This is a genomic window from Paenibacillus sp. J31P316 (assembly GCF_056269105.1).
Genome location: NZ_JBWDNI010000002.1, coordinates 976,451 through 1,034,121 on the forward strand (window position 1 = coordinate 976,451; position 57,671 = coordinate 1,034,121).

Here is a 57,671-nt window from a genome sequence, read left to right on the forward strand (position 1 = left end):
GCGGAGGCCGTTTCTTTGTGCGGATTCAGCTTCTGCAGCTCCTGCATCGCTTTGATCCCCATCGGCGTTGCCGCATTGCCAAGGCCAAGAATATTCGCGCTCATGTTGCTCATGATGTAGCCAAGCGCCGGATGTCCTTTGGGGACGTCCGGGAACAGGAAACGGACCGCGGGTTGAAGCAGGACGGCGATTTTGCGGAGCAGTCCCGCATCCTCGCCGATCCGCATCAGCCCTAGCCAGAACACCATCACGCTAATTAAGCCGAAGCTGACGGTCACGCCGCTTTTGGCACCCTCGAAGGCAGCCTCCGTGAGTGCTTCCATGCGTCCGTTCAGGATCGCGGCCACGAAGCTCACCGCGATGAAGAAGAGCCAAATGAAATTAACCATCCCGCCTCCTCCTTCCTTATTGAAATACGCGAACCTTATCCGCCGTTACTGCATGTTTCCATAAGCTAACGCGGCACCTGACTTCATTGTCTAACGCCATTACCTGACTCCGTTGCTCAACGCCGAGATCAAACGCAGCTACTTGCCGTTCCCTCTTGCTCCAGCTCGTCCTCCCGAAGCACCGGCCGGCTTGTTCGGACCGATCCGCGCGTCCTGGGATTCATAGACCGGAGCCGTCCCGACTTTGGCATCCCCTATGAACCACTCCATCGTGCCGCGTTCGCCCAGCAAATACGCCGTGGAGCGCGTATTCAGCAGCGTCAGCCTGGATTGCAGCTGTTCTTTCTCGCCTTCCGCGAACGGATAACGCAGCGTGCGGCCGACTGCGAACGGATAACCGCTCACCGGTTGTCCTTTATGTGCGATTTCGCTGAGCGGAAAATAGTTAAAGCCATAATTGAGCATGTGCATATGATCGTTCCAATCGTTGCGATCATTGATCGTAACCGCAACCAGCTGCTGCCCGCCGCGGGTCGCCGAGCTCACGAGACAGCGAAGCGACTTCTTGGTATAGCCGGTCTTCACGCCGTCCGCGCCTTCGTACATGGCCAGCATTTTGTTTTTGTTTTTCCATACATAGTCCCACGGATCGTTCGGATTCGGTGCCGATTTGCTCTTCGTCTTCACGATTTCCTTGAATACGGGATTCTTCAGCGCGTATGCGGCGAGCTTGGCCAAGTCGTTCGCCGAAGAATAATGCCCATTCGCGTCCAAGCCGCTCGGATTCATGAATTGCGAATTCGCCAGTCCCAGCATCTCGGCTTTGGCGTTCATCATATGGACGAAGCCTTCCTCCGAGCCGCCAACATGTTCCGCGATAGCCGTTGCGGCATCATTGCCGGAGCGGAGCATCAGTCCGTACAGCATATTGTGCAGGCTCATTTTCTCCCCGCGCCGCAAATAAATCGAGGAGCCTTCCTTGCCTGCCGCGCGAACGCTCGTCTCGACCATATCGGACAGCTTTCCGTGCTCGATGGCAACGATCGCCGTCATAATCTTCGTCAAGCTGGCGATCAGCATCGGCTTGTCTCCATTGTGGCTGTACAAGATTCGGCCGGATTCCACGTCGATCAGTGCGGCACCTACCGCCCCGGTACTCATCGTTTCCGGCTTCGCTGCCGCTGTACCAGCTAATCCAGTCAAAAGCAGCGCCGAAACGGCAATTACAGTCAATCGTTTCCTCAAGCAGGCGAGCCTCATAGTTGTCCTCCTTCAAGATGTCGTAACTCGTCATGTTCAAGGCAAATCGGGCTGTGCCCTCCTTTTGGCGGCGCAGCGTTTTTCATTCCGAAGAAATACAAGCGGGCGTACAAGGCGAACCTTATACGTTCTTGTATTTCAAGTATATGAATCAGCCCGGGATATATCCCAACCTGTCCTAAAAAAAGAAACCGTCCTCGAATGGACGGTTACGGTGATGCGCAAGTTTACCGTCGTCGTTAACGGACGTCCATGCTGTCGATGAGCACGGAATCGACATCGGCCGATGACTGGTCTTTTTTGAACATGCTTTGAATCTTGTCGAACACCTGAGGAGCGGAATCGATGACACGCTCCATGAGATGCGTCTGATTGTCGAGCGGCACGATGCGCACGCCGTGCGTGCCCACCACCAGAAATGCGATCGGCGTAATGGAGACGCCGCCGCCGCTGCCGCCGCCGAACGGCAGCTGAACGGATGCGTTGTGCGCGTCCGAGCCGTTCTTGCTCTGATCGTCCATGCGGATATCGCTGCCGCCCGCCACGAACCCGAAGCCAACTTTGGAGATCGGCATAATGACGCTGCCGTCCGGAGTTTGGACCGGATCGCCGACGATGGTGTTGACATCCACCATTTCCTTGATGTTTTCCATAGCCGTTTGCATCAGGCCTTGAATCGGATGGTCTGTCATCAAATAAAGTCCTCCTCAAATCAAAATCAGTCAAATACTGCGCCTTGCCGTTTCTAGCGTTCCCCCGTCCGGAGGGCATTATGTAATCAGCCGCGAAGCAAAATCCGCTGCCAGCCGATGATGCCTCTCGGCACCCCTTTGGCCGCGTGCTTCATTTTCACGGCCAGCATAATGCCCGCGAAGATGGCATAACCGAAGGATACTTTGGCCGTAAACTGGCCTTCCGTGGAGAAGTACGTTTGCTGGTACACCGGCTGCACCGACATCACCGGATCGGTCTGGAGGCGAATCAGCTGCGACAACACGCCGATGGCGGTCGTCTTCGCCGACCAAGCCATGCCGGTCAACATAGCCGTCCACATGGCGTCGCCAGTACCGACGGCACTCGTCCATTTCCATTCGGTCACCCGGACATGATTCAGCGTTCTGCGGACCCATCCGAGCAGGTCATCCGTATGCTGAAGCAGCGCATGTGCCCAATTGATCGATTTGAGGATGCTGCTCGTATTGACGTTGCTCTTCTTGACGCTGGAATCGCTGCCCCCGATGTTCTCGGCCGTCAACTCCCGCTTCAGCTCCATGCCTAAGCCATGGACCTTCATCTCGGGCAGCTGCCAATGATAATGGACGATGCCGAACAAAGCCCGAATGCGCAGTTCGGCGTCGTCATCTTCACCGAGCCGCTTGATACGGCCGCGGATCACAACAGGCGACAAGGCAATGGCCAGCAATAGCAAAAAAATGAGACCTGCCGCGATCATCCATCCGAACGGGTAGCCAAGCATGGCGTATCCCCTCATTTCCCTGAGTTGGTCGGATATAGTATGACCTTGCGAGCAAATCTCATTCGATTAATTTCATGCGTTGTTATTCGTTCTCCGGGACCGGAATGCGTTCCGGTTTCGGTTCTGTTTCCAGCTTTTCGAGCAAGGTTTCCAGTTCTTCGCGATCTGCTTCCTCGTCCGTCTCCGCTTCCGCCTTAAACTTGTCTTGCCGCTCTCCGCCAAGCTCGGAGTCGAGATCGGCGAACGACATTTCCTCGATGGTCATTTGGCGGCCTTCCAGACGTTCGAAGAGCAGCTGGGTTTGATCCTCCAAATCGTCATCCACAAGCGAAGACGGTTCCGGCAGCGCTTCAAGGCTCGCTAATCCGAAATAATCCAGGAATGACTTGGTCGTACCGTATAGAATCGGACGCCCGATCTGTTCGGCACGGCCGACCTCCTCGATCAAATCCTTGCTGACCAGCGACTGGAGCGCACGGTCGCATTTGACGCCGCGGATCTCCTCGATCTCGACGCGCGTAATCGGCTGCCGGTAGGCAACGATCGATAATGTCTCAAGCGCTGCTTGCGACAGGCTCGAGCGCGTCGGCGAATAGGCCATCCGTTCGAAATACACCGTATGGTCCGGATTCGTCGTCAACCGGTAAGCGCCGGCGACGAGCGACATCTGAATGCCGCGCTTCTTCGCTTTCAGATCCTTCATTAGATCCTTGGCCATATCCGCCGCCACCGCCGCATCCATCTGAAGGATATCCGACAGCTGCCTCGCCGTCAGTCCCTCGTCCCCTGCCATGAACAGCAGTCCCTCAATAATCGACTTCAGCTTCGAATAATCCGCCATCGGTCGTCTCCCCCCTCCAATGCACGACGATATCGTCAAACAAGCTGTGCTGAAAACAACGAATATGTTTCATCTTCATCAGCTCGAGCAGCGCCAGGAAGGTGACCACAATTTCATGCCTGCTCATATCGTCGCGGATCAGCTTCGAGAAGCGAACGGTTTCGAATTCCCGTAGCACGTCGATGATATCGCGGATCCGGTCCTTAACCGAAATTTCATCCCGGTGGATGGTCGCGATCACGTTGCGCCGCGTTGCTTTGCGGAGTGCTTTCTGGAAAGCCGCGATAAGGTCGTTGACGCTGAGTCCCTTGACGGGATTGTCCGGCACGGCCTTCATGAACGGCGACATATCCTCCGGTTCCTTCGTATACACGAGGCTCCGCTCGAATTCCTGCTCTCGAAGCTGTTCGGCAATCTGTTTGTATTTCCGGTATTCCACGAGCTTCGCGATCAGTTCGTCGCGCGGGTCGAGCCCGTCGTCCGGCCATTCCTCGTAATCATCCTCGATGATCGGCGGTTTCGGAAGCAGCTGCTTGCTCTTCATCGACAGCAGCGTTGCCGCCATGACGAGAAACTCGCTCGTGACCTCAAGCTCCAGCTCCTGCATCGCATTCAAATAATCCATATATTGATCCGTAATCTCGCTGACGGAAATCTCGTGAATGTCGATTTCGGCCTTATCGATGAGATGAAGGAGCAGATCGAGCGGTCCTTCGAACGATTCCAATTTATACGTCACCGCCATGGTGCAGGCCCACTCCCAGAAAAGTAATAATGTGCTGTTTCGTGCCGAAGCCAGCCGCTATATAAGCCGCTTAGCCTTGAAGCACTTTCGTCAAATTCGCCATCTCGATTGCCGTAACCGCAGCTTCCCAGCCTTTGTTGCCGGCTTTCGTGCCTGCGCGTTCAATTGCCTGCTCGATGGAATCGACAGTCAGCACGCCGAATACGGTCGGTACGCCGGTCTTCAGTCCGACGGAAGCAACGCCTTTGGCCGCTTCGTTGCAGACGTAGTCAAAATGCGGCGTGGACCCTCTGATGACGGCGCCAAGGGTGATCACGGCGTCGTATTTGCCGCTCTCGGCCATTTTCTGTGCGATCAGCGGAATTTCGAACGCGCCCGGCACCCAAGCGATATCCACTTCTTCGTCATTCGCGCCGTGACGCTTGAACGCGTCAAGCGCGCCGCCAAGCAGCTTGCTGGAAATAAACTCATTGAAACGTCCGACGACGACGCCATATTTTAAACCCTCGGAAATTAAATGTCCTTCGAATACGTTCGGCATTGTTCTGTCATCCTCTCTGATTGTACCTGCCTTTTGCAGGAATTTATAGGTTGGTTTGAATATCGTCAAATTTGAGCAGATGGCCCAATTTGTCCTTCTTGGTATGCAGATACTGATCATTATCCGCGTTTGCGGTCATTTGGATCGGTACGCGTTCCACGACCTCGAGTCCATAGCCTTCCAAACCGCGGATCTTGCGTGGATTGTTCGTCATCAGCTTCATTTGACGTACGCCGAGATCTTTCAAGATTTGGGCGCCGATGCCGTAATTGCGCAAATCCGGGGCAAAACCCAGTTTAATATTCGCGTCCACGGTATCCAATCCCTGCTCCTGCAGCTGGTAGGCCTTCAATTTGTTGATCAGGCCGATGCCGCGACCTTCCTGGCGCATGTAGAGCAGCACGCCGTTGCCGGCTTCGTCGATTTGGCGCAGCGCCGCCTCGAGCTGCGGTCCGCAGTCGCAGCGGTGACTATGAAATACATCGCCTGTCAGACATTCGGAATGCACGCGCACCAGCGTCGGCTTGGTAGGATCGATCTCGCCTTTGACGAGCGCGACATGCTCCTTGTTATCCACTTCGTTGGTATAGGCTACCGCTTTGAACACGCCGAATTCCGTCGGCATCTTCACTTCGACGACCCGCTCCACGAGATTCTCTTTCTCGTTGCGGTAATGAATGAGCGCTTGAATGGAAATGAGCTTCAGATCATGCTTCGCCTTGAACTCGATCAGATCCGGCAAACGGGCCATGGAGCCGTCTTCCTTGATGACTTCGCAAATAACGCCAGCAGGCTCGGATCCGCACATGCGAGCCAGATCGATCGCCGCCTCGGTGTGTCCCGCGCGTTGCAGGACGCCGCCTTTCTTGCCGATCAACGGAAAAATATGGCCCGGACGGCGGAAGTCGTCCGCCTTCGTGTTCGAATTGATCAGGGCTTGAACCGTCTGAGACCGCTCATAAGCCGAGATCCCCGTCGACGTTGAGATATGATCGACCGATACGGTGAACGCCGTGCCGTGATAATCGGTATTGCGCTGCACCATCGGTGGCAAATCAAGCTCTTCCGCGCGTTCCGGCGTTATCGGCACGCAGACGAGGCCGCGCGCCTCGGTAATCATGAAATTGATAATTTCCGGCGTCGCCTTGCTCGCCAAGGCGATCAAATCGCCTTCGTTCTCGCGGTCCTCATCGTCTACGACGATGATGGCTTTGCCGCGAATCAGATCGTCCAAGGCTTCTTCAATGGAATTGAACACGGGCTGATCGTCCGACAATTTCCTTGCACCTAGTTGGTTACTCATCGCTATCCGCTCCTTTTGTAGGCCGACTGTCTGCCTATTTCTCTGTTAGAAAAAACCATTCTCCGCTAGAAACGCGGCGGTCAGTCTGCTCCCGCTCTCCGGCTTGCCGGTCTGTTTCTCATCCAAGCCGTCTGCTTGCTTGTAATGAAGCAAGTGATCGACGTATTTGCCGAGCACGTCACATTCGATGTTGATGACGCTGCCGGCATCCTTGAACTGCAGCGCGGTTTCCTTCAGCGTGTGCGGAATGATGGATACGGTGAATCCGTCTCTGCCCGCTTCCGAGACGGTCAAGCTGATTCCGTCGAGCGTCACGGAGCCTTGCGAAATGACATATCGCATCAGACTCGCGTCGTGCGGCCGAATCACGAACACGATCGCATTCGCGTCGCTGCGCCGGGACACGATCTCTCCGGTGCCGTCGGCATGGCCCTGCACGATATGGCCACCGAAGCGCCCTCCCGCCTGCATGGCCCGCTCCAGGTTAAGCGGCTCGCCTGGACGAATGTCTTTCAAGTTCGTATGGCGATACGTCTGCGGCATGACATCGACTGTAAAGGAACGGCCGTCATAAGCCGTTACCGTCAAGCAGACGCCGTTTACCGAGATGCTGTCGCCGATTGCGACGCCTTCCAGAACGCGCTGCGCTCCGATCGCGAGCAGCATCGCTTCGCCTTGCTTATAAGTCCGCTTTAGCGTCCCGATTTCTTCGATAAGGCCTGTAAACATGACAGGTTCCTCCTTCCCTCCCGATTTCCGAACGAGTACCCCTAAGTGTTCCGATCAGCTCATGCTCCGCTCGTGCGGTCGCCAGCCGTTTGTTCGGGATACCCGCTCATGAAGAGGTCGCCGCCGATTCGCTCGACCTGCACGTCCCGAAACAGAATCGCATGCGCCATCTTCTCGAAGCCTTCGAATTGGAAAACGCCGGGCGCCGCTTGACCGCCGATCACTTTGGGAGCGATGAACAGCAGCACCTTGTCGATCAAGCCGAGCTCGAGCATCGCCCCATTCAGCTTGCCTCCGCCTTCCAGCAGGATGGAGCCGATCTCGCGCTCGCCAAGCTTCCGCATCGCGATGTTCAGATCGACTCTGCTGTCCGAGCCGCAATCGATGACTTCCGCCCCCGCGGCTTCCAGCGCTGCGCGCTTGCCGGGATCGGCGCCTTCGACCGTCAGCACAATGACGGGTGCAGAACGTTCTTGGAGCATGCGAGCCTCAGCAGGTAGCCTAAGCTTCGAATCGACGACGATTCGAGTGGGATGAACGGCGGGCACGGACAGCCGCGTCGTCAGCTCCGGATCATCGATCAGCGCCGTCTCGACGCCGACCATAATGCCCATATGGCGATGGCGGAGCGTATGCACCATTTCCCTCGCCTGCGGTCCGCTGACGTAACGGCTGTCGCCGGTCTTTGCCGCCAGCTTGCCATCCAACGTCATCGCGGATTTCATCGTAACGAACGGAAGCCGCGTGACGATGAACTTGTTGAACATTTCGTTCATGAGCTGCGACTCCTGCCCCAGCAAGCCGACCTCGACGTCGATGCCTGCCTCGCGAAGTCTTGCGATTCCTCTCCCGGCTACCTGCGGATTAGGATCCTCGCAGGCGACGACGACTCTCGCGACCTTCGCCTCGATGAGACGTTCGCAGCAGGGCGGCGTACGTCCGTGATGGCTGCAAGGCTCCAGCGTGACATAGGCTGTCGCGCCTTCCGCCTCGCCGCCGGCCATCCGCAGCGCATGAACCTCCGCATGGCCTTCGCCGCGGCGCAAGTGCGCCCCGAGTCCGACGATGCGGCCGTCCTTTACGATAACGCAGCCGACAACAGGATTGATATCCGTTTGCCCTTTCGCTTTGGACGCCATATCGAGCGCCAGCCGCATATACGTCTCGTCATTCAAAACATCGTTCGTCGACAAAATAAAAATCACCCCTCGGCTGAATCATGCCAACGGGGTGATTGGAGTTGCACAGGTTAAAGGACGCGCTCGAAGACACATTCAAACAAACTCAGTAACCATGTGAAAAAAAGAACAAGGTTATCGAGAAATGATAAAATGGCATTCACGCGTCCTTTCCTTCTCCCATCCAGACTATACTGTCGGTCCCGGATTCTCACCAGGTCCACCGTCAAGCAGCCATACCGTCCCGAAGGAGTCGTACGCTTGCGAGCCGGGTCACGGACTGACAAAGGCTGCCGCCGGATAAAGCTTAGCGGACTGAATGCCTTTGATCACCGCCGGTTGGGAATTTCACCCTACCCCGAAGGAAAGTCGCAAATACATTTGTTTGTGGAAATGTTACCACTCCACTATGGAAATTGCAACTTGTTTTGTTGGAATAATGTCGAACACGCGGTTAAAGCGCGTTCATTTACGCAAAAAACCGCAGCAGGCGGAATAAGCTCCACCTGCTGCGGTTCGCGGGTTTTATACTTCGACGATTTCCACTTTTTCCATTTTGTCGCGGCCTTGGAATGCATCGACATGCTCCATGCCTTGCGCGACTTTGCCGAATACCGTGTGCTGGCCGTCAAGATGCGGCTGCGGCTGGTACACGATGTAGAATTGGCTTCCGCCCGTGTTGCGGCCGGCATGAGCCATCGCGAGCGCGCCGCGCTCGTGTTTGTTCGGGTTGATTTCGCAGTTGATCGTATAGCCTGGGCCGCCTGTGCCTGTACCGTTCGGGCATCCGCCTTGCGCTACGAAGCCAGGAATGACGCGGTGAAACGACAGACCGTTGTAGAAGCCCTCGTTAACCAGCTTCTCGAAATTCGCAACCGTGTTCGGCGCGTCGTTTTCAAACAGATCGATCAATACCTCGGATCCGTTTGCCATCGTGATTTTTGCTTGTTTTGCCATTGATAAATTGCCTCCTGTCGAATCGGTTATTTAACTGCGGACGTCTGAAGACGCGCTGGAATAACGTCGTTGCCGATGATATCGTCAAGCGATTCCCGCTTAACGGCAACGTCTGCGGCACCGTCTTTTACGAAGACGACCGCCGGGCGGCGGATACGATTGTAATTGCTCGCCATGGCATAATTGTACGCGCCCGTGCAGAAGACAGCAAGCAGGTCGCCGCTATTCGCCTTCGGAAGCTCCAAATCGATGATCAGCTTATCGCCGCTTTCGCAGCATTTGCCCGCTACGGTTACGGTTTCTTCAAGAGCGTCGTTGGCACGATTCGCCAGCACGGCCTCGTATTTGGATTCGTACAGCGCAGGACGCGGATTGTCCGTCATGCCGCCGTCGACTGCGATATATTTACGCACGCCGGGAATATCTTTGCTTGTCCCAACCGTGTACAGCGTCGTTCCTGCATCGCCGACCATGCTGCGGCCGGGCTCAACCCAGATTTCAGGCAGCGGATAGTTCGCCGCGGAGAAGTTGGATTTGATCGAATCCGTGATGGCTTTCACATATTGCGAGATCGGAAGCGGCGTGTCGCCTTCCACGTAACGGATGCCGAAGCCTCCGCCGAGGTTGATGACGCGGAACGTCACGTCCAGCTCGTTCTTCACTTGAACGGCGAAGCCGGCTACCTTGTCGACTGCCATCGCGAAGCCTTCGACTTCAAAGATTTGCGAGCCGATGTGCGAGTGAACGCCGAGCAGCTCCAGGTTCGATTGCGCGACCGCTTCTTGAATCGCCTTGTACGCCGTGCCGTTGCCAAGGTCAAAGCCGAACTTGGAGTCCGTTTGACCCGTGGAGATATAGTCATGCGTATGCGCTTCTACCCCTGGCGTGATGCGCAGAAGGACGTTGACGCGCTTGCCTTTGTCGGCAGCGAGTGCGTTCAGCAGGTACATCTCGTTGAAATTGTCCACGACGAAGCAGCCGATGTTCGCGTCGAGCGCCATGTTGATTTCGTCCGGCGTCTTGTTGTTGCCGTGGAAATGGATGCGCGCAACCGGGAAGCCGGCTTTCAGCGCCGTGTACAGCTCGCCGTCGGATACGACGTCAAGCGACAGGTTTTCTTGCTCTGCAATGGAGCACATCGCCATTACGCTGAACGCTTTGCTCGCGTATGCGACTTGGAATTTCAATCCCGACGCGCGGAACGATTCCACGTATTCGCGGGCTCTCTGACGCACGAGTCCTTCATCTACGATGTATAGGGGCGTACCGAATTGTTTCGCCAATTCCGTCGTATCGCACCCGCCGATTTCCAAATGCCCTTGCGCATTGATTTTGCTGGTCCCATGTAAGTACATTCGTTTCCCCTCCGCTTTCTCCAAAAAAATTACCCAAAAGTGTTATTTGCACCATTTACACCAGTATAGCGCATTCGGTCCCCCGCCGAAATGGATAATTTCACATTTCATTTGCATTTCTTTCTGAAGAGCTACCCAGATTCCCCGCCGTTAGGCATTCTGTCCCGCTGCTTCGGCTTCAGATAGTTCGGGCGCTTGCGATTTTGCAGCACCGGCACTCTCAGCAGAATACCGAGCATGCCCTTGGCGTCGAATGGAATAAATGGCCACATGTACGGTCGGTTGAACGAGCGTTCCATGCACAGCATGATGAAAAATACTGTTGTAGCGACCACGAAGCCTTCGACCTTAAACGAGGCGACGGCGACGATCAGCACAAGCCGGATAATCCGATTGGCGAGGCCTAGTTCATAGCTCGGCGTGGCGAACATGCCGATAGCCGCAACCGCCATGTACAGCACGACCTCGTTGACGAACAGCCCCGTCTTGACGGCAATATCGCCGATCAAGATCGCGGCGATCAACGACATGGCGGTCGCGAGCGGCGTAGGCGTATGAATGGCGGCCATCCGCAGCAGATCGACCCCGATCTCGGCGAGCAGGAACTGCGCGACCATCGGCAGGCGGCCGGCTTTCTGCACGCCGATGAAGTCGAGTGCCGGCGGCTTCAGCTCCGGCTTCAGCGTGAACAGAAACCAAAGCGGCAGCAGGAAGAGCGAAGCGGCGATGCCGATGAACCTCACCCAGCGCAGGTACGTGCCGATGAACGGCGTTTGGCGATTCTCTTCCGCATGCTGAAGCAAGTCGAAATAGGTCGTCGGCATAATCATGACGCTCGGCGCCGTATCCACGAAGACGGCGACGTTGCCTTCCATGAGATGGACGGCGACGGTGTCCGGTCGCTCGGAATAGCGGACGAGCGGGAACGGGTTCCAGCCCCGATTCACGGTAGCTTCCTCCAACTGCTTGTCCGCCAGCGGCAGGCCGTCGATTTTGACCTGCTTGATTTTGTCGCGGATCGACTCCAGCATTTCTTTGTCGACGATATCGTCGATATAGGCGATGCAAATGTCCGTCTGCGTACGTTCGCCGACCCGGAGGATCTCGTAGCGGAGCTGCTTGTCTCTGAGACGACGACGTACGAGCGTCACGTTGGTCAGCATCGTCTCGACGAATCCGTCGCGCGCGCCGCGCACGACCCGCTCCAGCGATGGCTCCTCCGGATTGCGGCCCGGGAAAGCCTTCGCGTCGATCAGCAGCACTTTCGTATCGCCTTCCACGAACATGGCCGTGCCGCCGGACAACACGTTGGTCATCATGTTATCCCAGTCCGACTCTTCGACGACTTGGATCGCAGGCACGTAGAGCCGGAAGAAGTCGTGGAAGGAGGTCGTTCTATATTCCTCTGCTTGCAAGTAGGTGAGTCGCTTGAGGATTTCGGTCAGAATAGTATCCTTGGCGAAGCCATTGAAGAAGAAGAATGCCACGCGGCGATCGCCGAACGTCATCTCCCGAAGGACGATGTCGAAGGTTGTCTTGTAACCGATCTCCTCCTCCAGCTTGCGCTTGAATTCTTCGAGCGATTCCGGAATCGGGACGGTTTTCTTCTCCTCACTCATAGGTTTGCGATGAACGATGATGGGCTCGGCCGCGAGATCGCTGTCCTCCGCAGCCAACTGCGGCTCCTCCTGTTCGGAATTGACGTTCTCCGGATCCGTATCGACCGAGAAGCCGTGCTCGTCTTCGTGCCAGAACACGTGAACCGGCTTCTTGAATTCCGTCGTTCCTTGCTCTTTCTCGCCATTCTCGCTGTCGCGCATCTTCAAACCCTCTCTCTTTTGTCAAATTCCGCTGCCGTCAGGGGTCCATATATTGAAAAACAAGCCAGTCGAATAAGGAGCCCGTTACTTTTCCGAGCACCATGGCGTACACCAGGCTGACGAGATAACGGCTGAGCCTTACGCGTTTGGCCAGAATCGGAAGCACATTCATGACCTCCGTCAATGCCGCTCCAAGCATGCCCACGAATATACCGTCGAAGGTTCCGATGGTGACCATGGAGGCGATATGGGGCAGCCACAGCCGCCATTCCAGAAAATCGGCCAGCGACCAGAAGACCGCGCCGCTCACGACGGCGGTCTCGAACCAAATCGATTTGCGGTAAGCGAATCCCAGCTGCGCCAGCCTCGGGATGATGTCGAGCACGATCAGCAAGGCCGCAAGCGCGCTGCCGACGCCCAGTCCCCCGGCGAAGCCAAGCAGCGCCACGAATAGAGAACCGCAGGCGCTAACCATCGTCTATCCCTGCTTCAGGCTGCTTCCGCTGCTTTTGCCGCGGATGCGCTTCCTCGCCCGGCTCGTTCTTCTTGCGCATCTCATCGGCGATGACGTAGGAGTTGACGCTTTCCTCGTACATATACAGCTCCACTTCAAGCGGGTTCGGCTCTTCGTTGAACCGTTTGCGGAACAAATGGTTGAAAAACACGAGCATGCCGATGCCGATCCCGATGGAATAGGGAATTTGGAACCATAGGGGATGCTCCGTCTTCTTGCCCGTGACGAGCTCCGTGATCCGTTCATGCACATCCTTCATACTGACGTCCGTATGGAAATTCATGATGGCCAGCCCTGATCCGAAGAACAGCAGCAGCCAGGTTACGAACAGGACGGGCTTGAGCGGCTCGCGGGGCGCGTCCGCAACGATGACGAGCACCTGCGGGTCGCCGTAGGCGTCAACGACGGCTCCCGGCGCTTCCTCGCGGATCAATCGAACGATCTGCAGCAAGTCGATGACGACGCGGTTGCCGTCCTTCAGCGTATGGCGGTGCAGCACCAGCGACTCCAGCTTGGTTTCGAGCGCCGGATCGCTGGCGAATAAGCGTGCCGCCTGGCCAAGCGTTACGATACCTTCGGGCCGGATGCCGATCCGCCTGCGAAGACGCAGGTATACGTTCGGCGTCGTGTCGGGATTCATCCTCCTCCTCCACCTCCTATTCGTCATGATCTCCCTGTTAGTATGAGAAAAGGAGCGGAAGGATAATCAGGGCAACGCAGCCAAAGATAAAATAACCGAGTGCCATCCATGGAAACGGCGATGGATTGGCGGCAAACCTTCCTTTGTCAGCATGACAAAAAAGCCGACTGCCCCTGCCGGGCAATCAGCTTTTCGTTCGCCGCCGTTCATTGCGCGATCTGGTCGCGAATGAGCTGCAATATTTTTTTCTCCAGCCGCGATACCTGCACCTGGGAGATGCCGAGCCGGGCGGCAACCTCCGACTGCGTCTGATCCCGGTAGTACCGGAGGAAGACGATCAGCCGCTCGCGCTCCGACAGCCCGCCGATTGCTTCGTTCAGCGCCAGCTTGTCGAACCAGCGTTCCTGCGAATCGTCGGCGATCTGATCCATCAGCGTGATCGGGTCGCCGTCGTTCTCGAAGACCGTCTCGTGGATCGAGGTCGGCGGCTTGTTCGCTTCCTGCGCGAAGACGACATCCTCCGGCGTAATGCCGAGGTGTTCGGCAACCTCCTTGATCGTCGGCAGGCGTCCCAGCACCTTCGAGAGCTCGTCCTTCGACTTACGCACCTTGTTGGCCGTTTCCTTCAGGGAACGGCTCACCTTCAGCGTGCCGTCGTCGCGGAGGAAGCGCTGGATTTCGCCGATGATCATCGGCACCGCATAGGTGGAGAACTTGACCTCGTAGGACAGATCGAACTTATCGACCGACTTCAGCAAGCCGATACAGCCGATTTGGAACAAATCCTCCGGCTCGTAGCCGCGTCCCATGAACCGCTGCACGACGGACCAAACAAGCCGAATATTGCACTGTACCAGCGTGTCGCGCGCCAGCGTGTCTCCGGCCTGGCTGAGCGCAATGAGCCGCTTCACCTCGGAATCATCCAAATAAGGCTGCGCCGTTTGTTTCATATGAACATCCATGCGGTCCAACCCCTATGCGCCTAATTGAAGAGCGCTTTTTTCGATTCGATGCGCTTCGTCATTGCGATGGCAGTTCCGTTGCCGGGTTCGCTCGACACGTCGAAACCATCCATGAAGTTTTCCATGATCGTAAAACCCATGCCCGAGCGTTCCATCTCCGGCTTGGAGGTATAGAGCGGTTGGCGGGCCAGCTCGAGATCCTCGATGCCGCGCCCCTTGTCCTTCACGATCAGCCGGACGACATCGCCCTCAATGAGACCTTCGATCGTAACCATGCCGCCGGGATCGCCGTCGTAGCCGTGAATAATCGCGTTGGTGACCGCCTCGGACACCGCCGTCTTCAGGTCGTTCAGCTCCTCAAGCGTCGGGTCCAGCTGGGAGACGAACGCCGCCACGGTGACGCGGGCAAACGCCTCGTTCTCCGACCGGGCGGAGAAGGTAAGTGTCATCTCATTTCTCGCGTTCATGAAACGACCTCCAAACTTGTGAGCGCAAGCCGCTCGTTATCGTGAATCGGCAATATTTTGAATAAACCCGACAGCTCGAACAGCCGGTAGACGCCTTGGTTCACGTCGCAGACGACCATCTTGCCGCCTCTGGCCTTGAGCTGCTTATAGCGGCCGAGAATGACGCCGAGACCGGAGCTGTCCATGAACAGCAGCTCCTTCAGGCTGAGAATGATATGGTCGCTATTGCCGCGAAGAATCGCTTCCTCCATCTTGAACCGGACGACATCGGCAGTGTGGTGATCCAGCTCGCCGCGCAGCCTGACGATAAGCACGTTACGGTAATGTTCCAATTCAACCTGCAAGCTCATCCTCTTGTCCACTCCTAACGTCTAATTTGCGGAGCACGAGCCATCCCGAACCCGCCTTCGGCATTCGGCGATCGCTTTCGTGTTGTAGGAGGATTCTACGCTTCGCCCGTCGTTTCCTGCCCCCCGACAAAACTAGAAGCAGAGCGCTACAAGCAGACAAATTGCGCGCTGCGGGACGCGATTCCCGCCGCACGATGACCGATGAATCAGCCGAACAGGCTGCCCATGGAACGCTTGAACAGCGTCCACCAGCCCGCGCGGTCCACGGAGGCCGGCGCGTCGACGGCGAATTCCGTCAGCACCTGATCGCCTTGGAACACGATCAGCTTCCCGATCGGCGCATTAATCTTAACCGGCGCCTTCAGCGGATTGATGCGCAGCTCGTAGCGGATATCCTTGACGGAGCTGCCTTTCTTCAGCAGCACGCTGTAGGAATGCTTTGCCGTCAGGGGCAGCTCCGGCAGCATGCCTTTCTCGATCTTGACGCTGCCCATCGCTTCGCCCTTCTTGAATATGGTGTGGTTCATATATTGGGCGAACGAGTAATCCAACATTTGGGATACCTCGGCGTTACGCGTCTTCGTGTTCGGCTCGCCCATGACGACGGCAATCACGCGCAAATTGTCCCGGTGCGCCGTCGCTGTAAGGCAGAATTTCGCCTCGTTGGTAAAGCCGGTCTTCAGACCGTCCGCGCCCGTATAGAACCGGACCAGCTTGTTCGTATTCACGAGCCAGAACGGCTTCTCGCTCGACTTGCGCAGGTAATCTTGATACGCGCCCGTGTATTTCGTGATTTCGCTATGCTTCAACAGCTCTCTCGACATGACGGCAATGTCATGCGCGGATGTATAGTGCTCCGTCGCAGGAAGGCCGTTGCAGTTCATAAAATGAGTGTTCTTCAGACCCAGCTCGCCTGCGCGCTTATTCATCATGTCGACGAAGGCCGACTCCGTGCCGGCGATTTTCTCTGCCATGGCTACCGAGGCATCATTGCCCGAGGCCATCGCGATGCCCTTCAGCATCTCGTCGACCGTCATCTGCTCGCCCGGCTCCAGGAAGATCTGGGAACCGCCCATGGAAGCCGCATACTCGCTTGTCGGGACTTTATCCGTCATCTTAATGCGCCCTTGATCGAGTGCTTCCATGATGAGCAGCATCGTCATGACCTTCGTGATGCTGGCCGGCGGCAGCTTCGCATGGCTGTTCTTCTCGTAAATGATCGTTCCGCTGTCCGCGTCCATTAGAATAGACGACCGTGCGGACGGCGCCAAATCCGCCGCTGCCGCGCTTTGCGGAGCCGGCGATGCCGGTTTCTTCTCTTCGGCCCAGGCCGATACGGGTACAGAAAGTGCCACTATCATCGTCATGCCAACGACGACGAGATGTTTCCAGTTGTTTTTCATCGATGTTCTCCTCCTGAGTGATGCCCGCGGGCATAAGGTGAAACGGTTGCCGCCGTCCATAGGCGACGATTCGCGTTTCATTCCGAAAACCTTATCGAAATGTATAGGCGTGAAACTTATGCATTCTATAAGGTAAGCAAGGCCGCAAACCGGCTAAAATCTCATTCCTAGTGTGCACCTGAACGAGCTAAAATATTCCAGTCCAGGAAGCGAAAAATGAAAAGGAGCCGCCCTTAAGCCTACTGGCTTATCGGACAGCTCCTTCGTACTTCATGAGTACTTCATGAATTGCTCGGACTAGAAACGCTTCACACCCTGCTCCGTTACGATCGAGAGCAGCAACGGCGACGGCGAGACCGCCGCTTCGTCGATGGTATAGGCCTCCTGCACCCGCTTCAATACCGCTTGTACGGCAGCGCCTTGTTCCCTGACATGCAGCAAAGCAATCGTCTCGCCTTCGCGAACTTCCTCTCCGACTTTACGCTGCAGCGTAATGCCTACCGCGTAGTCGATGACGGAATCCTTCGTCTCGCGACCCGCTCCGAGCAGCATCGCCGCCAACCCCAGCTCCTCCGCTTGAATCGCGTGCACGTGGCCGCTATTCGGCGCCGGCACCTCCACGATATGCGGAGCACGAGGCAGCAAGCCCGGATCGTCCGCCACTTCCGGATTGCCTCCCTGCGCGGCTACGAACTGCTTGAACTTGGCCAGCGCCTCGCCGGAGCGAAGCTTCTCCCGCAGCATCGCTTCCGCTGCTTCCAGGCTGCCGGCTTGTCCGCCGAGCACGATCATATGGGAAGCAAGCGCGATGCACAGCGACGTCAGATCTTCCGGTCCGCGGTTGTGAAGCGTATCGATCGCCTCCCGCACCTCGAGGGCGTTGCCGATCGCGAAGCCGAGCGGCTGATCCATGTCGCTGATCAGCGCTGCCGTCCGCCGTCCGACCTGCGTGCCGATCTCGACCATGGCCATCGCCAGCTTCTCGGAATCGTCCAGCGTCTTCATGAACGCGCCGCTGCCGGTCTTCACGTCCAAGACGATGGCGTCCGCGCCGGCCGCAATCTTCTTGCTCATGACGGAGCTGGCGATGAGCGGAATCGATTCCACCGTAGCGGTAACGTCCCGCAGCGCGTACAGCTTCTTGTCGGCGGGCGCCATATCGCCGCTTTGGCCGATGATCGCGACGCCGATATCGTTGACCTGCGCGATGAATTTCTCGCGGGTCAGCTCCGTCCGGAAGCCCGCCATGGATTCCATTTTGTCGAGCGTCCCGCCGGTATGTCCGAGACCTCTGCCCGACATTTTAGCGACGGGCACGCCGCAGGCCGCGACGAGGGGACCGATGACGAGACTCGTCTTGTCGCCTACGCCTCCCGTGCTGTGTTTGTCCACTTTGATCCCTTGGATAGGCGACAGATCGACCTGATCGCCGGACTCGGCCATCGCCATCGTCAGAGCAGCCGTCTCGCCTGCATTCATGCCGCGAAAAAAAACAGCCATCGCCCAGGCGGACATTTGGTAGTCCGGAATATCCCCGCGGCTATAGCCTTGAATAAGAAACGACAGCTCTTCGTTCGTCAATGAACCGCCGTTTCGTTTTTTTTGAATGATGTCGACCGCTCGCAAATCTGTTGGCCTCCTCAGCGTTACCCCGGAAGCGCTGCCTCAATGTTACCCTTGAGCCGTGCCCGGATTCCGCATTTTCTCTCGCTGCGCTTTCACGATCAATTGGTCGAGCTTCTGACTGAGCTGAAGCACATCTCGATTGAGAAACGACTCCTGCCTGTTTGCGGCTGCGACGAGTTGACCGCGCAGACGCTCGAGTAAATGACAACTTTGCTTGTCCATGAAAAAAATTCCCCACTTTATGAAGGATGGTGTAATGATTATCACGGACATTATACGACGATGATTCAATAAAGAATGTCACAATGAGTCGACCCGATTATTACATTTATGTTACAGCCTACATCAAAGGAATCAGGCCCTGTACGAGTCCAAGGAACCGGGATTTGACGCGTTCTGTCGTTTCCATGACTTCATCATGGGACAACGGCTGGTCCAATATGCCCGATGCCATGTTGCTTATGCACGAAATACCAAGAACTTCCATGCCGGAATGATTCGCCGCAATCACCTCCGAGACCGTCGACATGCCGACAGCATCTGCTCCAAGGATGCGCATCATGCGGATTTCCGCTGGCGTTTCATAGGATGGTCCCAGTACGGCGATGTAGACGCCTTCCCGCAGCGAGAAGCCCTGTTCCTTCGCAATATTGGCGGCCACTTCACGCAAACGCCTGCTGTACGGCTGAGACATGTCCGGGAAACGGACGCCGAGCTCGATGTCGTTCGGACCGACGAGCGGATTGCGTCCCTGAAAATTGATGTGGTCGCTGATTAGCATCAGATCGCCAGGCTCGTACTCCGTATTCACGCCGCCCGCCGCGTTCGTAACGACCAGCTTGGATGCACCGATCGCTTTCATGACGCGGACGGGGAACGCCGTCAGATCTGGACCGTAGCCTTCATACATATGAAAACGTCCGCGCATGAGCACGACCGGCCGGCCGGACAGCGTGCCGATCAGCAATTCTCCGGCGTGGCCTTCCACCGTCGAGAGCGGAAAATGCGGGATGTCCGCATACGGAATCACGACAGCCTTCTCTATGTAATCCCCCAAAATACCTAAGCCCGAACCCATGATCAGGCCGACCTCCGGCTTCACTTCGATTTTCCCCAAAATATATTCCGCGGCCTCGCGGACTTGCGCAGCTTTCAATGCCATATCGAACATTCCTCCATTGTGGTCTGGTTGCGCGGGCACCGGTCTGCCTGCGCGATATTCTCTCTCCCGTACTACTACCGTACTGTTGCCGTGCTGCTTCCGTACGATTACCTTGCTGCTGCTGAGCTTCTAATGAAGCTCGTTTAAGAAGGACGTCCCGTTAGCCGGATGCTTCACGCCGAAATTATCCGCGATCGTAGCGGCAACGTCGGCAAACGTCGCGCGTATGCCCAACGAGCCAGTCTTCGCGAGACCCGGACCGTATACCAGAAGCGGCACGTATTCACGCGTGTGGTCGGTTCCCGCGTAGGTCGGATCATTGCCATGATCGGCCGTTACGATGAGCAGATCTTGATCTCCAAGCCGCTGTACCAGCTCCGGCACCGCACGGTCGAACTCTTCCAGCGCACCGGCATAACCTTGGGGATCGCGGCGATGGCCGAACAAGGAATCGAAATCGACCAAGTTCGTAAAGAGCAGACCCCGGAACGGTTTGTCCAGCGCCTCCAGCGTCTTGACGATGCCGTCCGCATTGCTTTTCGTCGGCGTCGCCTCCGTGATGCCTTCCCCGCAAAAAATATCGTTGATCTTGCCGACCGCGATGACGTCGAAACCGCCGTCTTCCAGCGCGTTCAGCACGGTCGGCTCCGGCGGCTTAACGGCGTAATCATGCCGATTCGAGGTCCGCTTGAAGGATCCCGGCTTGCCGACGAAAGGACGCGCGATGACTCGGCCGACGGCATACCGTTCGTCCATGGTCAGCTCGCGCGCGATTTCGCAGGCACGGTACAGCTCGTCCAGCGGGATCAGATCTTCGTTAGCCGCGATTTGAAAGACGCTGTCGGCGGAAGTATATACGATCCATTTGCCCGTCTTAAGCTGCTCTTCGCCCAGCTCGTCCATTATGTCCGTGCCGCTGGCCGATTTATTGCCGAGCACGCCCCGGCCTGTCCGTTCCTCGAACGCCTGAATCAGCTCAGACGGAAAACCGTCCGTGAAGGTTTGGAACGGGACGGTGATTTTGAGGCCGGCGATTTCCCAGTGCCCGGTCATCGTATCTTTGCCCGAGGATACCTCGGCCATTTTACCATAATAGGCTTCCGGTTCGCCCTCGGGTTTCCAACTGCCCAGCTGCTCGATCCGGTCCAGTCCCCATTTTCTCATATTCGGCAGGCTCATCGCGGGAACTTCGCGCAGAATATGTCCCAGCGTATGGGAATCCGCATCTCCGAACGCCGGTGCATCCGGCAGCTCGCCGATGCCGACGCTGTCGAGCACGATCACTGCAATGCGTTCAAATCGCATATCGCTTCACTCCGTTTCCTTATCATGTTGCCATTCATTCAAATCTGCCGTTTGGCGCGCGGGTGGGCAAGATCGTACACGTCCTTGATACGCGTCTTCGTCTGCTGGACGTACAATTGGGTCGTCTGCAGACCGGCATGTCCCATCATTTCCTGGACGGAATGAAGATCTGCCCCATTCTGCAGCAAATGAGACGCGAATGCATGGCGGAGCGAGTGCGGGGCGAGATCGGATGCGATGCCCGCTTCCTGCGCATGCTTCTTGATGATCTTCCAGAAGCCTTGACGGGTCATCCGGCTGCCCTGCAGGTTCAGAAACAGCGCTTGAACGCCATCCTTCGCCAGCTCCGGCCTGACGTTCGTCAAATACGCCTTCAAAACTTCCGAAGCGGCTCCGCCGAGCGGTATGATCCGCTCCTTCGCTTTCGCGTCGATGCAGCGAATAAAGCCCAGCGCCAGCTGGACGTGTTCGAGATCCAATGAAATAAGTTCGGATACACGCATCCCTGTCGCATAGAGCAGCTCCAGCATCGCTAGGTCGCGCATGCCCGCCGGCGACGAGCGGTCCGGCGCGGCGAGAAGCCGCTCGACCTCCTCCAAGGTGAGCGCCTCCGGGACGCGCTTCTCCTGCTTCGGGGCTTCCAGATGATGCGCCGGATTGACGGACACGCTGCCACCGGCAAGCAAATAGTGAAAAAAGGCGCGCGCCGAAACCATTTGCCTGGAAATCGTCGCGGAAGACCGTCCCTGCTGCTTCAAGCGTAGAAAATAATAGGATAGATGATGCTTCTGAATATCTTGTACCCGCTGGACTCCTTCGTCCGTCAAATAGGCCAGCAGCTGCGTCAAATCCCGCTCGTACGATTGCAGCGTGAGCGGCGAACGCCTGCGGCCTTCCGTCTGCAGCGAGCCGATAAATGCTGTTACATGTTCGTTCATCACGCGTTCCTTTCCGGCTAATGCGGCCGCCGTTCAGCCTAACGAATGCTTACTTCCACGGCATGCCGCGTTATTCCTGCATCGGAGCGCCCTTCTTGGGTCACCCGCCTGCCGCCTTGCACGGCGTCCTCATTCGCCGTACCAATAAAACAACCGCAGCCGCTCGGCGATGCTGCCGTTCTCGCCCTGCTGCTGATCCGCCGCTTTAAACACTTTGAGCGCATGCCCTTGCGGCACGCGATACGGATCGTCTGGCGCGATCCAAACCGCCAGCAGCCTGCAGCCGCCGTACATCGAGACCGTGAAAAGGCTGAGCAGCAAGACGAACAAGAGCCGCCGCAGCCATCTGCGCACCGAGACCACCATACTTCAGCGTCCCCTTTCTCCGGGTAACGGACCGTCATCTGGCTTCTAACCGAATAGAGCCCAGGTTGTCCTTTACAACACCTTATGAGAGGGGAAATCGATTCATGCCTGCGTGCCGCCCGCACGCAATGCCGATGAACGAATGCCGCGGCCGCGCTTGCGCTAGTTCAGTTTATCAAACGAAACGCTATCCAGCATCTGCTCTACGCTGGCATACGGCAAACCGATTGCTTCGGCGACTTGGGGATGCGTCACCCGTCCTCGGTACGTATTTACGCCTTTGCGCAGCGGCTCGTTGCTCGAAACGGCACCGTTCAGCCCCTTGCCCGCAAGCTCGAGCGCATACGGCATCGTGACGTTCGTCAGCGCCAGCGTCGACGTACGCGGAACCGCACCGGGCATATTCGCCACGGCGTAATGAAGCACGCCGTGCTTCTCGTAAACCGGATCCTTATGCGTCGTAACGCGATCGATCGTCGCGATCGTCCCGCCTTGATCCACGGCCACGTCCACGATGACGGCACCCTTCTTCATCGTCTTGACCATGTCTTCCGTTACGAGATGCGGCGCGCGGGCTCCAGGTATTAATACGGCGCCGATAAGCAGATCTGCTTTCTTGACCGCGCTGGCGATATTATACGCGTTCGACATGAGCGTGCGAATCCGGCCGTTGAACACTTCGTCGATGTAGCGCATCCGCTCGGCGCTGCGCTCCAGAATGACGACGCTCGCGCCCATTCCGAGCGCGATCCGCGCGGCATTCGTCCCGACGATCCCTCCGCCGAGGATGATGACTTCCGCCGGAGGCACGCCCGGTACACCGCCGAGCAGAATGCCGCGTCCGCCGTAGAACGCCTCCAAAAACTGCGAGCCGACTTGCACGGCCATGCGTCCGGCAACCTCGCTCATCGGCGTGAGCAGCGGCAGGCTGCCGTTTGCCAGTTGGATCGTCTCGTAAGCGACGCCCGTAACCTTCTTCTCCACCAGTGCCTTCGTAAGATCAGGCGCTGCCGCCAAATGCAAATACGTGAACAGCAGCAGTCCTTCGCGGAAGTAACCGAATTCCTCTGGTAGCGGCTCCTTCACCTTCATAATCATATCCGCACGAGCCCATACCTCTCCGGCTTCGGGCAGGATCGCCGCCCCTTCGGCCGCATACGCCTCGTCCGTAAAGCTGCTTCCTTCCCCGGCGCCGCTTTGCACCACGACCTCGTGACCGGCCGATTTCAGCATCGCCGCTCCGGCGGGAGTCAGCGCGACCCGATACTCGCTGGCTTTGATTTCTTTCGGCACGCCAATGATCATATGCATCTCCCTCTCCTGTTCTTTACTTCATCATATACAGGCAGAGGACGGGTTGACAGTCCTCGCTGATACCTTTTCCTCGGCTGTCATAAAATATGTACCCTCTCAGGCTGACGCCCAAGCCCTTGTACATATGCCTCCATACACTGTAGGAACGGCTTCGCGATGTTTTACCCCTAGTTTGCTTATCGCCAAAGGAGGAACAGCATTGCCAAAGGTGGAGAAGCTGCTGCTCAGCTGCTCGACAGCCCGGTCGTCCACGCATACGACGAGGAAGCTGATCGGCTTTAAACGGCAGGATCACTATGAAAAATGCGTACGTCAACTCGAGAGCTTCGGCATCAAGCCGCTCAAGAGCATTCATCGGGGACGCGTCATCGCCTGTCATGTCGACAGCCGCCGGGGCGACAAGCTGCAGAAGCTGTCCAATCATCCCGACATCCGGTATGTCGAGCCCGATTATAAAGTGCACGCACACGGTTTCTTACCGGACGGCAGGACAAGAATGGGCTCAAGCTCAGGCTCAAGTGCAAGTTCTAGCTCAGGTTCGAGCTCGGAAAAGTCAAAAAGCCGCAAGTCTACCGCGCCGTATGTGAGCCGCAAGAAGCTTAGACTGCGAACGAATAAAGTCTACATCCATTCGGATTCCGGAAACAATCAGACCCAATTGCCATCGAACATTCCGTGGAACGTCAAACAAGTGCAGGCTTCGAAGTTGTGGCCAACGACACGGGGGAGCGCAGGCATAGGGATTATCGACACCGGCATCGGCAAGCATCCCGATCTGTACGTTACCGGCGGCATCAATACGATGGGCGGCTCCTCGTATGCCGATGACAACGGTCACGGGACCCATGTGGCCGGCATCGCTTCGGCGCTCGGCAAGAACGGCATGATTGCCGGCGTCGCTCCGCGCGCCAAGCTGTATGCCGTAAAGGCGCTGGACGCCAACGGCGCCGGCTACGTCTCCGATTTGATCAAAGGCATCGAATGGTGCATCAAGAAGAAAATCCCGGTCATCAATATGAGTCTCGGCCTTGCGGGCGAGACCAGCTCCGCCCTGAAGGAAGCCGTGCAGCGCGCACGGAAGAGCGGGATCATCGTCGTCGCTTCGGCCGGCAACGACGGCCCTTCGAACAATCAAGGCATCGATCAGCCTGCCCGTTATTCGGACTCCATCGCCGTGGCGGCGTCTACGCGAGGCGGCAAGATCGCCGACTACAGCAGCAGAGGCTCCGGCATCGACATCACGGCGCCGGGAAGCTACATCAAATCGACGCGGCCGGGCGGCGGCTATACGATGATGTCCGGCACCAGCATGTCGAGTCCGCACGTGGCCGGCGGAGCGGCGCTGCTGAAAACACTCCAGCCGAGTCTGACGCCCTATGCGATCAAGAAGCGGCTGCGGGCGACAGCCAAGAAGCTGTCTAGCTACGGGACTCGTTCGCAAGGGTACGGCATGGTCCAATTTTACACCGCTTCCGGCCTGACGAGCAATGGAAGCAGCGGTTCGGGCACAGGAGGGGACAACGAAGCCGTCGGAGTCGCCCGCGCAAGCCGCAAGGCCAATAAGAAGCTGAAGATAGCGTTAACCGCCAATTCGAAACGCCGGGGCAAGTCCCCGTCCGCTTCCAAGAAATAAGAGACAAAAAAACTCCCTTTTACAGCGGCGCCCAGTCATGTGACTGCGCACCCTGCGGAAGGGAGTTACTGTTGTTCCGGTTGGTCCGGTTTAGCGATATTGTTCTTCAGCCTGCAGTTCTTGCAAACACCTTGGAAATCCAGTCGATGATCGACGACCATAAAGCCGTATTCCTGCTCCAAGCGTTCTTCGAGCGGGCCGAGCCAATCTTCTAATATTTCGCTCATCGTGCCGCATTGCACGCAGATGAGGTGATGGTGATGATGTTTGTTGTTGTCTGTCCGCAGGTCGTACCGCGCAACCCCGTCCCCGAAGTTCATCTTCTCAACGACATGCAGCTCGCTCAAGAGCTCCAGCGTGCGATACACGGTTGCCAGCCCGATCTCGGGCGCTTTATCTTTCACCAGCATGAACACGTCTTCGGCGCTCAGATGGTCCTCTTCGTTCTCTAACAGCACGCGAACCGTAGCTTCCCGCTGCGGAGTAAGCTTGTACCCCTGCGACTGCAGCTGCTGCTTGATTTTATCAATCCGGGATTTCATGGCTTTCCCCCTCGCAACTCGACTTACCGCCGGAACCGGTTTGGTTTCAGCTATAATTATAGGTGCTATTATCGAGGAAAGTCAATTTTTTTTAGAATGATTCCAATCCGGGCGCAGCGCCGTCCACAAGCGGGGCGGCCCATCTCAGCAAGATCGGCGTTAAATACGACTCTACCAACGCTGCGGCAATCAATAGGACCAGCATGACGGCAGCCGTCGCCGTAAACGTCAACAACGGTCTCCCAAGCGATCCGAACCGGCCAAGGAACCGGCTTTTGACGACATGCGCGGCGAATGTAACGGCAGCTACGCTCGCGATCAGAAAAGCTGGCACGGCGATCAGATTGACGGGTGCCACGGAAGCCAAGGAGAACACCAGCCCTTTCCACGCGAATTCCCGCACCAGCATGCCGATCGCGAAGCCGACCAGCACCCCTTTCAAGAAATCAAGCGCCAGCACGAACGGCATGCCTACGACGGTCAGGCCCAGCACCCAGACAAGCAGCAGCCATTTGGCTTGAAACCAAGCCCGGTCCGCGAACGTATCGCTTCCCTGCTGCAGCGTACCGTTCTGAATATGCAAAATAAACTGCCGTACGTCGTCCGAGAGATCCTGCTGCTGTCCCAGCGTGAGCGCATTGATCATCAGCGCGCCGAACACGACGCCGACGACGAAGAGCACGAAAACAAACACGTATAGTGATAATTGATCCTTCGCGGACGATTGAAGCGCGGATGTTCGCATGGCACACTCCTCCAACACAGGTTGGTACAGTGTATGTCCAAGCTGCCCCCGCTATGACGCCGGAACGTCAAACGACGCTACCGGCGAGGTACGACCTTGCCGTATTTGCCACCGCCTCCGGTTTGGAGCGCAAGCGTACCGAGGCGGGCCGATGCGATCATAGCTGCCGCTGCTTCGCCCGCCGTCTCCGCGATTGCCTCCGCCGGCACGTCGTGAAGGATGGACATCTCCGTCCCGAATTTGTCCAATAGCTTATCCAGCGTCTTGCGTCCGATACCGGGCACGAACTCCAGCGGCACCTGATAGACGTACCGAGGCCGATTCTCCGGCACGAACGGCGCTTGTCGCCCTGCTTGATCCGCGAGCTCCATGATCCGGTCCAGCACGCCTCGCACCTGCTTCACGCTGCCGCATTGGACGCAGCGTTCTTGGTCCTCCGCTTCGGCGAGTGCACCGCAGCTCAAACAATAGGTGCGATGGTACTTGCCAAGTACGGGATTCAGCCCGTAGTTGGCCGTAATCTCCCGGCCATCGGCGCCTCTCAACGCGAGTGCAAGCTCCTTGAAGGACGGTTCCGCCAGCCTCAGCTCATTATATTCGCGGCCGATCTTCGCCAGCGAGTGCGCATCCGAATTCGTCACGAACGGCAAGCTGTCCAAGTCCGGAATATACCCGGCCATCCGGCTGTCCGAGCTTAATCCCAACTCGACGGCATCTACCATGCCAGGATCCAACGTATCGCCCAAATGGTCGGAGCAGCTGCCGTACAAGCTTCTATGCGGCGTAAAGATATGGGCGGGTACGAACAGCCCGCCCCTTCCCTTGACCTCCGCCTGGAGCTCGCGCGCCGGCGCATACAGCCGTTGGGAGCTGAGCTGAACATTACGCATATGCTTTGCCAACCACGTCGTGAAATCGCGCATAGCCGCGAAATCCGGCAAATAAGCCAGGTGATGCGCAATCCCGTAGCCGGCGTCCTTCACTTCGATCTCGGCGCCTAGCAGGATCACGGTGTCTCTATAGCGGATGCCGCCCCCGGCTTCCTCCGTCATGTCGCCTCGCATCAGCAGCTCCTCGATGTCCCGCTGCACGCCCGGCGAATGGCAGTCGATCACGCCAAGCAGGCTGATTCCTTTACGCACCGCGGCTTCATGGGCGATGTTGCGAAAGGTCAGATCGCGGCTCCCGCTGATCTTGACCGGCTCGCCTCTCTCCGTGCGCCCGATATGCAGGTGAAGGTCGGCGAACACCCGTTTCGGCGCAACCCCTCCTTCAACCATCGCTTCATCCGTCATCGCTTCAGATCTCTCCAGTCAGACGGTAGATCTGCCAGGCATAGACCGCAAGCACCGTCTTCGCATCGCTGATCCGTTCTTCTTCGATGTACTGCTGCGCCTGCTCGAACGTAATGGCTTCCACGGCCAGAAACTCGTCTTCGTCCGGCGCGCTTTCCCCTTTCGTCAGCTCCTCCGCGATATACAGATACAGCTTCTCGTCGGCAAAGCCGGGCGAGGTATAGAAGGCGCTGAGCGGACGAAGCTTGCCCGCGCGGTAGCCTGTTTCTTCTTCCAGCTCGCGCGCGGCGGCCGTCATCGGATCTTCGCCGGCATCGAGCTTGCCTGCCGGAATTTCGATTTGGAATTTCTCCATCGGCTTCCGGTACTGCTCCACCACCAGCATTTTGCCGTCGATCAGCGCCAGCACCGCCGCCGCGCCGGGATGACGGACGATTTCGCGCGTCGCCGTCGAGCCGTTCGGGAGCGTGACCGTGTCTACTTGCAGCGAAATGATTTTCCCCTGAAAAATCGGCTCCGTCTTCACGGTTACTTCTTGGTACGCATCGGTTTTTTCCAGCATCTGCGATTCTCTCCCTTGTATGTAGCTTTTTAATGTTCGTACACGCAAACCAATCCTTAAGCAGAATGCTGCATCTCCAACCTTGCGGTTGTACGCTTAAACCAATCTGCTTAGCATAGCTCGTCCCGCTCCTGCATAACATCTACCATAACGGCAATTCAGAAGGGGTGCGGGTCCAATGAAACAATATATCGATAACGGCCAATTGATGCTTGTGGGCAAAGCGTGGGAAATTCGCCATCAGCTGAAGCTGCTCGGCAAGCCTGCTTTAAAACCAGGAACGTCTCGTACCGCGCAGACGCTGCGCGAATATACGCGACAGGCGCTTCCGAACTAAATGCCGTGACGCGGGTTTCGTTTATAAATAAGGGGCAGCTCGAAGCGTAGAAGAACTCTACGGCCTCTCGGGTGCCCCTTTTTTGATGATATATCTGCTGCTTGCTGTTGGTTGTCTCGCTTTACTTCGCTTGGCGCTCTGCCGTCAATGCGATGATCGCGACGACGAGCTCGGCGACTTTCACGAGGTCAGCCGCTTTGATCTGCTCGTTCTTCGTATGAATGTGCTCGTAGCCTACGGCGAGATTGACGGTCGGCACGCCGAAGCCGTTGAAAATGTTCGCGTCGCTGCCTCCGCCGGAATGGAACGTGCGCGGTGTTGCGCCGATCTTCGCGATCGCTTCTTTGGCCAGTTCCACCACCGGCGCGTCGTCGCTGTGATTGAAAGCGGGATAAGCCAGCCTGCTCTCGAACTCCGCTTTCGCGCCGAATGACTGCGTAACCGACTCCACCGCTTCCCGCATCGCCGTGATCTGCTTCTCCAGCTTCTCGTTTACGATGCTCCGCGCCTCGGAATCGAGCTTGACGAAATCGCAGACGATGTTCGTTGCTCCGCCGCCTTCGAACCGACCGATATTCGCCGTCGTTTCATGGTCGACGCGGCCGAGCGGCATTTTGGATACCGCCTTGCTTGCCACTTGAATGGCGCTGATCCCGTCTTCCGGATTCACGCCGGCATGCGCGGACTTGCCGTAAATCTTGATCGTAATCTTCGCCTGTGCCGGTGCCGCCACCGCAATCGCGCCGATCTCGCCGTTGGAATCCAGCGCATAGCCGTATTCCGCTTCCAGCTTAGAAGGATCCAATGCCGCAGCTCCCACGAGCCCGCTTTCTTCGCCGACCGTAATTATGAATTGCACCGCACCGTGCGGGAGCTTATTTTCTTTCAGCACGCGAATGGCCTCGAACATCGCGGCAAGTCCTGCCTTGTCGTCGCTGCCGAGAATTGTCGTGCCGTCGCTGCGTATGTAACCGTCGTCGTCGAGGCGCGGCTGAATGCCGTTGCCGGGCGTAACGGTATCCATATGCGAAGTGAAGTAGATCGTAGGCGCCTGTTCCGCACCGCTGGCTTTCAGCTTCACGATCAAGTTCCCCGCGCCATGGCCCGTAATCGAGGCCGCTCCATCCTCTTCCACCGTCAATCCGAGCGCGGTGAATTTCTTCGTCAGCACATCGCAAATGTTCCGCTCGTTCTTCGTCTCGCTATCCACGCGCACGAGCTCCATGAATTCTTCGATCAATCGGTTTCGTTCGATCATCGGCTTTCCTCCATCCATCGTTATCGTTTACAATAGGGACAAGATTATTTTGCACGAAAGGAGCTTTCTGCCATGCGTCCCAATGCAATGATGAAAGTTTTTATTTGGGTCTTGATTGCATCCATGCTCATATCCACCCTGCTGATCGGTGTCGGCTGGATGTTGGAATAGCGTTATAGCCCCTCTTGCTGCTCCACGGCACAGCCGAATTGGCGGCAGAAGTAAGGCAGCAGCTCGGCGGCAGCCTGTTCTACCGTTAGATGTATGCCGGTCACGTCCGCAAAAGACGTCACCGCGTATTCCTGGATGCCGCACGGGATGATGCCCCGGAAGCCATCCTGCGCGATGCCTGCCTTGATGTTCAGCGCGAAGCCATGACTCGTGATGAATCCGCGGCGAGTCCTGGCTTTATTGAATTTCACGCCGATCGCCGCGATCTTCTCGTTTCCTACCCAAACCCCCGTATACTCCGGCTTTCTTCCGCCTTTGATGCCGTACGAGTCCAGCCAGTCGATAATGACCTGCTCCAAATCCCGAAGGTATTGATGCAAATCCAGATTCATGCTGTCCAAATAGAGCAGCGGATAGCCGACGAGCTGGCCGGGACCGTGGTAGGTAATGTCGCCGCCGCGGTCGATTTGGAACACGCCGATGCCGCGCTCCGCGAGCTCTTCTTCGGAATAAAGCAAATGCTCGGGATGCTTCTGCGAGCCGATCGTGTACGTCGGCGGATGCTGAAGAAGGAGCAGCGACTCGCGTCGCTCCTCCTTATCGATCCCTTTGACGTACGCTTTCTGCAGCTCCCAAGCTTCGGCATATCCGATCATCGGCGTGTATTGCACGTCAATCGCCCTCATGTTCGTTATCACTGCTTGTTCGCCTCGTTTCAATACAGCTTCGTCTCAAGAGTGAAGCCTTCCAAGTTTTCTTTCACCCGCTGCAGGAACCGTCCGCAAATGACGCCGTCCAAGATCCGATGGTCCAGCGACAAGCAAATGTTCGCCATGGAACGGACCGCAATCATATCGTTGATGACCACGGGACGCTTGACGATGGATTCGAACGTCACGATCGCTGCCTGCGGGTAATTGATGATGGGATAAGACAAAATGGAACCGAACGAGCCGGTATTGTTGACCGTGAACGTACCGCCGTCCATATCCGCCAGCGTCAGCTTTCCTTCGCGCGTCTTGCGGGCAAGATCTTCGATTTCGCGGGCTAAGCCGGCGATATTTTTCTGATCCGCGTTTTTGATGACCGGCACCTTCACCGCATCCTCGGTTCCGACGGCCAATCCGATATGAATATCGCGCTTCACGATGATTTTGTCGACGGCCCACACGGAATTCATGATCGGGAAATCCTTGATCGCATTGACGACGGCCTTCACCCAGAAAGCCAGATAGGTGAGGTTGACGCCCTCGCGCTTCATGAAATCTTCCTTCAGCTTGTTGCGCAAGGTGACGAGGTTCGTCACGTCGACCTCCATCATCATCCAGGCGTGCGGGATCTCCGTCACGCTTTGGCGCATGTTGCGCGCGATGGCATTACGCACCGGCGTTACGTCGATGAAATATTCGCTGCGGCCCGGCAGCTGCTGTCCTTCGATTTCGACCTTCGGGATGCGCGGCGACTCCGACAGGTGAAGTCCGGTCGAGCGGACAGGCTCTTTGGAAGTCATCGCCGGCATGCCTGGCGCAGCCGACGAGGCCGGTCCGGCAGAAGTCGGCTTGGCGCTTCGGCTGGACTCTACGTAGGCCAGCACGTCTTTGCGCGTGATGCGTCCGCCAAGCCCCGTTCCGTTCACATACGTCAAGTTAATGTTATGCTGAACGGCAAGCTGCTGAACGGCCGGCGAGAAGCGATGGCGCATGCTGTCGTCGCCGCCGCCTTCCGCCTGATCCGCTGCGCCTTGCATGCGTACGGCTGCACGCTCGCTGCTGCTTGCGCCTGGCGATGCGGCTGCGAATGCTGCCCCGGCCGCGCTGCCCGCCGATGGAGCAGACGATGCGTCTGCTGCGCCTTCTTCGTCGAATTCAATGAGACAGACCGGCGTACCGACCGGTACCGTCTCGCCGGCTCCGACCAATATTTTGATCATGGTTCCTTGGATGGTAGAAGGGAGCTCCGCGTTTACTTTATCCGTCAAGATTTCACAGATCGGCTCGTACATGTCGATGACGTCGCCTGGCTGCTTCAGCCATCGATCAATTGTCGCGGAAACAAGTGATTCAGCGAGCTGCGGCATGACGATTTCCGTCACTTTTTTCATTCCGACCACTCCTAAACATTATGCTGCTAGCTAAGCAAAAGGCACATACGCCTTTATCGGCTTATCGATTCAGAAAACCGCCAAACGCTTCATAGCTTCTTTCACTTTGTCTTTGTTCAGCATGAAAAATTTCTCGCCCGGCGGGTTGATCGGCATGGCCGGCACGTCCGGACCGCATAGCCGCATGACCGGCGCATCAAGCTCGTAGAGCATTTCTTCCGCGATGATCGCGGCTACTTCGCCGCCGATGCCGCCGAATTTGTTATCCTCGTGCACGATCAGCACTTTACCGGTCCGGCGGGCAGCCTCCAGCACGCCGTCTTTGTCCAGCGGCTGCAGCGTACGCAGATCCAGCACATGCGCATGAATGCCTTCTTCTTCGAGCTCCGCGGCTGCTTCCATAATGAAGTGCAGCGGCAGGCTGTAGCTGATGACGGTAATATCGTCGCCTTCGCGAAGCACGTTCGCCTTGCCGATCGGCACGATATAATCGTCCTCCGGCACGTCGTCGTTCACGAGTTTATAGCACTTCTTGTTCTCGAAGTACAGCACCGGATCCGGATCGCGAACGGCTGCTTTCAGCAGGCCCTTCGCGTCGTATGCCCTGTACGGCGCCACGATCTTCAGTCCCGGCGTACCGAAGAAGACCGATTCCGGGCACTGCGAATGGTACAAGCCGCCGAAGATGCCGCCGCCGATCGGCGCCCGCACGACGAGCGGACAATTCCAGTCGTTATTGGAACGATAACGGATTTTGGCCGCCTCGCTGATGATTTGGTTCGTGGCCGGGAACATGAAATCGGAATATTGCATTTCCGCGATCGGCTTCATGCCGTACATCGCGGCGCCGATCGCAGCCCCGACGATGGCGGATTCCGCAAGCGGCGTATCCAGCACGCGCTCTTCGCCGAACTGGTTCAGAAGACCTTTGGTCGTCGTGAACACGCCGCCTTTGTAGCCGACATCCTCGCCAAGGACGAAAACGTCCTCGTCGCGTTCCATTTCTTCCTTCATCGCCAGGCGGATCGCATCAATATAGTCCATTTTCGGCATATTAGTGTCCTCCTCTTCCGGCGTCGTCGCCTTCATAGACATGGTACAGAATGTCATCCGGCGCAGGGAACGGCGCTTTGTCGCCAAAGCTCGTCGCGTCGTCCAATGCCGCCTTGATCTCTTGCAGCATGGTCGCTTCGAGCTCATCGTTCCATATGCCGCATTCGACCAGGTACGACTTGAATTTCGGAATACCGTCCTTGTCGCGGTTCGCGTCTACCTCTTCCTTCGTACGGTAAGCAAGATCCTCGTCCGACGTGGAGTGCGGCGACAGCCTGTACATGACGGCTTCGACCAAGGTCGGGCCTTCGCCTCTAACCGCACGCTCGCGTGCTTCTTTCATGACGCGGTACACTTCAAGCGGATCGTTCCCGTCAACGGCCACGCCAGGGAAGCCGTAGCCGAGCGCACGGTCAGCTATGTTGCCGCCGACCTGCTTGTGCAGCGGCACCGAGATGGCGTATTGGTTGTTCTCGCACATGAAAATAACCGGCAGCTTGTGTACGCCAGCCATATTCGCGCCTTCGTGGAAGTCGCCTTGATTGCTTGAACCGTCGCCGAACGTGACGAACGTGACGAACTCCTTCCGCTTCATCTTCGCTGCGAGGGCGAAACCTACGGCATGAGGCACCTGCGTCGTCACGGGACTGGAACCCGTCACGATGCGCAGACGTTTCGAGCCGAAGTGACCGGGCATTTGCCGGCCGCCGCTGTTGGGATCGTCGATCTTGGAGAAGAGGCAGAGCATCAGCTCGCGCAGCGTCATGCCGACCGAAAGTACGAACGCGTAATCGCGATAGTAGGGCAAATAGTAATCTTGATTGCGGTCCAGTGCGAATGCCGCGCCGACTTGAGCGGCTTCTTGTCCGATACCGGAGACGTGAAATTTAATTTTACCTGCGCGCTGGAGCAGCAGACAGCGTTCGTCGTAACGTCGCGCAGTAACCATCAGTTTGTACATTTCCAGCACTTGTTCATCCGTAAGCCCAAGAGCCGCATGCTTCGTTTGCTGTACGGCGGATTCGGATTGCGACATGAGGATTACCCTCCTTTTAGCTGCTATTATAACCAGGTACTAAGACTTGCCTATACCCATTATAACCGACTTCGGCGGAAAAGGAAATGCTGCCTGAAATTGCCGCCAGGCCTCCCTGAAATGCCGCTGATCAGAACGCCAATGACTTGCCCTCGAGCGCCAGCATGGCTTCGCCCAGCACTTCGGACAGCGTCGGATGCGGATGAATGACCTGCGACACTTCCCATGGCGTAGCGTTCAGCAGCATGGCGAGAGAGGCTTCCGACAGCAGGTCGGTCGCATGCGGTCCGACGATATGTACGCCGAGCACGTCCATCGTCTTCGCGTCCGCGATTACTTTGGCGAAACCCTCGGACTCCCCGATTACATGCGCCTTGCCGATCGCTTGAAACGGAACTTTCCCGACCTTGACCGTATGTCCCTTCTTGCTGGCCTCGTCCTCCGTTAAGCCGATGGACGCGATTTCCGGTTTGGAATAGATCGCGCGCGGGATGCGCGAGTGTTCAGGCGCTTGCTCCTTGCCGCCAAGGATATGATCCACCGCGACCAGCGCCTCATGCGCGGCGGCGTGCGCTAGCTGCAATCCGCCGTTAACGTCGCCGATCGCATAGATGTGCGATTCGTTCGTTTGGAAATACGCATTGACTTTAATCGCGTCTTGCTCGATCCGGACATCCGTATTTTCGAGGCCGATGTTTTCCGTATTGCCCTGTCTTCCTACGGATACGAGAAGACGCTCCGCGTTTAGAATGACGGGGCCGTCGGCCGTGTCTGCCGTTATGGTAGCTTGTCCGTCGCTATAGGTATACGTATCCGGCTTCAATTGGATGCTGGTTAATATGCGTACCCCTCTGCGGCGCAATTGCTTCGTCAATTCGGCGGACGCATCCGGGTCTTCGCCAGGAAGCAGACGCGAAGCCGACTCCGCAAGCGTGACCTCAATGCCGAAATCGATCAGCATGGACGCCCATTCCACGCCGATTACTCCGCCGCCGACGATCAGGATCGACTTCGGCAGTTTATCCATCTCGAGCGCTTCGTCGCTGTACATGATCTGTCCGGCCGTCGGCGCAAGCCCCTTGAGGACGCGCGGACGCGAGCCCGTGGCGATGATGAGATGCGTCGGAACGACCGTATCCATGTCTCCGTCCGGGAATTCAACCGCGACGCTTCCGCTCTTCGGCGAGAAGATGGACGGTCCGATGACCGTGCCGCTTCCTTGCACGACCGTAATCTCATGCTTGCGCATCAAGTACTGCAAACCTTTATACAAATTCTCGACCGTGCTCTCCTTGCGCTGCTGCACCTTCGCGAAATCCAGCGTTACCGCCCCGTCCACCAGCACGCCGTACGTATCTGCCTTGCGCAGCGTCGCAAACACTTCCGCGCTGCGCAGAAGCGCCTTGCTTGGGATACACCCTTTATGTAAACAAGTTCCGCCTAGCTTATCTTTCTCCACGATTACGACTTTCTTTCCGGCCTGTGCCGCTCGAATGGCCGCTGTATATCCCGCGATGCCTCCGCCGATGATGGCAATATCGCATCCAATCGTCATGGTCGATCTCCTCTCCATTCCTAAAGCTGGTCCATTCCTATTGTACCTTTTTTCGAAGCCGGGGAAAACATCGCCGCTTTCGAAATGGACAGTCCCGCGCAGAAAAGGTATGATGGTTACCGTATAAGCGCATTCTTTGCCAGGCTGTCAGGAGGAACAATCACGTTATGAAGCAGGTTATCATTCGATTCATTGCGGTGCTGCTGCTCGTCATTCCAGGGCTCGGCGCCACTTACGGATTTCTGCTTATGAAAGACGCCATTTTCCATTACTTCGCTTCCTTCGGGGACGATGCCTCCGTGCATGCCTTCGAATGGTGGCGCTTCATTGCCGGACTCGTACTATTCTTAATCGGCGTCGGGTTTATCGGCGGCTGGACGTTCTTCCGCGATCGCAAACGCAATTACGTCGCGCCTCGCTTCCGCAAGAAGCGGCCGCGGCCGCCTCGGCCGCAAGCTTAAACCGCGCCGCAGCATGCAACATGCAGCAAGTCGCAGCACAGCAACAAAAACAAAGGGCAGACTCCCAGTGACGGCGAGCCTGCCCTTTGTTTTTTGTGTTTTTGCGATAGGGAGTCAACGATTTTGTATATTTAATTTGATTCTTCGTTTCACGGCATTGCGGTGGCCGTAAGCTGCTTATACCGGCTCGATGACTTTATCGACGATCCCGTAAGCGACAGCGTCTGCTGCGCTCATGAAGCGGTCGCGGTCGGAGTCGCGCTCGATTTGTTCGACGGATTGGCCGGTATGATGCGCCAATAAGGCGTTGATTTTCTCGCGCGTCTTCAAAATCCAGTGGGCATGAATCTGAATATCGGACGCCTGCCCTCTAGCTCCGCCAAGCGGCTGATGGATCATGACTTCGCTGTTCGGAAGCACGAATCGCTTGCCCTTCGCTCCTCCCGCGAGCAGGATCGCCCCGAAGCTCGCGGCAAAGCCCGTGCATATCGTCGACACGTCCGGCTTGATGAACTGCATCGTATCGAAGATGGAGAATCCCGCCGTAACGGAGCCTCCCGGACTGTTGATGTACAATTGGATATCTTTCTCCGGATCGTCGGCAGCCAGGAAGAGCAGCTGTGCCACGATCGCGTTAGCCATGTGATCCTCGATTTCTCCGCTGACCATGACGATCCGGTCCTTAAGCAGCCGGGAATAAATATCGTAGCTTCGTTCACCCCGGTTGGTCGTTTCAATGACATACGGCGTTAAATTCATGGCGTATACCCTCCTCGTTTAAGCAGCAAACTGCATGCTGATGGATGAGGAGCCGGTACCCGCAGCCGTAAGGCGTCGACCGAGCTGGTTCAGCTGGCCGATCGCTTGAACGGTATCGATGATCCGATCTTCGGCATTGGCGAGCACGATCAGCGCTTGCGGATCGCCTGCCCGCACAGCATGAACATAGGCTTGAAGCAACGCGGTATTCTCTGGCGGCAATTCAGCCGAATCGATATTCGGCTTGCTGCAGCCTGCGCGCTGAATTAGCTTATCGACCGCTGATCTGGCCCGGTGCAGCGCCGCTTTGACCGCGCCTTCCGATGTTGACAGCTTGGCGGCCGTTTCGGCATTTTTGAAACCGAACAGTTCCTTCAGCAGGAAGACCGTTCGCTGCAGCGGAGACAAATGCCGAATCAGCAGTTGAAGCATGTCTTCCATCTCCGGCGATTCTTCGTACAAGCGGTTCAGTACCGTTTCGTTCAGCCGCAAGGCTTCCAACATACGTCCCGCACGCTGCTTACGTCTGGAGTGATCCACTGCAATGTTCTTCGCCGTCCGCATGAGATACGCCGTCGGATTGGGATGCGCGAGCGCGCCGTTCATGACCGGCAGCGCCCGAAGGCAGGTTTCCTGCACCAAATCCTCCGCATCCCAGGTCGAACGCGTCAGCGATAGGCAATACCGATACAGCACGAACCGCATTTCTTCGACCGCGATTGACTGTGATTTCGTCATTCGATGAGCACCTCCTCATCCATGTGGTTTGCTTTCACTGAGTAAACGAACGGACCCTTCAAAAGGATACGCGCCATATGCTTATAATACGAAAGAATTCGACTCCGATGCTTCCGCTCCTCTTGATTTCCGGAAAAAGAGGCCCGCTGCCGAAAACAGCAGAAAAGCGGTGCCCAGAATCATGAAGGGGCTGCTCGCTGCGATATTCTGCATGCTGTAACCGCCGATGCTGGGACCGAGCAGGCTTCCGATGCTGAAATGAATCGAAGCGATGACGTTGGCTGAAGGCAGCACGTTCTTCGGCAGCAGATCGGCCGCATAGGCCAGGCCGAGCGAGAAGAACGAACCGACCAGTCCGCCGATCAGCGCCAGCAGCACGAACAACCAAGCGACATTGTCGCCGGCGAGCGGCACGGCAAAGAACAACAGACCGGCCGAGAACGCGCAGAAAATCAGCACGCTCTTCCGGCCGAGGCGGTCACTCAAGCTGCCAAGCGGGAACATGACCAGCAAGCTGCCGACGCCAAGTGCAGGCAGAAGCAGGGAAATCGCTGCTTCGCTTAGGTGAACCCGCAAGCCATATAGCGGGAAATTGCTGTTCATCGTCGATTCCAGCAATCCGTATAGAATCGCTGGCAGCAATGCAAACCAAGCGACCCTGTACGTAAACGCAAACCGGTTGCCTTTTACCGCCGCCGACTGCGCCGTTTCAGGATATTCCGGCTTCAATTTCAGCACGAACAGCGCGACGATGGAGAATAACAGCGCATTTAAGGCGAAAGGAATCCAATCCCCCAGATCGGTCAAATTAATGCCGATCGGCCCTAAGCTGAAGCCGAGCCCGTACGCCATGCCGTATAACGAAATAAACCTGCCGCGCCGCTCCGGCGGACTGCTGCTCACGATCCACAGCTGCGTGCAATAGTGTAGCGCGCTGTCGCCGATGCCGACGATAATGCGCAGGATGAACCATACCCATAAGGCCGAGCAGATCGGAAATACGGTCGTAGCTGCTCCGGCAAGCGCAATGCCGGCCAATATGCCGGTTTTATAACCGAATTTGCGCACCGGCTTCTCGATGAAAAACATCATGCCGAAGGTGCCGATATACAGCGCCATGGAATTCAATCCGTTCAAATCGGAAGCAATGCCGCGATGATCCAGCATGATGGCCAGCAGCGGCAGCAGCAGTCCTTGATTGAAACCTGCAATGAGCGTCACGGATAGTAAAATCGTCATTCTAGTCCAAGAAGGAACGGTTGTGCGGGTCGTCGTTGTCGTCAAAATGAATTTCCTCCTGTAAGTCAAAACAGATGAAAACGCCAGCTCCCATGGCGGCACGGAAGTGGCGTTTCATTCCAAGCGAAATGAAGTTATTGCGAGCAAGGCATGCCTAAGCTTCGATCTCTACTATCGTATACAGTAGCATCTCTGCCCCCATCGAACAAGAGCATGGATCAAATTGGGTCCGTCCGATCAGGGCAGGCAGTCAACCTGTTACACGATAAACGAAGCCAACTCGCCGATTTCCTGAATCATGCCGTTCGGGAATACGCCCTTCCCATTCAACTTATCGAGATCGCTGCGGTAAGCGATGAACGAAATGCCGGCGTCCTGCGATGCCTTGCCGTCGATCCAAGCGTCGCCAACCGACAGCCATTCCTCCGGATGCAAATGCGGATAGGAGCGCATCACGGCGAGCATGCCATCGGGAGCAGGCTTCATGAACGTCACTTGTTCGCGTGCCACGATAGGATCGAAGTACGAAGCAATTCGATTGTTTTCCAACGCAAGCTTTGCGGCCGGATACGAATTATTCGTCACGACCGCCAGCTTATAATGGCCATGAAGACGTTCAAGCAAGTCGATGACGCCGGACTCGAGCTCGGCCCCTTCCATGCCGGCTACTTCATGCCGGATCAATATCGCTTCGAGCTCGGCCTGCATGACTCCCGTTACCCGTCCGGCACGCTGCATGGCTCCGATTAAAGATGAGGTTGTATGCTCGCTCAGAATCAAGTCCGGCGGCAATGCGCGGCACTGATCAAAGTAGTCGATAACCGCTTGCCTCATGCGCGGAAAGTTGATGCGGGATCGCAGAATCGTATTGTCCATATCGAAAATAATACCTTTTATCGCCACCTGCTACGCTCCTTCGCTTATCCCTTCTCCTTGATTCCTTGCCTGTATATCATACAAACTTTTATACACGCCGCCCAGCTCCAATAATTCATCATGCGTCCCTTGCTCGGCGATCGTGCCTTGATCAATGACGTAAATAACATCCGCGTGTCTGATCGTGGACAGTCGATGGGCGACGGCGATGGTCGTTCTCCCTGCCATCAAACGTTGAAGCCCTTGTTGAACCGCCTGTTCCGATTCCGTGTCCAGGGACGCCGTAGCCTCATCCAACAGCAAGAGCGGCGCATCCTTCAAAATCGCTCTGGCAATCGCGATCCGCTGCTTCTGACCGCCCGAAAGCCTTGCGCCCCTGTCACCTACCCGTGTCTCGTATCCGTCCCGCTGCTCCATAATGAAATGATGCGCATGCGCAGCGCGGGCTGCTGCCTCGACTTCATCGTACGTAGCGTCCATTCGTCCGTACCGGATATTCTCTTCGATCGTCCCGTCGAACAAATAGGACTCTTGCGGCACGTAAGCGATCCGGTCCCTGAATTCAGATAACGTATATTCCGCCATTCGTTTGCCCTGCAGGCGAATCTCGCCGTGCCGAAGCGGGTAGAAGCCGAGCAGCAGCTTCAGCAGCGTGCTTTTCCCGCCTCCGCTTGGCCCTACGAGCGCAACGACCTGACCTTGATGAACATTGAAATGGATGCCGTCAACCGACCTCTCCTCATCGGCATAACCGAATATTCCGTTATGAAGCTCAATGATTCCGCTTGACCGGTCTTGGTCAGCATGATCATCGGTCGCCGGATAGCGGGACGGCTCCTCTTCCACATCGAGCAATTCGAACACGCGAGCGGCGCCTGCCAAGGAAGCTTGCATGTTGACCCATAACGATCCCAACTGACGGAATAGGTTCGTCACTTCCGCTAAAAGTAAAATCAGCGACAGCATCGTCCCCAGCGTCATATGTCCGTTGATCATCATGATCGTGCCGGCGATGAACACGCCGCCGTTATTCATCCACATAAGCCCGTAATTCACGCTATTGAGAGAAGCATTCTTAGCCGCACGCGTGACCGATAGCGTGGTCATGCGTTCGTTGGAAGCCACGTAGCGTCTCAATACCCGGTTCGACATTTGGAACATTCGAATGATTTGCGTTCCCGCGATGGTTTCCGTCAGCATTTCCAGCTGCTTGCCGGTCAACGCTTGAATATCCGCGCTTATGCGCCGGATCGGCTCCGCAAATCGCGTATTTACATAGGTGATGAAGAAGCCAAGCAAAATCATCGCGAGCGCAAAACGCCAATCCAGCAGGAACATCAATACGGCTGCATATCCTCCGGTCATGACCATCGCGATGAGCGAACGGATGCTTCCGTTAAACGCCTGCTCGACGACGCCAAGATCATTCGTCATCCTGGACATGTTTTCTCCGCTATGCGTGTTCTCGAAGTAGCCCATCGGGAGCTTTCCCACGTGTTTGAACAAACGCAGCCGCAGATCGGCCATAATCTTTTTTACAGCTCTACCGAACAAATAGCTAAAGACCGGCAGCAGCATGCAAAGAAACGCGGTCACGCCTGCGAACATGAAACTCACTTTCCAAACGGCCTTCATATCGTGATCCGTAATGGCGTCCAGTACGAACTTGATCAGCATCGGCAGGACGAGCGGCACGAGCGCTTCGATGAAACAGACGCCCAATAACCCCACAAAATAGGATGTTTTCCGCGTTTGGATGCATCCGAACAATCGTCGCAGCTCCATTAGACCTTGATTCGCCATCCGCTATGCCCCCTTGCTTTCCATCGAAGGATCCGTGCCGTCAGCTTGCAGATGCTGGATCAGTTGATTATTGTACAATCGCTTATAGACACCGTCTCTCATAAGCAATTCAACATGCGTCCCGCTCTCGACGATCGCGCCATTATCGAGCACAAGCACTTCATCCGCATCGATTATCGTCGATAGGCGGTGCGCGATGACCAGCACGGTTTTACCCTTCATGCTGCGATTAATGGCTTCTTGGACCAGCAATTCCGATTCCGTATCCAGCGCGGATGTCGCCTCATCCAAGAGAAGAATCGGCGCATCCTTCAATATCGCCCTGGCAATCGATATCCGCTGCCTTTGCCCGCCGGAAAGCTTCACGCCCCGTTCGCCGACGAACGTGTCGTAACCGTTCGGAAGGGTTTGAATGTAACTGTGGATATTCGCCAGGCGCGCAGCCCGCTCCACATCCTGTCTGGTAAAGCTTGCATCCCCGCAACTGATGTTGTCCGCGATCGTACCCGAGAATAGAAACGTATCCTGCGACACAAGCGCGACCTTGGAACGTGCAAAGGACAGCTCCCACGACGTCAGCGGCTCGCCGAACATTTGCAAGCTCCCGCTTTGATGTGCGTAAAATCCGGCGATTAATTTAAATAACGTCGATTTCCCAGATCCGCTCGCCCCGACCAACGCCACTTTCTTCCCCTGATGCAGCGTGAAACTGATCCCGTCTAACAGTTGTTTTTGTCCGTCGTAGGAGAACGAGACTTGCTCGAATGCCAAAGCAGGTACCTTCGTCGACAGCTCCGGTCGTTTCGTGCCGGTCCGCTCGCCGCCCACGTCAAGAATGGCGAATAGATGCTCGGCAACGCCGATCGTTACCTTATAGTTACTGATCTGATTCGGCAGTGCGCTGAGCCCCTGCACGAGATAACTCAGCAGCATGGCAAATGCGACTAAGCCGCCTCCCGTAAATAAACCCTGCGTCACCAAATAAGCTCCAAATAGAAAAAACACGAGAAACGGCGCTAGTTGGACGAATACGCTCACGGCGCCCATTAATGCGTTTCGCTTCTCGATTAGCAGCGCATCGGCAAGCATTTGATCAAGCGAAGCACTGAACTTACGCAGTAAGACTGGAAGCAGATTGTAGGATTTGACGATGTGGATGCCACTGATCGTATCTTGTGCGACATTGTTCGTTCGCGCGCTACTTTGTTGAAGGTGGGATGAATAATGATTGAGCGGTTTGCCGATGGAGGTAGTCAAGAGAGCCGCCAGTGGAAGCATGACGATGCAAAACAGCGTGAGCGGCCAATTCATGAATAGCATAAGCGTGAGACTGACACTGATTCGGATGAGATGAAACAGAAGGGCTGCCAGGTCGCCGTTCAAGAAATTTTCAATCGTTGTGATACTGGTGGTCATCCGGGAATTAAGCTCCCCGGAGTGATGCGCGTCCAGATAGGAGACGGGCAGACGGTCGATATGCTCGGCGAGCGAGTTCTTCATATCTCGCGCGGCATAAGCGCTATAGCGTCCCGCTGCGTAAGTCTCGAAATAATTAACGACGATACCGATGATGACCGACGCGAACATATACACGATTGACTTGATGAGGTCCGGACGATCTCCCGACAGCGAGGCATTGACCAACAGATTTAAGATATAGACTAAAAAAATGTCATTCCCTGCATTTAATGTCGTGCTGAGCAATTTGATCCAAACCCAAAATCGGTAAGGTTTAACATAAGAGAACAATTTGCGCCGAGCAGAATAAGCGGAAAACGGAATGGCATTCACGTTCGTCACTCCTCTATCGTTCCGGGATTGGTGAGGATACCTTCCTTTGCCAAAAGGAGCTCAAACATTTCGATGATCATCCGTTCCGCTTCACCGATGTCCAACTGGAACGTATTGATGGTGATCATCGTTCCGATGCCGACGATATAAATCGAAAGTTTTAAAAACAGCTGCTCGATCGTTCGACTGTCGAGTGCGTGCAGCCGTTCGTCGACTTGAACGAAGGCGGTCAGCAGTTCTTCTCTAAGCTTGTTTCGGTTGGCTTTCAAGTAATGATTTTTTTGTTCCGTCAAGAAAATCATCTTGAATAAGTTTTTCTCGTTATGGGCCAACAGGAGAATACCGTTCGTTAAATTCATGGCGCTCGAATTATTCGCATCTTCGTACGACTTGATCCGGTTCAACGTCTCGTCGATTGCAATGTCGTACAGCGCTTCTTTTAAGGCGTCCATATTCTCGAATAGGCTATAAATGGGCTGCGTGGAACACTTGAGCCTACCGGCGATGCTTCTTGCCGTCACGGCTTCAATTCCTTCTGCTTGGACAATGGAGAACGCGGCAGCCAATATTATTTCCTTCGAAAGCTCTGATTTTGGGGGCATGTGAAGGTCTCCTATTCTTCTTATAACATACGTTATATAACAATCGTAATATAACGTATGTTATATGGAAGGTCATGGAAAGTCAAACGATATTTTTAACAAACAAAAAACACCGCTCTTTTACTGGTTGAGTAGACAACCAATAAAAAAGCGGTGCACTGATTAAATCGTCCTTCAGAGGTTTAATGAAGATTACGATCTATAATTCAGCTTACTTTATGCTCGATTCTTAATTTATCCGCCACCATGGCAATAAACTCGCTGTTGGTCGGTTTGGATTTGCTGATATTGATTGTGTAGCCGAATAGATGTGAGATGCTGTCGATGTTGCCGCGCGTCCATGCCACTTCAATTGCATGACGGATCGCACGTTCGACTCGAGAAGGCGTTGTTTTGAACTTCTCGGCGATTGCAGGATAGAGCGTTTTCGTAATTGCACCCAAAATTTCAATGTTGTTATACACCATCGTAATCGCTTCGCGCAAATATTGATACCCTTTAATATGAGCCGGTACACCGATTTCGTGAATAATGCTTGTAATATTCGCGTCTAAATTTTTGCCTTTAGCAATCGGTACCACATTCGATTTGTTCATCCCCATCGAAGAACCCGAACTCATGTAATTGGAGGATGAGGAAATCACGGTTGGATTTCCAACGAGCTGGCGAATCCGGTTGGCGAGAATTTCCATGTCGAAAGGCTTTAATATGTAGTATGAGGCTCCAAGTTGTACAGCCTTTTGAGTAATATTCTCTTGACCGAATGCAGTCAACATGATGATCTTCGGCATAGATGGTAAATTCATTTCACGCAATCGTTCCAAAACCCCTAAACCATCCAGATGAGGCATGATGATGTCCAGGATCAGAATGTCTGGACGTGTTTCTTCCAGCAGCCGCAATACTTCTTCACCGTTATAGGCGACCCCTGTAACTACCATATCGTTTTGTTCCGAAATGTACTCAGAAAGCAGTGTCGTAAATTCACGGTTGTCATCAGCCAACAATACTTCAATTCTCTGCAAGGTGAAATCCTCCTTAGACTTTATCGCGTCTGTAATGGTTGTGACGCAGTATCTTTACGTTTATCCTGCTTACTAAAACATTTTCGACAGGTACGTTTAAATTCCTTCTGTCGAATAATATTTTTCTTTATTTTTAATTCATTGTGTTTTATAATGAATAATTTATTACATGATCCGGTTTCTTTCGTTCTCTTTCGACAAAAACGTCGAAAAATCTATGACGTTACTTAATAACCGAACCATTCGCCTCTTGAAACAAACTTTACCAAAAATAAAAACAAAAATCTTAAGGGGCTTATGCCGCCTTAAGATTCAAGCTTGCTTGTTTTAGAAGTACCCCCGCATCCTGCAGCATCCATTCGATAAAGCATCCGTATCCAGAGGTGGGATCGTTCACGAATACATGCGTAACGGCCCCGATAAGCTTGCCATCTTGAATGATTGGGCTGCCCGACATGCCTTGAACGATGCCGCCGGTTTGTTCTAATAATCGGCGATCCGTTATCTTGATGACCATCCCTTTGGTTGCAGGCGATTGCTGTCTCGTCACGTGGACGATTTCAACGTTAAATCGCTCCACCTTCTGACCATTCACGACAGTCAACAGCTGCGCCGGTCCTTCCTTCACTTCCTCGGCAAATGCAACCGGAATGGATTGCTGATTGTAGCTATGCGCCGGAAGCTCCTGCATTTTACCGAATATGCCGAACGGCGTATTCCGCTCAATACTCCCTAATACTTTGCTTTCTTTAATAAAATGGGCGCGCTTCTCTCCGGGCTCGCCATTTTGGCTTTTATTGATCGAGGTTACATTGGACTGCAAAATCTGACCCTCGCCCACCTCGATCGGCGTTTGCGTATCCATGTCCGTTATGACATGTCCCAGAGCGCCATAGACGCCTTGATCTGGCGCATAGAACGTTAACGTTCCGACGCCGGCTGCGGAGTCGCGAATATACAGTCCTAGCCGCCAAGCGCGATCTTCAGCATCAAATACAGGGGAAAGCTTCGTTTCAAACATGCGCGTGCCGCGTTTTACCGTCAAATTAAGCGGTCGATTGGCAGAACCCGCTTCTTCAGCCAGCTTGGCTACTTTATAAACTTCATTGACATAATTGCCATTGATGCGGACGATCAAATCGCCTAACTGCAATTTAGCCGTTTCCCCAGGTGATACTTTGGTTCCCTTGCCATTAACGACTTGATGATGACCTACAACCATTATTCCGGCTGATTTCACTTTAACTCCGATGGTTTGTCCACCTGGAATCACGCGTAAGTCAGGTACGACGTTCACTTTCACCGTCTTAAAGGGAATTTTTCCGAATAATTTCAATTTCAGGGTCGTCTCTCCGCTATGTGAAGATTGAATCGTCAGCGGTTTGTTAAGATTAATGGACGTGGACCGATCGCTTGAGCCATTGATCTGTAGCAGTTCCGAGTCCGACGTCACCTGCGCATGAACGGGCATGCCGTAATCCAATTGCTTCAACTGGCCTGAAAATAATCGAACTTCATTCGGAAATGCGGCGAAATGTTGAATCGGAGTGGATAGACCAAGCATGCAGACGATGATGACGAGGAACAAACCCAGCCACCGCTTCCGCTGATAGGCATTCAATGACTTCACGCTCCCTGCTGCTGAATCGCTTGACGAGAAAGGTGGTTCGCCATTTGCGTACCTATAAGGTATCCCTGCCCTTATTGTTTTATGTCGCCAAAAACATTCCCTGAATGGGTTCCATTAAGCCCCCTTCTGCTTATACGCCAAGTCAAGCATTTCTTGAGCATGATGGCGAGTTTTTTCCGTAACTTCCACCCCGCCCAACATGCGAGCAAGTTCTTCGATCCGGTTCAATTGGTTAAGTTCCATCACGCGCGTCGACGTACGCTCTGCAATAATGGATTTGTTGATTTCATAATGATGCTCGGCCATGCACGCAACTTGAGGCAGATGCGTGATGGAGAAGACTTGGCATTGGCTGGACAATCGGGCCATTTTCTCGGCGATAGCCTGCGCAGCGCGGCCGCTGACGCCTGTATCGACCTCGTCAAACACGAGTACCGGCACTTTATCAATGGAAGCGAAGATCGTTTTCAAGGCGAGCATAATACGCGACATTTCTCCGCCAGAGGCGATCTTGCTGATCGGTTTAAGCGGCTCTCCTGGATTCGGAGCGATCAGGAACGCAGCCTCGTCGATTCCGTTGGCATGAAGCTTATAACTATCGCCGATCGGTTGTTGCTCCAGCTGTACGCGGAAAGTCGTTCGTTCCATTTGAAGCTGTCGAAGCTCGCTTTCGATCGCGGCAGCAAGGCGGTCCGCTGCTTTACGGCGAAGCGAGGATAATTGCAGGCCGAGCGCCGTGCAGTCCGTCATCAATGCGGAGAGCTCCCGCTGGAGACGAGCCAAATGGGCGTCGCGGTTTTCGATTTTGTCGGCTTCAGACTCAATGCTGCCCAAATAGGCTATAATATCGGGGATGGTTTCCCCGTATTTGCGTTTCAAGTTATTGATGAGATCAATACGATCTTCGATGTCAGTCAACCGTTCGGGATCCGACTCCACGCCGTCCCGATAATCGCGCAATTGGAATACGGCATCTTCCAGCTGGTAAAACGCCGACTGCAATTGCTCAAGCAAAGGATCGATGACCTGCGGATCGTAATCTCGAATGTCGGTTACTTTGATTACGGCCTTGCTGACCGCGTCGAGTCCTTTCGCGCCATTCAGCAGGCTATATGCCTCCGCGGCCGAATCGCGGCGCTTGACCGCTGACATGAGCTTCTGTCTTTCTTCCGCTAATGCTTCGTCTTCACCTGGCTTTAACCGGGCGGAAGCGATCTCTTCGATCTGGAATCGGTATAAGTCCAGCATCTGCATATTTTGCCTGGACGACTCTTCCAAATTCTTCAAATCGATGCGCACTTTCTCATATTGCTTGTAGACAAGGCGGTAAGATTCCAGTGTTCCGAGAACGGCATCCCCCGCATAGGAATCGAGCCATTCCAAGTGCTTCTCCGTTCGAAGCAGCGACTGATGTTCATGCTGGCCATGAATGTTAACGAGGCATTCTCCTGCTTCGCGGAGCATCGACAAGGTGACGATATGTCCATTCACGCGGCTGACGCTTTTACCTTGCGCCGAAAGCTCGCGACGAATGACAAGCCCTTCCTCAGGCGAAGCCTGTATCCCGAACGTGTTCAAAATGGCCCAAATCGGATGAGCGGGCGACAGTTCGAACATCGCTTCGATCTCGGCTTTATCGCAGCCGTATCGAACCATGTCCGAAGCGCCTCTTCCGCCGACGACAAGGCTGAGCGCATCAATCAGAATTGATTTGCCGGCACCCGTCTCACCTGTCAAGACATGAAACCCATCGTGAAATTTCACGGATACTTGCTCAATGACTGCCAAATTGCGGATAGACAGCTCGCGAAGCATAGAATTTCTCCTCCTTAACGTGTTAGTTAGCCATTCAACAGCCGAAGTCAGTAAAACCAAACTTTAATTCATCAAGCCAAGCAAACGATCCACGATTTCTCCGCTTTGCGTCTGCGTCCGGCAGATAATAAGAATCGTATCATCGCCGCATATCGTTCCCATGACCTCGACCCACTCCATATTATCGATCATGGCGCATATGGCGTTCGCCGTGCCAGGCAAGCATTTCATGACCACTAAATTATTGGTGAAGTCGATATGCAGGAAGTGATCCGATAAGGTGCGCTTCAGCTTGGAGATCGAATGAACGCGTGTTTCCTGCGGAATGGAATACTTGTACTTCCCGTCTTCGACCGGCACCTTGATGAGCTGCATTTCCTTAATGTCACGGGAAACGGTCGCTTGCGTCACTTGAAGACCGGCCTTTCTCAGAGATTCGACCAAGTCATCCTGCGTCTCGATAATTTGGCTTGTAATCAGTTCGCGAATTTTCATTTGACGAACGCTCTTCATGTTATCCTCCTCAAATTAGGAACCGAGCCGGAACGTAATCGTCCGGATCACGGATTCCTTGTGGTCCACGAACAAAACACCTTCGCAATTCGGCAATAGGAGCGCATAGACGAGCAAGCGGTCTCTAACTCCGCTGCCTGTCCAGTCGATGGGCATCCGCTCGCGCGCAGTCTTCACTATATAATGCTTGCCGTCTTTCTCGGCAATCAAATCGATGAACAGTCGGCTCTGTAAGGTCGTTCCATCCAAGTCAATCGTCAATGGAACCCGATACTTGCCATGCGTAACCTCGTAGCCGGCCTTCTCCAAAAACTGCACGTTCACATCGTCTTCCTTGACATCCTCGGCATCGCTGAGCAGCAGCTTCGTATTCATGCCCGGCGGTTCATGCAGCCAGCGATAGAACCCCCGATACAGCCAATAGACCAACAGTCCGCCGGCAACGATCATAACCAGCCAGTCACCGAAGTTTCCCATAAGCTCCCTCCCGCGTCAGAAAAGAATCCCTCTAATCATTTCGCGTCCCGGATATTATTTCCTCTTCGGTGCTTCTATCGCAAACACCGAACACTTGTTTGCTTTCGTACTTATCTTACCAAATATTTCGCCGAATGCAAAGGGGGAGTCAAAAAAAGCCTTCCCAGCCGACGAAATCGTCTGCTGAAAAGACTTAGTTTATCCCTTGCTTCGCATTCTAAACGAAAGGAAGCCTACGAAAACGTTTGGGCGGCACCTTCTACGATGGATGCAATAGCCGCATCGTCCGGGGCAGCAATTTCCGTGCCAGGTTCCCATTGCCAATAAGCCAAAAATTCAATATTTCCTTCTCCGCCCGTAATCGGGGAGAACGTCAATTGTTTCAAAGCGTATCCTTGGCTGGCCGCGAAACCGAGCACCTGCTGCAAAACTTCCCTATGCGTCGACGATTCGCGAACGACGCCCGACTTGCCGACCTTCTCCCGCCCTGCTTCGAACTGCGGCTTGATTAAGGCGACAATACCGGATCCCGCCTTCAGCAGCGTGCCAAGCGTCGGCAAGATCAGCTTCAAAGATATGAATGATACGTCTATCGTTGCAAACGTCGGCTCGGGACCCTTCAAGTCTTCCGGAACCGTGTAACGAAAATTCGTTCTTTCCATGACATTGACGCGATCATCCTGACGAAGCGACCAGTCCAGCTGATTGTAGCCGACATCCAAAGCGTAAACGTACACGGCACCATGCTGGAGCGCGCAATCCGTGAAACCTCCGGTCGATGCGCCGATATCCAACATGACGGCGCCTTCCAGCTCCAAACCGAATGCTTTGATCGCTTTCTCCAGCTTCAGTCCGCCGCGGCTGACGTACGGATGCAGTGCGCCTTTGACGGTAATAGAAGCGGTTCTAGGCACCTTCATCCCGCTTTTCTCCATGCGCTCGCCGTCTACGATGACGAGTCCTGCCATTAATGCCGCTTTTGCTTTGACGCGGCTGTCGTAATATCCCTGCTCCACGAGCAGCACGTCGATTCGTTCTTTTGCAATCGTCATTTGTTCGAAATCTCCTGTTTCTTATACCTGGCCGGGTACGCGCTTGCGAAGGCGCGGCAGCAGCGTAATCAATTCGCCCGCGACACGATCAGGCGTCAAACCGACTTCAAGGCGCTGCTCTTTCACGGAGCCATGCTCCACGAATAGATCGGGAACGCCGACGATACGTACGCGCATGTCGTCCCGATGATGCAGCGAGTAAAACTCCATGATCGCGCTGCCTAAACCGCCCTGCTCCGAGCCTTCTTCCAGCACGAGCATCGGCAGCCCTTCGTCCGCGATCTTCAGAAGCATCGATTCGTCCAACGGCTTAATGAAACGCGCATTGATGACGCGGACATTCAAGCCTTCGCGCTTCAGCAGCTCAGCCGCTTCCTCGGCTACCGCAATCATCGGACCGATCGCCGCGATGACCGCGGAATCGCCATCACGCAGCGTTTCCCACGTGCCGAACGGAATCGGCCTCATCTCTTTCTCGATCGTAACGCCGAGACCGCTTATCCGCGGATAACGAATCGCGATCGGACCGTCGTCGTAATCAACGGCCGTCTTCATCATGCGGCGAAGCTCGTTCTCGTCCTTCGGCATCATGATGGCCATATTCGGAATATGGCGCAGGAACGGAATGTCATAGACGCCCTGATGCGTCTCGCCGTCCGCTCCTACAAATCCGGCACGGTCGATCGCGAACACGACGTTTGCGTTCTGCCGGCAAATATCATGCACGACTTGATCGTATGCGCGCTGCAGGAACGTGGAGTAGACGGCATAGACCGGCTTCAGACCTTCCATGGCCAGCGCGGCGCACATGGTAGCCGCATGCTGCTCCGCGATGCCGACGTCGATCATGCGGTCGGGATATCGCTCCGCGAATTTCAGCAGTCCGGATCCGCCCGGCATCGCAGGCGTGACGGCGACGATTCGTTTGTCCTGCTCCGCCAAATCCATCAGCGCGTCGCTGAACACTTCCGTATACATCGGAGGTCCGACGGCCTTCAGCATCTGGCCGGATTCGATTTTGTACGGCGAAGCGCCGTGCCATTTGAACGAATCCGCTTCCGCCGGCGAATAGCCTTTCCCTTTGACGGTCAGCACGTGCACGAGCACCGGACCCGGCACGCGGCTTGCCTGATCGAGCAACTCGGTGAGCTGCGTCAGGTCGTGTCCATCAACCGGTCCCAAATAGGTGAAACCGAACTGTTCGAACAAAATGCCGCTCATCAGCAAATATTTGATGCTGTCTTTGAGCCGTTCCGCGGTTTTGGCCAGCTTGCCGCCGATCGCAGGGATTTTGTTCAAGAACTGATTCAGCTCTTCCTTCGCCTTCTGATAGTGACGGTCCGTACGGATTTTGCCAAGATAGTGATGCATGGCTCCGACGTTAGGCGCGATCGACATTTCATTGTCGTTCAGGATGACCATCAGGTTCTTCTTCTCATGGCCGATATGGTTGAGCGCTTCCAGCGCCATTCCGCCCGTCAGCGCGCCGTCGCCGATCACGGCAACGACCTTGTTCTTGTCGCCCTTCAAATCGCGGGCAAGCGCCATGCCCATGGCAGCGGAGAGCGAAGTGCTGCTGTGTCCAGCTTCCCAGACGTCATGCGGGCTTTCGGAGCGCTTCACGAAACCGCACAGTCCCTTATATTGACGCAATGTATCGAACTGGTCCCTGCGGCCAGTCAACATTTTATGGACGTATGATTGATGGCCCACATCGAAAATAAACTTATCCTGCGGGCTGTCGAATAAATAATGCAGCGCTAAGGTAAGCTCGACAACTCCTAAATTAGGAGCAAGATGTCCGCCCGTCGCCGACAGTTTCTCGATCAGAAACGTGCGAATCTCGGCCGCCAGCTGCTCCAGCTGCGCGATCGACAAGGACTTCAAATCTTTGGGCTCGTTGATATGTTCAAGCAACACGATCGTTCCTCGCTTTCCCGGCTTACAGTCCCCGTTGTCCAACTTTCGTCAAACGTGGCTAAATTATATCATAGTTCGCTGCAGAAGCCCATGACCGGGGCATCTAATGGTCTCTGCTCATCAGATAATCAGCGATCGCATGCAGCCTATCCGGCATCGCGAGCTTCGCTTCGTCAAGCGCCTGCTTCGCTTCCTGCGTTAGACGCTCGACGAGCTTCTCGCTCGCTTCCATGCCGATCAAGTACGGATAGGTCACCTTCTGTTCTTCCACGTCGCTTTGGACCGGTTTGCCCAGTTTTGCTTCGTCGCCGACCAAATCCAAGATATCGTCTTGAATCTGGAAGGCCAGCCCCAGCTTGCGTGCAAACGTCTGCAGCGCATCGAGCTGACGAGGCGATGCTCCTCCGATACGCGCGCCGGCAAGCACCGAGAAGACGACGAGATCGCTTGTCTTATGCAGATGAATATATTCGAGCTCTTCGAGCGAGGTCACGCCCTGCTCGCCAAGCATGTCGGCCGCCTGTCCGCCTACCATCCCAGGCGCGCCGGCGAGTCTCGCAAGATCAGACACGATCGCGAGCGCGGTTTCCGGTGAAGCGCCAAGGGCGGATGAACGCGTTACGGCGTAAAAGGCATGCGTCAGCAGCCCATCCCCGGCCAAAATCGCCATCGCTTCGCCGTACACCTTATGGTTCGTCGGTTTACCCCGCCGATAATCGTCGTTATCCATCGCAGGCAAGTCGTCATGGATAAGCGAGTACGTATGGATCATTTCAATTGCGCATGCGATAGGCATCGCGATATTTCGTGCATTCGCATTCTGGCTGACGGCTTCCGCCGCGCTAAGGACGAGTATCGGCCGAAGCCTTTTGCCTCCTGCCTCCAGGGAATACATCATCGCTTCCCGAAGTGCCGGCGGGATATCCCATTCCTGCGGGATGGAAGCGCGCAGCGCTTCTTCGATTTCCAGGACGGAGCGATTTAAATAGTCTGATAGCGAAATCGACGTTTTCACGCTTAATCCCCTTTATCCTCGTTCGCGGGCGCAAACGGTTTTCGTTGTAGGCCGTTCTCGGACTCGATCAACACTTCGATCTTCCGTTCGACTTGCTCGAGCTTGGAGCCGCAAAGCTGCGAGAGCTTCATGCCTTCCTGGAACAGCTCGATCGCCGTTTCCAGCGGTACGTCGCCGCTTTCAAGCTTGCCGACGATGTCCTCGAGACGCTCCATGGCCGCTTCGAAGCTGAATTCTTCCGCTGCCTTTTCTTTTTCTTTCTCTTTCGCCGCCATCGTTTACGCCTCCCCTTTCAATCCCCAAACCTGGCATTCCAACTGACCATCCGACACTTTCACGTGAATCAAATCGCCAAGCTGGACGTCCGAAACGGACTTGACCAGTTTATTTCCATGCTCGTCATATACTAAACTATACCCTCTCGACATGACTTTAAGCGGGCTTAACGCATCTAATTGGCGCATCGAGGCAAGCAGCTGCAGGCGTTTGCCCTTCACATCTGCTGCCATGCTGGATTCCAGACGAGCCGTAGTCGACTGCAGCTGCTTCGAAGCTAGCGCAGCTCTAGCACCGGGATGTGCCCGGTTCAATGCATTATGGAGGTTTCGATAGGATACGCGATTACGTTCCGCCAGCCTTAACGCCCGATTTCGAAGACGTTCCCGCATCACGTCGAGCAGCTGCGTTTGTTGCAGAACGTATTTGCGCGGATTCAAGAACACGGGCGACCGGCGAAGCCGGGCAAGCCTTTCTTGTCGTCCTTGAAGCGTCATGCGAAGCATCTGCGTCAGCCTGGACTCCATATGGGTCAGCTTCGATTGCAGCTCATGCACGCTCGTCACTGCCAATTCCGCAGCCGCCGTAGGCGTAGCCGCCCTTAAATCCGCCACGAAATCCGCGATGGTAAAGTCGGTCTCATGACCGACTGCGGATATAACCGGAATATACGAAGCGGCAATGCTCCGAGCGACGGCTTCCTCATTGAATGCCCATAGCTCTTCTAACGAACCGCCGCCCCGGCCAATTATTAATACGTCGACTTCGCCCAAACGGTTCATGTTTTCGATCGCCTTGACGATCGAAGGCGCAGCTCCCGTTCCCTGCACGGATACAGGAAAAAGCAGCACCGGCACGGAAGGGTGTCGGCGCTGCAGCGTAATCAATATATCCCGCACGGCGGCTCCGGTTGCGGACGTAATGACGCCGATCGCTTTCGGAAACTTGGGGATCGGGCGCTTGCGCGCTGCATCGAACAGCCCTTCGTCCTGCAGCTTGCGCTTCAACTGCTCGTAAGCGAGATACAGACTGCCGACGCCGTCCGGCTGCATGGACGTGCAATAGAACTGATAATTCCCGTCCCGCTCGTATACGGAAATATTGCCGCGCGCCAGCACCTTGGCGCCTTCCTTCGGTATAAAAGGAAGACGCTGATTATGCGAGGCGAACATGATGCATTTCAGCCGGCTGTCCTTGTCCTTCAGCGTAAAATACATATGCCCGCTGGAGTGGTGCGTGAAATTCGAAATTTCGCCGCGCAGCCACACGTCGCTCAGGAGGCCGTCCGATTCCAGCTTCATCCCGATGTAGCGGTTGATTTCTTTGATCGAAAATACGCGCGCTCGGTCAGCCATGCCGGATCACTCCTTCGCTGCTTGTTGTTGTTTCGCCGCTTTCAACGTGTTTTGCATGAGCATCGTAATGGTCATCGGACCTACGCCGCCAGGAACCGGAGTAATGTAGCCGGCCGTATCCAGAACGTCCTCGTAATTCACGTCTCCCGCAAGCTTGCCGCTCTCAAGACGGTTGATACCCACGTCGATGACGACAGCGCCCGGTTTCACGAATTCGCGTCCGATGGCGTTTGCTTTGCCGATCGCGACGACCAGAATGTCGGCCGTTTTCGCAAGATCAGCCATATTGGCCGTTCGGGAGTGGCAAATGGTCACGGTCGCATGCTCGCGAAGCAGCAGCATCGACACGGGTTTTCCGACAATGTTGCTGCGGCCGATAACAACGGCGTGCTTGCCCGCGATTTCAATCCCGGTCCGCTTAATCAGCTCGATTACGCCTGCCGGCGTGCAAGGTAGGAGGCTATCGTCGCCGATGACCAGGTTGCCTACGCTGACGGGATGGAAGCCATCCACGTCTTTGGCGGCACTGATGGCGTCGATAACCGATTTTTCATCGATATGTTTGGGCAACGGAAGCTGCACGAGTATGCCGTGTATCGTATCTTGGCGGTTGAGCTGATCAATAAGGGCAAGAAGATCTTCTTGGGTTGTCGTTGCCGACAGCTTATGTACTTCGGAATAGAAGCCCAATTGCTGACAAGCCTTTTCTTTGCTTCCCACGTATACCTTCGATGCCGGGTCTTCGCCGACGAGTACGACGGCAAGGCCGGGGATAATGCCCTGCGCGGCCAGTTTCGCCGTTTCTTCGCCGATTTCGATCCGAATGGCGTCCGAGATTGCTTTTCCTTCGATACGTTGTGCAGTCACTTCGATCGCTCCTCATATGAATCCCCGCAGGGCTTGATTGTCGGAAGCCCCTTACGCCAGAAGGCCGCAAGGGGCTAGTCTTACCGCCATGGACGGCGGTTATTGACCGGCGGCTTACGCTTTCGGTTTAAGCTCGTCGAGCGCATGAAGCAGGCGTCCGAGAACGCCGTTGACGAATCTGCCGGACTCATCGGTTCCGAAATGCTTGGCCAACTCGATCGCTTCATTAATGATCGCTTTCGGCGGCGCATCATCGCGGAATACGAGCTCATAACAGGCAAGCCTTAGAATTTGACGGTCCACGCGCGAAAGCCGGTCCACCTGCCAGCCCGTCAAATAATGCTGCAGCATGTCGTCGATCGCCGCTTTATGCTCGATAACGCCTTGAAGCAGGCTGCGAATATAGTCATCGACTTTGCCTACGTCCGCTGCATCGGCCTCGATTTCATTCTCGGCATGCACCTCGTCGACCAGCATGTCCACCGCGGAAGCGGTCGTCGCCTCTTCGTTCATTTCCATTTGGTACAAGCTTTGTACCACGATTTCGCGTGCTAACCTTCGTTTCATATGTGATCTGTCCGCTCCTTAAAAAAATGCTTCATCAAAATATGATCTCCTCCCTGCCCCGAACGGATGCCGCATCGTCCGGGGTACGGAGGAGACCATAGTGCTATTTGAACGGGCGCCATCGCTCCGTCAGCCATTCCAGCATTCGCTGCCAAGGAAAGATAGGACCGCTGTGCTCGTCCTTCATCTTGCCGATTGCATAACCGGCCCAAAGCAGCAGGCCGAAAAACAGCATATCCCAAAATCCTACGATAAAATAAAGAAGTCCAAGAACGACGCCTACGGTAACGCCGGCGATCCGTCCCCCATAGGTTGTCCAGATTTCCCTCCACAACATCGGCATCACCCCTATTCTACACGGCTTTTAAAGTTCGCGGTTTGGATGATGTTCGCGACGTAAACGGACACATTCGCTACTGGAATGCCGGTGATTTCCTCTACATGGGATTTAACCGACCGCTGGATGTCCTCCGTCAATGTCGGAATGGAGCTCTCGCCGTCCGCGATGGCACGCAGCGAAACTTCGATTCCCGTCTCGCCGATTCGGATCCGCGCCTTCAAATCCTTCACGCCGCGCTGACGTGCAGCGGCTTTAAGCGCCAGATTCTCGACCGTCTCCAGCGATATTCGAATATCGCCAAACTCCGTCCGCTGATCAATGGAAGGAGCGGAAGCATTGCTGCGCCGAAGCGAAACGTAGAAGAAGCGAAGACTGATCAGGAACACGACCGCCGCCGTCGTGACGACCGTCAGTTGCAGCCAGCGCATGTCGCCGCTGTACAAATTATGTACGAGATTGCTCAGCCATTCTTCCGGAAACCAATAAACCCCAGCGCTGAACGCGATGGCGGCCGCAGCTCCGATGGCGAGGCTGTAAATGAATAACAGCAGCTTGTCCAACACTCTTATCAACGACAATACCTCCTTGAAGCGGATGAGAAGACTAGATAAAACCCCCTA

Annotated in this window: 59 protein-coding genes, 1 pseudogene and 1 riboswitch (1 of these 61 cut by a window edge); of the genes and pseudogenes, 3 read left to right on the forward strand and 57 right to left on the reverse strand. The window is 55.4% G+C overall.

Annotated features, from left to right (window positions below; genetic code table 11):
* The 26 genes and pseudogenes from AC0YNU_RS09910 to ald all read right to left on the reverse strand — a co-directional run.
* Positions 1–389: the 5' portion of a nucleoside recognition domain-containing protein gene (locus AC0YNU_RS09910; protein WP_475755738.1), read on the reverse strand. Its footprint begins 292 nt before the window's first position; 389 of the gene's 681 nt are visible here — the first part of the coding sequence; its start codon is at positions 387–389; its stop codon lies off the left edge, out of view.
* A gap of 138 nt (positions 390–527) precedes the next feature.
* Positions 528–1,634 carry a D-alanyl-D-alanine carboxypeptidase family protein gene (locus tag AC0YNU_RS09915; protein ID WP_475755741.1) on the reverse strand — a complete coding sequence of 369 codons (1,107 nt, stop codon included), beginning with the start codon at positions 1,632–1,634 and terminating at the stop codon, positions 528–530.
* Between the two features lie 254 nt (positions 1,635–1,888).
* The gene (ytfJ, locus tag AC0YNU_RS09920; protein ID WP_475755743.1) at positions 1,889–2,341 is read right to left on the reverse strand and encodes a GerW family sporulation protein; all 453 of its coding nucleotides are present in this window, start codon (positions 2,339–2,341) and stop codon (positions 1,889–1,891) included.
* Positions 2,342–2,427: 86 nt separating this feature from the next.
* Positions 2,428–3,126 (reverse strand): DUF2953 domain-containing protein, encoded by a 699-nt coding sequence (locus AC0YNU_RS09925; protein WP_475755745.1) that lies wholly within the window; start codon positions 3,124–3,126, stop codon positions 2,428–2,430.
* A gap of 244 nt (positions 3,127–3,370) precedes the next feature.
* A pseudogene (gene scpB, locus AC0YNU_RS09930) lies at positions 3,371–3,967 on the reverse strand (SMC-Scp complex subunit ScpB); the annotation flags it as partial.
* Entirely contained in the window at positions 3,933–4,712 is a 780-nt protein-coding gene (locus tag AC0YNU_RS09935; RefSeq protein ID WP_161696423.1) for a segregation and condensation protein A, read from the reverse strand. The gene AC0YNU_RS09935 and the pseudogene scpB, both read right to left, overlap by 35 nt.
* A gap of 70 nt (positions 4,713–4,782) precedes the next feature.
* A complete protein-coding gene (gene ribH, locus AC0YNU_RS09940; RefSeq protein WP_475755747.1) occupies positions 4,783–5,253 on the reverse strand; it encodes a 6,7-dimethyl-8-ribityllumazine synthase in 471 nt (156 codons plus the stop codon).
* A 43-nt stretch (positions 5,254–5,296) separates the two neighbouring features.
* Complete coding sequence (locus tag AC0YNU_RS09945; protein ID WP_475755749.1) at positions 5,297–6,556, reverse strand: bifunctional 3,4-dihydroxy-2-butanone-4-phosphate synthase/GTP cyclohydrolase II; 1,260 nt, start codon at positions 6,554–6,556, stop codon at positions 5,297–5,299.
* A 45-nt stretch (positions 6,557–6,601) separates the two neighbouring features.
* A complete protein-coding gene (ribE, locus tag AC0YNU_RS09950) occupies positions 6,602–7,285 on the reverse strand; it encodes a riboflavin synthase (protein WP_475755751.1) in 684 nt (227 codons plus the stop codon).
* Positions 7,286–7,344: 59 nt separating this feature from the next.
* On the reverse strand, positions 7,345–8,478 hold the full coding sequence (gene ribD, locus AC0YNU_RS09955) for a bifunctional diaminohydroxyphosphoribosylaminopyrimidine deaminase/5-amino-6-(5-phosphoribosylamino)uracil reductase RibD (protein ID WP_475755753.1): 1,134 nt from the start codon (positions 8,476–8,478) through the stop codon (positions 7,345–7,347).
* A 153-nt stretch (positions 8,479–8,631) separates the two neighbouring features.
* Positions 8,632–8,833: riboswitch (FMN riboswitch) on the reverse strand.
* A 155-nt stretch (positions 8,834–8,988) separates the two neighbouring features.
* Positions 8,989–9,420, reverse strand: coding sequence for a peptidylprolyl isomerase (locus AC0YNU_RS09960; protein WP_161696409.1), 432 nt, complete (start codon positions 9,418–9,420; stop codon positions 8,989–8,991).
* A 26-nt stretch (positions 9,421–9,446) separates the two neighbouring features.
* Positions 9,447–10,775: a diaminopimelate decarboxylase gene (gene lysA / locus AC0YNU_RS09965; protein ID WP_475755755.1), complete on the reverse strand. Its 1,329-nt coding sequence runs from the start codon at positions 10,773–10,775 to the stop codon at positions 9,447–9,449.
* A gap of 131 nt (positions 10,776–10,906) precedes the next feature.
* A complete protein-coding gene (locus tag AC0YNU_RS09970) occupies positions 10,907–12,595 on the reverse strand; it encodes a spore germination protein (protein ID WP_475755757.1) in 1,689 nt (562 codons plus the stop codon).
* 37 nt (positions 12,596–12,632) lie between these two features.
* Positions 12,633–13,070, reverse strand: a complete 438-nt coding sequence (locus AC0YNU_RS09975) for a stage V sporulation protein AB (RefSeq protein WP_475755759.1) — start codon at positions 13,068–13,070, stop codon at positions 12,633–12,635.
* On the reverse strand, positions 13,063–13,749 hold the full coding sequence (locus AC0YNU_RS09980; protein ID WP_475755761.1) for a stage V sporulation protein AA: 687 nt from the start codon (positions 13,747–13,749) through the stop codon (positions 13,063–13,065). Before AC0YNU_RS09980 ends, AC0YNU_RS09975 begins: the two co-directional genes overlap by 8 nt.
* A gap of 206 nt (positions 13,750–13,955) precedes the next feature.
* Positions 13,956–14,711: an RNA polymerase sporulation sigma factor SigF gene (gene sigF, locus AC0YNU_RS09985; RefSeq protein WP_161696399.1), complete on the reverse strand. Its 756-nt coding sequence runs from the start codon at positions 14,709–14,711 to the stop codon at positions 13,956–13,958.
* Positions 14,712–14,731: 20 nt separating this feature from the next.
* A complete protein-coding gene (spoIIAB, locus tag AC0YNU_RS09990; protein ID WP_475755764.1) occupies positions 14,732–15,178 on the reverse strand; it encodes an anti-sigma F factor in 447 nt (148 codons plus the stop codon).
* On the reverse strand, positions 15,175–15,528 hold the full coding sequence (spoIIAA, locus tag AC0YNU_RS09995) for an anti-sigma F factor antagonist (RefSeq protein WP_475755765.1): 354 nt from the start codon (positions 15,526–15,528) through the stop codon (positions 15,175–15,177). The genes spoIIAB and spoIIAA overlap by 4 nt, the downstream gene beginning before the upstream one ends.
* 206 nt (positions 15,529–15,734) lie before the next feature.
* Positions 15,735–16,931, reverse strand: coding sequence for a D-alanyl-D-alanine carboxypeptidase family protein (locus AC0YNU_RS10000; RefSeq protein ID WP_475755767.1), 1,197 nt, complete (start codon positions 16,929–16,931; stop codon positions 15,735–15,737).
* A 297-nt stretch (positions 16,932–17,228) separates the two neighbouring features.
* Positions 17,229–18,557 (reverse strand): pyrimidine-nucleoside phosphorylase, encoded by a 1,329-nt coding sequence (locus AC0YNU_RS10005; RefSeq protein ID WP_475755770.1) that lies wholly within the window; start codon positions 18,555–18,557, stop codon positions 17,229–17,231.
* Positions 18,558–18,602: 45 nt separating this feature from the next.
* On the reverse strand, positions 18,603–18,779 hold the full coding sequence (locus AC0YNU_RS10010; protein ID WP_475755772.1) for an aspartyl-phosphate phosphatase Spo0E family protein: 177 nt from the start codon (positions 18,777–18,779) through the stop codon (positions 18,603–18,605).
* Positions 18,780–18,897: 118 nt separating this feature from the next.
* Positions 18,898–19,719, reverse strand: coding sequence for a purine-nucleoside phosphorylase (locus AC0YNU_RS10015; protein ID WP_475755774.1), 822 nt, complete (start codon positions 19,717–19,719; stop codon positions 18,898–18,900).
* 129 nt (positions 19,720–19,848) lie between these two features.
* Positions 19,849–21,024, reverse strand: coding sequence for a phosphopentomutase (locus AC0YNU_RS10020; protein ID WP_475755776.1), 1,176 nt, complete (start codon positions 21,022–21,024; stop codon positions 19,849–19,851).
* 38 nt (positions 21,025–21,062) lie between these two features.
* Positions 21,063–21,962: a site-specific tyrosine recombinase XerD gene (gene xerD / locus AC0YNU_RS10025; protein WP_475755778.1), complete on the reverse strand. Its 900-nt coding sequence runs from the start codon at positions 21,960–21,962 to the stop codon at positions 21,063–21,065.
* A gap of 129 nt (positions 21,963–22,091) precedes the next feature.
* Positions 22,092–22,328: a DUF4227 family protein gene (locus AC0YNU_RS10030; RefSeq protein ID WP_475755780.1), complete on the reverse strand. Its 237-nt coding sequence runs from the start codon at positions 22,326–22,328 to the stop codon at positions 22,092–22,094.
* Between the two features lie 162 nt (positions 22,329–22,490).
* Entirely contained in the window at positions 22,491–23,633 is a 1,143-nt protein-coding gene (ald, locus tag AC0YNU_RS10035) for an alanine dehydrogenase (protein ID WP_475756249.1), read from the reverse strand.
* A 217-nt stretch (positions 23,634–23,850) separates the two neighbouring features.
* On the opposite strand from ald, the gene AC0YNU_RS10040 reads away from it, so the two are divergent.
* Positions 23,851–25,275 carry a S8 family peptidase gene (locus AC0YNU_RS10040; RefSeq protein ID WP_475756251.1) on the forward strand — a complete coding sequence of 475 codons (1,425 nt, stop codon included), beginning with the start codon at positions 23,851–23,853 and terminating at the stop codon, positions 25,273–25,275.
* Positions 25,276–25,340: 65 nt separating this feature from the next.
* Here the strand turns inward: AC0YNU_RS10040 and fur are convergent, their stop codons facing one another.
* The 4 genes from fur to AC0YNU_RS10060 form a co-directional block, all read right to left on the reverse strand.
* On the reverse strand, positions 25,341–25,817 hold the full coding sequence (gene fur, locus AC0YNU_RS10045) for a ferric iron uptake transcriptional regulator (RefSeq protein ID WP_475755782.1): 477 nt from the start codon (positions 25,815–25,817) through the stop codon (positions 25,341–25,343).
* A gap of 91 nt (positions 25,818–25,908) precedes the next feature.
* Entirely contained in the window at positions 25,909–26,562 is a 654-nt protein-coding gene (gene spoIIM / locus AC0YNU_RS10050) for a stage II sporulation protein M (protein WP_475755784.1), read from the reverse strand.
* 77 nt (positions 26,563–26,639) lie between these two features.
* Positions 26,640–27,857 carry an endonuclease Q family protein gene (locus tag AC0YNU_RS10055; RefSeq protein WP_475755786.1) on the reverse strand — a complete coding sequence of 406 codons (1,218 nt, stop codon included), beginning with the start codon at positions 27,855–27,857 and terminating at the stop codon, positions 26,640–26,642.
* 4 nt (positions 27,858–27,861) lie between these two features.
* Positions 27,862–28,419, reverse strand: a complete 558-nt coding sequence (locus AC0YNU_RS10060; RefSeq protein ID WP_475755788.1) for an NUDIX hydrolase — start codon at positions 28,417–28,419, stop codon at positions 27,862–27,864.
* Between the two features lie 178 nt (positions 28,420–28,597).
* Here AC0YNU_RS10060 and mciZ point away from each other — a divergent pair, with 178 nt between their 5' ends.
* Positions 28,598–28,756: a Z-ring formation inhibitor MciZ gene (mciZ, locus tag AC0YNU_RS10065; protein ID WP_475755790.1), complete on the forward strand. Its 159-nt coding sequence runs from the start codon at positions 28,598–28,600 to the stop codon at positions 28,754–28,756.
* Positions 28,757–28,877: 121 nt separating this feature from the next.
* Here the strand turns inward: mciZ and AC0YNU_RS10070 are convergent, their stop codons facing one another.
* The 6 genes from AC0YNU_RS10070 to lpdA all read right to left on the reverse strand — a co-directional run bounded on the left by AC0YNU_RS10070 (position 28,878) and on the right by lpdA (position 35,930).
* Positions 28,878–30,014, reverse strand: a complete 1,137-nt coding sequence (locus AC0YNU_RS10070) for a M20/M25/M40 family metallo-hydrolase (RefSeq protein WP_475755793.1) — start codon at positions 30,012–30,014, stop codon at positions 28,878–28,880.
* A gap of 173 nt (positions 30,015–30,187) precedes the next feature.
* Entirely contained in the window at positions 30,188–30,883 is a 696-nt protein-coding gene (gene lipB / locus AC0YNU_RS10075; RefSeq protein ID WP_475755795.1) for a lipoyl(octanoyl) transferase LipB, read from the reverse strand.
* Positions 30,884–30,900: 17 nt separating this feature from the next.
* A complete protein-coding gene (locus AC0YNU_RS10080) occupies positions 30,901–32,286 on the reverse strand; it encodes a dihydrolipoamide acetyltransferase family protein (RefSeq protein WP_475755797.1) in 1,386 nt (461 codons plus the stop codon).
* A 69-nt stretch (positions 32,287–32,355) separates the two neighbouring features.
* Entirely contained in the window at positions 32,356–33,339 is a 984-nt protein-coding gene (locus AC0YNU_RS10085; protein WP_475755799.1) for an alpha-ketoacid dehydrogenase subunit beta, read from the reverse strand.
* A 1-nt stretch (position 33,340) separates the two neighbouring features.
* Positions 33,341–34,375 (reverse strand): thiamine pyrophosphate-dependent dehydrogenase E1 component subunit alpha, encoded by a 1,035-nt coding sequence (locus AC0YNU_RS10090; protein WP_475755801.1) that lies wholly within the window; start codon positions 34,373–34,375, stop codon positions 33,341–33,343.
* 130 nt (positions 34,376–34,505) lie between these two features.
* Entirely contained in the window at positions 34,506–35,930 is a 1,425-nt protein-coding gene (lpdA, locus tag AC0YNU_RS10095; protein WP_475755803.1) for a dihydrolipoyl dehydrogenase, read from the reverse strand.
* A gap of 167 nt (positions 35,931–36,097) precedes the next feature.
* On the opposite strand from lpdA, the gene AC0YNU_RS10100 reads away from it, so the two are divergent.
* The gene (locus AC0YNU_RS10100) at positions 36,098–36,391 is read left to right on the forward strand and encodes a DUF2627 domain-containing protein (protein ID WP_475755806.1); all 294 of its coding nucleotides are present in this window, start codon (positions 36,098–36,100) and stop codon (positions 36,389–36,391) included.
* 177 nt (positions 36,392–36,568) lie between these two features.
* Here the strand turns inward: AC0YNU_RS10100 and clpP are convergent, their stop codons facing one another.
* The 21 genes from clpP to amaP form a co-directional block, all read right to left on the reverse strand.
* A complete protein-coding gene (gene clpP, locus AC0YNU_RS10105; RefSeq protein WP_475755808.1) occupies positions 36,569–37,150 on the reverse strand; it encodes an ATP-dependent Clp endopeptidase proteolytic subunit ClpP in 582 nt (193 codons plus the stop codon).
* A gap of 18 nt (positions 37,151–37,168) precedes the next feature.
* Complete coding sequence (locus AC0YNU_RS10110) at positions 37,169–37,888, reverse strand: RNA polymerase sigma factor (RefSeq protein WP_475755810.1); 720 nt, start codon at positions 37,886–37,888, stop codon at positions 37,169–37,171.
* Positions 37,889–37,969: 81 nt separating this feature from the next.
* The gene (locus tag AC0YNU_RS10115; protein WP_475755812.1) at positions 37,970–39,172 is read right to left on the reverse strand and encodes an MFS transporter; all 1,203 of its coding nucleotides are present in this window, start codon (positions 39,170–39,172) and stop codon (positions 37,970–37,972) included.
* A gap of 213 nt (positions 39,173–39,385) precedes the next feature.
* On the reverse strand, positions 39,386–40,030 hold the full coding sequence (locus AC0YNU_RS10120) for an HAD family hydrolase (RefSeq protein WP_475755815.1): 645 nt from the start codon (positions 40,028–40,030) through the stop codon (positions 39,386–39,388).
* A 3-nt stretch (positions 40,031–40,033) separates the two neighbouring features.
* Entirely contained in the window at positions 40,034–41,806 is a 1,773-nt protein-coding gene (locus tag AC0YNU_RS10125; RefSeq protein WP_475755817.1) for an ABC transporter ATP-binding protein, read from the reverse strand.
* Positions 41,807–41,809: 3 nt separating this feature from the next.
* On the reverse strand, positions 41,810–43,597 hold the full coding sequence (locus AC0YNU_RS10130; RefSeq protein WP_475755819.1) for an ABC transporter ATP-binding protein: 1,788 nt from the start codon (positions 43,595–43,597) through the stop codon (positions 41,810–41,812).
* A 5-nt stretch (positions 43,598–43,602) separates the two neighbouring features.
* Complete coding sequence (locus AC0YNU_RS10135) at positions 43,603–44,199, reverse strand: TetR/AcrR family transcriptional regulator (protein ID WP_475755821.1); 597 nt, start codon at positions 44,197–44,199, stop codon at positions 43,603–43,605.
* A 206-nt stretch (positions 44,200–44,405) separates the two neighbouring features.
* The gene (spo0A, locus tag AC0YNU_RS10140) at positions 44,406–45,224 is read right to left on the reverse strand and encodes a sporulation transcription factor Spo0A (RefSeq protein ID WP_475755823.1); all 819 of its coding nucleotides are present in this window, start codon (positions 45,222–45,224) and stop codon (positions 44,406–44,408) included.
* 295 nt (positions 45,225–45,519) lie between these two features.
* Complete coding sequence (spoIVB, locus tag AC0YNU_RS10145; protein WP_475756253.1) at positions 45,520–46,845, reverse strand: SpoIVB peptidase; 1,326 nt, start codon at positions 46,843–46,845, stop codon at positions 45,520–45,522.
* Between the two features lie 123 nt (positions 46,846–46,968).
* A complete protein-coding gene (gene recN / locus AC0YNU_RS10150; protein WP_475755825.1) occupies positions 46,969–48,669 on the reverse strand; it encodes a DNA repair protein RecN in 1,701 nt (566 codons plus the stop codon).
* Between the two features lie 63 nt (positions 48,670–48,732).
* The gene (gene ahrC / locus AC0YNU_RS10155; protein WP_475755827.1) at positions 48,733–49,182 is read right to left on the reverse strand and encodes a transcriptional regulator AhrC/ArgR; all 450 of its coding nucleotides are present in this window, start codon (positions 49,180–49,182) and stop codon (positions 48,733–48,735) included.
* 15 nt (positions 49,183–49,197) lie between these two features.
* On the reverse strand, positions 49,198–49,659 hold the full coding sequence (locus AC0YNU_RS10160; protein ID WP_475755829.1) for a hypothetical protein: 462 nt from the start codon (positions 49,657–49,659) through the stop codon (positions 49,198–49,200).
* 233 nt (positions 49,660–49,892) lie between these two features.
* Positions 49,893–50,711, reverse strand: a complete 819-nt coding sequence (locus AC0YNU_RS10165) for a TlyA family RNA methyltransferase (protein WP_475755831.1) — start codon at positions 50,709–50,711, stop codon at positions 49,893–49,895.
* Between the two features lie 21 nt (positions 50,712–50,732).
* Positions 50,733–52,631, reverse strand: a complete 1,899-nt coding sequence (gene dxs / locus AC0YNU_RS10170; RefSeq protein WP_475755833.1) for a 1-deoxy-D-xylulose-5-phosphate synthase — start codon at positions 52,629–52,631, stop codon at positions 50,733–50,735.
* Positions 52,632–52,734: 103 nt separating this feature from the next.
* Entirely contained in the window at positions 52,735–53,646 is a 912-nt protein-coding gene (locus AC0YNU_RS10175; RefSeq protein ID WP_475755835.1) for a polyprenyl synthetase family protein, read from the reverse strand.
* A gap of 2 nt (positions 53,647–53,648) precedes the next feature.
* Positions 53,649–53,921, reverse strand: coding sequence for an exodeoxyribonuclease VII small subunit (gene xseB, locus AC0YNU_RS10180; protein ID WP_475755837.1), 273 nt, complete (start codon positions 53,919–53,921; stop codon positions 53,649–53,651).
* A gap of 3 nt (positions 53,922–53,924) precedes the next feature.
* Complete coding sequence (gene xseA / locus AC0YNU_RS10185) at positions 53,925–55,277, reverse strand: exodeoxyribonuclease VII large subunit (protein WP_475755839.1); 1,353 nt, start codon at positions 55,275–55,277, stop codon at positions 53,925–53,927.
* A 6-nt stretch (positions 55,278–55,283) separates the two neighbouring features.
* Complete coding sequence (gene folD / locus AC0YNU_RS10190) at positions 55,284–56,144, reverse strand: bifunctional methylenetetrahydrofolate dehydrogenase/methenyltetrahydrofolate cyclohydrolase FolD (protein ID WP_475755841.1); 861 nt, start codon at positions 56,142–56,144, stop codon at positions 55,284–55,286.
* Positions 56,145–56,258: 114 nt separating this feature from the next.
* Entirely contained in the window at positions 56,259–56,711 is a 453-nt protein-coding gene (nusB, locus tag AC0YNU_RS10195) for a transcription antitermination factor NusB (RefSeq protein WP_161696306.1), read from the reverse strand.
* A gap of 103 nt (positions 56,712–56,814) precedes the next feature.
* Entirely contained in the window at positions 56,815–57,048 is a 234-nt protein-coding gene (locus AC0YNU_RS10200) for a DUF2273 domain-containing protein (RefSeq protein ID WP_475755844.1), read from the reverse strand.
* Between the two features lie 11 nt (positions 57,049–57,059).
* Positions 57,060–57,623 carry an alkaline shock response membrane anchor protein AmaP gene (gene amaP / locus AC0YNU_RS10205; RefSeq protein WP_475755846.1) on the reverse strand — a complete coding sequence of 188 codons (564 nt, stop codon included), beginning with the start codon at positions 57,621–57,623 and terminating at the stop codon, positions 57,060–57,062.
* Positions 57,624–57,671 lie beyond the last annotated feature (48 nt).

Excerpts from the sequence above, each read along its gene's own strand:
- ribE (WP_475755751.1), bottom strand. The coding sequence starts at position 7,285 with ATGTTTACAGGCCTTATCGAAGAAATCGGGACGCTAAAGCGGACTTAT.
- AC0YNU_RS10010 (WP_475755772.1), bottom strand. The coding sequence starts at position 18,779 with ATGGACAAGCAAAGTTGTCATTTACTCGAGCGTCTGCGCGGTCAACTC.
- ribH (WP_475755747.1), bottom strand. The coding sequence starts at position 5,253 with ATGCCGAACGTATTCGAAGGACATTTAATTTCCGAGGGTTTAAAATAT.
- lpdA (WP_475755803.1), bottom strand. The coding sequence starts at position 35,930 with ATGACGATTGGATGCGATATTGCCATCATCGGCGGAGGCATCGCGGGA.
- mciZ (WP_475755790.1), top strand. The coding sequence starts at position 28,598 with ATGAAACAATATATCGATAACGGCCAATTGATGCTTGTGGGCAAAGCG.
- AC0YNU_RS09935 (WP_161696423.1), bottom strand. The coding sequence starts at position 4,712 with ATGGCGGTGACGTATAAATTGGAATCGTTCGAAGGACCGCTCGATCTG.
- AC0YNU_RS10100 (WP_475755806.1), top strand. The coding sequence starts at position 36,098 with ATGAAGCAGGTTATCATTCGATTCATTGCGGTGCTGCTGCTCGTCATT.
- lysA (WP_475755755.1), bottom strand. The coding sequence starts at position 10,775 with ATGTACTTACATGGGACCAGCAAAATCAATGCGCAAGGGCATTTGGAA.
- AC0YNU_RS10200 (WP_475755844.1), bottom strand. The coding sequence starts at position 57,048 with ATGTTGTGGAGGGAAATCTGGACAACCTATGGGGGACGGATCGCCGGC.
- recN (WP_475755825.1), bottom strand. The coding sequence starts at position 48,669 with ATGCTTCGCGAGCTGTCTATCCGCAATTTGGCAGTCATTGAGCAAGTA.
- AC0YNU_RS09960 (WP_161696409.1), bottom strand. The coding sequence starts at position 9,420 with ATGGCAAAACAAGCAAAAATCACGATGGCAAACGGATCCGAGGTATTG.
- AC0YNU_RS10125 (WP_475755817.1), bottom strand. The coding sequence starts at position 41,806 with ATGGCGAATCAAGGTCTAATGGAGCTGCGACGATTGTTCGGATGCATC.
- AC0YNU_RS09970 (WP_475755757.1), bottom strand. The coding sequence starts at position 12,595 with ATGCGCGACAGCGAGAATGGCGAGAAAGAGCAAGGAACGACGGAATTC.
- AC0YNU_RS10060 (WP_475755788.1), bottom strand. The coding sequence starts at position 28,419 with ATGCTGGAAAAAACCGATGCGTACCAAGAAGTAACCGTGAAGACGGAG.
- AC0YNU_RS10020 (WP_475755776.1), bottom strand. The coding sequence starts at position 21,024 with ATGCGATTTGAACGCATTGCAGTGATCGTGCTCGACAGCGTCGGCATC.
- AC0YNU_RS10110 (WP_475755810.1), bottom strand. The coding sequence starts at position 37,888 with ATGACGAAATCACAGTCAATCGCGGTCGAAGAAATGCGGTTCGTGCTG.
- nusB (WP_161696306.1), bottom strand. The coding sequence starts at position 56,711 with ATGAAACGAAGGTTAGCACGCGAAATCGTGGTACAAAGCTTGTACCAA.
- AC0YNU_RS09945 (WP_475755749.1), bottom strand. The coding sequence starts at position 6,556 with ATGAGTAACCAACTAGGTGCAAGGAAATTGTCGGACGATCAGCCCGTG.
- AC0YNU_RS10030 (WP_475755780.1), bottom strand. The coding sequence starts at position 22,328 with ATGGTGGTCTCGGTGCGCAGATGGCTGCGGCGGCTCTTGTTCGTCTTG.
- xseB (WP_475755837.1), bottom strand. The coding sequence starts at position 53,921 with ATGGCGGCGAAAGAGAAAGAAAAAGAAAAGGCAGCGGAAGAATTCAGC.
- AC0YNU_RS09980 (WP_475755761.1), bottom strand. The coding sequence starts at position 13,749 with ATGAATCCCGACACGACGCCGAACGTATACCTGCGTCTTCGCAGGCGG.
- ald (WP_475756249.1), bottom strand. The coding sequence starts at position 23,633 with ATGATCATTGGCGTGCCGAAAGAAATCAAAGCCAGCGAGTATCGGGTC.
- AC0YNU_RS10015 (WP_475755774.1), bottom strand. The coding sequence starts at position 19,719 with ATGGCATTGAAAGCTGCGCAAGTCCGCGAGGCCGCGGAATATATTTTG.
- AC0YNU_RS10160 (WP_475755829.1), bottom strand. The coding sequence starts at position 49,659 with ATGGGAAACTTCGGTGACTGGCTGGTTATGATCGTTGCCGGCGGACTG.
- AC0YNU_RS10090 (WP_475755801.1), bottom strand. The coding sequence starts at position 34,375 with ATGTCGCAATCCGAATCCGCCGTACAGCAAACGAAGCATGCGGCTCTT.
- sigF (WP_161696399.1), bottom strand. The coding sequence starts at position 14,711 with ATGGATGTTCATATGAAACAAACGGCGCAGCCTTATTTGGATGATTCC.
- AC0YNU_RS09925 (WP_475755745.1), bottom strand. The coding sequence starts at position 3,126 with ATGCTTGGCTACCCGTTCGGATGGATGATCGCGGCAGGTCTCATTTTT.
- AC0YNU_RS10085 (WP_475755799.1), bottom strand. The coding sequence starts at position 33,339 with ATGCCGAAAATGGACTATATTGATGCGATCCGCCTGGCGATGAAGGAA.
- ahrC (WP_475755827.1), bottom strand. The coding sequence starts at position 49,182 with ATGAAGAGCGTTCGTCAAATGAAAATTCGCGAACTGATTACAAGCCAA.
- fur (WP_475755782.1), bottom strand. The coding sequence starts at position 25,817 with ATGAAATCCCGGATTGATAAAATCAAGCAGCAGCTGCAGTCGCAGGGG.
- spoIIM (WP_475755784.1), bottom strand. The coding sequence starts at position 26,562 with ATGCGAACATCCGCGCTTCAATCGTCCGCGAAGGATCAATTATCACTA.
- spoIIAA (WP_475755765.1), bottom strand. The coding sequence starts at position 15,528 with ATGAGCTTGCAGGTTGAATTGGAACATTACCGTAACGTGCTTATCGTC.
- clpP (WP_475755808.1), bottom strand. The coding sequence starts at position 37,150 with ATGAATTTAACGCCGTATGTCATTGAAACGACCAACCGGGGTGAACGA.
- ytfJ (WP_475755743.1), bottom strand. The coding sequence starts at position 2,341 with ATGACAGACCATCCGATTCAAGGCCTGATGCAAACGGCTATGGAAAAC.
- AC0YNU_RS10070 (WP_475755793.1), bottom strand. The coding sequence starts at position 30,014 with ATGATCGAACGAAACCGATTGATCGAAGAATTCATGGAGCTCGTGCGC.
- AC0YNU_RS10080 (WP_475755797.1), bottom strand. The coding sequence starts at position 32,286 with ATGAAAAAAGTGACGGAAATCGTCATGCCGCAGCTCGCTGAATCACTT.
- spoIIAB (WP_475755764.1), bottom strand. The coding sequence starts at position 15,178 with ATGAACGCGAGAAATGAGATGACACTTACCTTCTCCGCCCGGTCGGAG.
- xerD (WP_475755778.1), bottom strand. The coding sequence starts at position 21,962 with ATGAACGAACATGTAACAGCATTTATCGGCTCGCTGCAGACGGAAGGC.
- AC0YNU_RS09975 (WP_475755759.1), bottom strand. The coding sequence starts at position 13,070 with ATGGTTAGCGCCTGCGGTTCTCTATTCGTGGCGCTGCTTGGCTTCGCC.
- xseA (WP_475755839.1), bottom strand. The coding sequence starts at position 55,277 with ATGGCTGACCGAGCGCGCGTATTTTCGATCAAAGAAATCAACCGCTAC.
- AC0YNU_RS10165 (WP_475755831.1), bottom strand. The coding sequence starts at position 50,711 with ATGACGATTGCAAAAGAACGAATCGACGTGCTGCTCGTGGAGCAGGGA.
- AC0YNU_RS10135 (WP_475755821.1), bottom strand. The coding sequence starts at position 44,199 with ATGCCCCCAAAATCAGAGCTTTCGAAGGAAATAATATTGGCTGCCGCG.
- AC0YNU_RS10000 (WP_475755767.1), bottom strand. The coding sequence starts at position 16,931 with ATGAAAAACAACTGGAAACATCTCGTCGTCGTTGGCATGACGATGATA.
- AC0YNU_RS10055 (WP_475755786.1), bottom strand. The coding sequence starts at position 27,857 with ATGACGGATGAAGCGATGGTTGAAGGAGGGGTTGCGCCGAAACGGGTG.